44 protein-coding genes and 1 pseudogene (1 of these 45 running past the window's edge) are annotated in these 57,671 nt (G+C 72.8%); 18 read left to right on the forward strand and 27 right to left on the reverse strand.

Annotation, left to right across the window (positions count from 1 at the left end; translation table 11 throughout):
• From D1825_RS17205 to D1825_RS17215, 3 genes and pseudogenes are all read right to left on the reverse strand, one after another.
• Positions 1-2,854 (reverse strand): annotated as a pseudogene (locus D1825_RS17205) (hypothetical protein); the annotation flags it as partial.
• Positions 2,855-2,879: 25 nt separating this feature from the next.
• Positions 2,880-3,623 (reverse strand): glycosyltransferase family 2 protein, encoded by a 744-nt coding sequence (locus D1825_RS17210; RefSeq protein ID WP_118768773.1) that lies wholly within the window; start codon positions 3,621-3,623, stop codon positions 2,880-2,882.
• A 157-nt stretch (positions 3,624-3,780) separates the two neighbouring features.
• Positions 3,781-4,605, reverse strand: a complete 825-nt coding sequence (locus D1825_RS17215) for a DUF5926 family protein (protein ID WP_118768648.1) — start codon at positions 4,603-4,605, stop codon at positions 3,781-3,783.
• 62 nt (positions 4,606-4,667) lie between these two features.
• Between D1825_RS17215 and pgm the strand changes: the two genes are divergently transcribed.
• Complete coding sequence (gene pgm / locus D1825_RS17220) at positions 4,668-6,350, forward strand: phosphoglucomutase (alpha-D-glucose-1,6-bisphosphate-dependent) (RefSeq protein ID WP_118768649.1); 1,683 nt, start codon at positions 4,668-4,670, stop codon at positions 6,348-6,350.
• A 126-nt stretch (positions 6,351-6,476) separates the two neighbouring features.
• On the opposite strand, the gene D1825_RS17225 is transcribed toward pgm, so the two are convergent.
• From D1825_RS17225 to D1825_RS17240, 4 genes are all read right to left on the reverse strand, one after another.
• A complete protein-coding gene (locus D1825_RS17225; RefSeq protein ID WP_118768650.1) occupies positions 6,477-7,493 on the reverse strand; it encodes a LacI family DNA-binding transcriptional regulator in 1,017 nt (338 codons plus the stop codon).
• Positions 7,494-7,515: 22 nt separating this feature from the next.
• On the reverse strand, positions 7,516-8,415 hold the full coding sequence (locus D1825_RS17230; RefSeq protein ID WP_118768651.1) for a carbohydrate ABC transporter permease: 900 nt from the start codon (positions 8,413-8,415) through the stop codon (positions 7,516-7,518).
• Position 8,416: 1 nt separating this feature from the next.
• Positions 8,417-9,352 (reverse strand): carbohydrate ABC transporter permease, encoded by a 936-nt coding sequence (locus D1825_RS17235; protein WP_118768652.1) that lies wholly within the window; start codon positions 9,350-9,352, stop codon positions 8,417-8,419.
• A 72-nt stretch (positions 9,353-9,424) separates the two neighbouring features.
• Entirely contained in the window at positions 9,425-10,759 is a 1,335-nt protein-coding gene (locus tag D1825_RS17240) for an ABC transporter substrate-binding protein (RefSeq protein WP_118768653.1), read from the reverse strand.
• Positions 10,760-10,965: 206 nt separating this feature from the next.
• On the opposite strand from D1825_RS17240, the gene D1825_RS17245 reads away from it, so the two are divergent.
• Positions 10,966-12,987 carry a beta-galactosidase gene (locus tag D1825_RS17245; RefSeq protein WP_118768654.1) on the forward strand — a complete coding sequence of 674 codons (2,022 nt, stop codon included), beginning with the start codon at positions 10,966-10,968 and terminating at the stop codon, positions 12,985-12,987.
• A 95-nt stretch (positions 12,988-13,082) separates the two neighbouring features.
• On the opposite strand, the gene D1825_RS17250 is transcribed toward D1825_RS17245, so the two are convergent.
• A complete protein-coding gene (locus D1825_RS17250) occupies positions 13,083-13,373 on the reverse strand; it encodes a GNAT family N-acetyltransferase (protein ID WP_118768655.1) in 291 nt (96 codons plus the stop codon).
• Between the two features lie 54 nt (positions 13,374-13,427).
• On the opposite strand from D1825_RS17250, the gene D1825_RS17255 reads away from it, so the two are divergent.
• From D1825_RS17255 to D1825_RS17270, 4 genes are all read left to right on the forward strand, one after another.
• Entirely contained in the window at positions 13,428-14,753 is a 1,326-nt protein-coding gene (locus D1825_RS17255; RefSeq protein ID WP_118768656.1) for an MFS transporter, read from the forward strand.
• Positions 14,750-15,709, forward strand: a complete 960-nt coding sequence (locus D1825_RS17260) for a phosphotransferase family protein (protein ID WP_233549963.1) — start codon at positions 14,750-14,752, stop codon at positions 15,707-15,709. Before D1825_RS17255 ends, D1825_RS17260 begins: the two co-directional genes overlap by 4 nt.
• A 36-nt stretch (positions 15,710-15,745) precedes the next feature.
• Positions 15,746-17,554 carry a pyruvate dehydrogenase gene (locus D1825_RS17265; protein ID WP_118768657.1) on the forward strand — a complete coding sequence of 603 codons (1,809 nt, stop codon included), beginning with the start codon at positions 15,746-15,748 and terminating at the stop codon, positions 17,552-17,554.
• Between the two features lie 307 nt (positions 17,555-17,861).
• Positions 17,862-19,301 (forward strand): endo-1,4-beta-xylanase, encoded by a 1,440-nt coding sequence (locus D1825_RS17270; protein ID WP_118768658.1) that lies wholly within the window; start codon positions 17,862-17,864, stop codon positions 19,299-19,301.
• 40 nt (positions 19,302-19,341) lie between these two features.
• On the opposite strand, the gene D1825_RS17275 is transcribed toward D1825_RS17270, so the two are convergent.
• Complete coding sequence (locus D1825_RS17275; RefSeq protein ID WP_158580769.1) at positions 19,342-19,890, reverse strand: D-alanyl-D-alanine carboxypeptidase family protein; 549 nt, start codon at positions 19,888-19,890, stop codon at positions 19,342-19,344.
• A 76-nt stretch (positions 19,891-19,966) separates the two neighbouring features.
• Positions 19,967-21,250 (reverse strand): MFS transporter, encoded by a 1,284-nt coding sequence (locus tag D1825_RS17280; protein WP_118768660.1) that lies wholly within the window; start codon positions 21,248-21,250, stop codon positions 19,967-19,969.
• A 93-nt stretch (positions 21,251-21,343) separates the two neighbouring features.
• On the opposite strand from D1825_RS17280, the gene D1825_RS17285 reads away from it, so the two are divergent.
• Together D1825_RS17285 and D1825_RS17290 are read left to right on the forward strand one after the other, a co-directional pair.
• A complete protein-coding gene (locus D1825_RS17285; RefSeq protein WP_118768775.1) occupies positions 21,344-21,832 on the forward strand; it encodes a gluconokinase in 489 nt (162 codons plus the stop codon).
• A gap of 28 nt (positions 21,833-21,860) precedes the next feature.
• The gene (locus D1825_RS17290; protein WP_118768661.1) at positions 21,861-23,231 is read left to right on the forward strand and encodes an APC family permease; all 1,371 of its coding nucleotides are present in this window, start codon (positions 21,861-21,863) and stop codon (positions 23,229-23,231) included.
• A gap of 19 nt (positions 23,232-23,250) precedes the next feature.
• Here D1825_RS17290 and D1825_RS17295 read toward each other — a convergent pair whose 3' ends face one another.
• From D1825_RS17295 to D1825_RS17305, 3 genes are all read right to left on the reverse strand, one after another.
• Entirely contained in the window at positions 23,251-23,559 is a 309-nt protein-coding gene (locus D1825_RS17295; protein WP_118768662.1) for a YtxH domain-containing protein, read from the reverse strand.
• Between the two features lie 52 nt (positions 23,560-23,611).
• A complete protein-coding gene (locus tag D1825_RS17300) occupies positions 23,612-25,087 on the reverse strand; it encodes an NAD-dependent succinate-semialdehyde dehydrogenase (RefSeq protein ID WP_118768663.1) in 1,476 nt (491 codons plus the stop codon).
• Between the two features lie 102 nt (positions 25,088-25,189).
• Positions 25,190-27,037, reverse strand: a complete 1,848-nt coding sequence (locus D1825_RS17305) for a phosphoenolpyruvate carboxykinase (GTP) (RefSeq protein ID WP_118768664.1) — start codon at positions 27,035-27,037, stop codon at positions 25,190-25,192.
• 124 nt (positions 27,038-27,161) lie between these two features.
• Between D1825_RS17305 and D1825_RS17310 the strand changes: the two genes are divergently transcribed.
• A complete protein-coding gene (locus D1825_RS17310) occupies positions 27,162-28,616 on the forward strand; it encodes a helix-turn-helix domain-containing protein (RefSeq protein ID WP_118768665.1) in 1,455 nt (484 codons plus the stop codon).
• A gap of 1 nt (position 28,617) precedes the next feature.
• On the opposite strand, the gene D1825_RS17315 is transcribed toward D1825_RS17310, so the two are convergent.
• Complete coding sequence (locus D1825_RS17315) at positions 28,618-29,940, reverse strand: APC family permease (protein ID WP_118768666.1); 1,323 nt, start codon at positions 29,938-29,940, stop codon at positions 28,618-28,620.
• Positions 29,941-30,030: 90 nt separating this feature from the next.
• On the opposite strand from D1825_RS17315, the gene D1825_RS17320 reads away from it, so the two are divergent.
• Positions 30,031-30,468 carry a DoxX family protein gene (locus D1825_RS17320; protein ID WP_118768667.1) on the forward strand — a complete coding sequence of 146 codons (438 nt, stop codon included), beginning with the start codon at positions 30,031-30,033 and terminating at the stop codon, positions 30,466-30,468.
• On the opposite strand, the gene D1825_RS17325 is transcribed toward D1825_RS17320, so the two are convergent.
• Complete coding sequence (locus D1825_RS17325; RefSeq protein WP_118768668.1) at positions 30,465-30,779, reverse strand: SHOCT domain-containing protein; 315 nt, start codon at positions 30,777-30,779, stop codon at positions 30,465-30,467. The genes D1825_RS17320 and D1825_RS17325 overlap by 4 nt on opposite strands.
• 70 nt (positions 30,780-30,849) lie before the next feature.
• Between D1825_RS17325 and D1825_RS17330 the strand changes: the two genes are divergently transcribed.
• A complete protein-coding gene (locus D1825_RS17330) occupies positions 30,850-31,422 on the forward strand; it encodes a class I SAM-dependent methyltransferase (RefSeq protein WP_118768669.1) in 573 nt (190 codons plus the stop codon).
• A gap of 4 nt (positions 31,423-31,426) precedes the next feature.
• Here the strand turns inward: D1825_RS17330 and D1825_RS17335 are convergent, their stop codons facing one another.
• From D1825_RS17335 to D1825_RS17350, 4 genes are read right to left on the reverse strand one after another with little or no spacing between them, the layout of a single operon-like run.
• Positions 31,427-33,466, reverse strand: a complete 2,040-nt coding sequence (locus tag D1825_RS17335; RefSeq protein ID WP_233549964.1) for a glycoside hydrolase family 2 protein — start codon at positions 33,464-33,466, stop codon at positions 31,427-31,429.
• Between the two features lie 24 nt (positions 33,467-33,490).
• On the reverse strand, positions 33,491-34,360 hold the full coding sequence (locus tag D1825_RS17340) for a carbohydrate ABC transporter permease (RefSeq protein ID WP_118768671.1): 870 nt from the start codon (positions 34,358-34,360) through the stop codon (positions 33,491-33,493).
• A 1-nt stretch (position 34,361) separates the two neighbouring features.
• A complete protein-coding gene (locus tag D1825_RS17345) occupies positions 34,362-35,291 on the reverse strand; it encodes a carbohydrate ABC transporter permease (protein WP_118768672.1) in 930 nt (309 codons plus the stop codon).
• Between the two features lie 34 nt (positions 35,292-35,325).
• Positions 35,326-36,741: an ABC transporter substrate-binding protein gene (locus D1825_RS17350; RefSeq protein ID WP_118768673.1), complete on the reverse strand. Its 1,416-nt coding sequence runs from the start codon at positions 36,739-36,741 to the stop codon at positions 35,326-35,328.
• A gap of 158 nt (positions 36,742-36,899) precedes the next feature.
• Between D1825_RS17350 and D1825_RS17355 the strand changes: the two genes are divergently transcribed.
• On the forward strand, positions 36,900-37,910 hold the full coding sequence (locus D1825_RS17355) for a LacI family DNA-binding transcriptional regulator (protein WP_233549965.1): 1,011 nt from the start codon (positions 36,900-36,902) through the stop codon (positions 37,908-37,910).
• Between the two features lies 1 nt (position 37,911).
• Here the strand turns inward: D1825_RS17355 and D1825_RS17360 are convergent, their stop codons facing one another.
• Positions 37,912-38,835 carry a pseudouridine synthase gene (locus D1825_RS17360; protein WP_118768675.1) on the reverse strand — a complete coding sequence of 308 codons (924 nt, stop codon included), beginning with the start codon at positions 38,833-38,835 and terminating at the stop codon, positions 37,912-37,914.
• 609 nt (positions 38,836-39,444) lie between these two features.
• A complete protein-coding gene (locus D1825_RS17365; RefSeq protein WP_407643347.1) occupies positions 39,445-40,395 on the reverse strand; it encodes a siderophore-interacting protein in 951 nt (316 codons plus the stop codon).
• A 92-nt stretch (positions 40,396-40,487) separates the two neighbouring features.
• Here D1825_RS17365 and D1825_RS17370 point away from each other — a divergent pair, with 92 nt between their 5' ends.
• Positions 40,488-40,859, forward strand: coding sequence for a hypothetical protein (locus tag D1825_RS17370; protein WP_233549966.1), 372 nt, complete (start codon positions 40,488-40,490; stop codon positions 40,857-40,859).
• Here D1825_RS17370 and D1825_RS17375 read toward each other — a convergent pair.
• Positions 40,856-41,944 carry a VIT1/CCC1 transporter family protein gene (locus D1825_RS17375; protein ID WP_407643348.1) on the reverse strand — a complete coding sequence of 363 codons (1,089 nt, stop codon included), beginning with the start codon at positions 41,942-41,944 and terminating at the stop codon, positions 40,856-40,858. The genes D1825_RS17370 and D1825_RS17375 overlap by 4 nt on opposite strands.
• A 137-nt stretch (positions 41,945-42,081) precedes the next feature.
• On the opposite strand from D1825_RS17375, the gene D1825_RS17380 reads away from it, so the two are divergent.
• On the forward strand, positions 42,082-42,471 hold the full coding sequence (locus tag D1825_RS17380) for an ATP-binding protein (protein ID WP_233549967.1): 390 nt from the start codon (positions 42,082-42,084) through the stop codon (positions 42,469-42,471).
• On the opposite strand, the gene D1825_RS17385 is transcribed toward D1825_RS17380, so the two are convergent.
• A complete protein-coding gene (locus D1825_RS17385) occupies positions 42,468-42,833 on the reverse strand; it encodes a hypothetical protein (protein ID WP_118768679.1) in 366 nt (121 codons plus the stop codon). The genes D1825_RS17380 and D1825_RS17385 overlap by 4 nt on opposite strands.
• Positions 42,834-42,835: 2 nt before the next feature.
• The gene (locus D1825_RS17390; protein ID WP_118768680.1) at positions 42,836-43,822 is read right to left on the reverse strand and encodes an LLM class F420-dependent oxidoreductase; all 987 of its coding nucleotides are present in this window, start codon (positions 43,820-43,822) and stop codon (positions 42,836-42,838) included.
• Between the two features lie 239 nt (positions 43,823-44,061).
• Here D1825_RS17390 and D1825_RS17395 point away from each other — a divergent pair, with 239 nt between their 5' ends.
• Both D1825_RS17395 and D1825_RS17400 read left to right on the forward strand, forming a co-directional pair.
• Positions 44,062-50,796 carry a DUF6603 domain-containing protein gene (locus tag D1825_RS17395; RefSeq protein ID WP_118768681.1) on the forward strand — a complete coding sequence of 2,245 codons (6,735 nt, stop codon included), beginning with the start codon at positions 44,062-44,064 and terminating at the stop codon, positions 50,794-50,796.
• Positions 50,796-54,569 (forward strand): hypothetical protein, encoded by a 3,774-nt coding sequence (locus D1825_RS17400; RefSeq protein WP_118768682.1) that lies wholly within the window; start codon positions 50,796-50,798, stop codon positions 54,567-54,569. The genes D1825_RS17395 and D1825_RS17400 overlap by 1 nt, the downstream gene beginning before the upstream one ends.
• Here the strand turns inward: D1825_RS17400 and map are convergent.
• Positions 54,553-55,317 carry a type I methionyl aminopeptidase gene (map, locus tag D1825_RS17405; protein WP_118768683.1) on the reverse strand — a complete coding sequence of 255 codons (765 nt, stop codon included), beginning with the start codon at positions 55,315-55,317 and terminating at the stop codon, positions 54,553-54,555. The two genes, D1825_RS17400 and map, sit on opposite strands and share 17 nt — an antisense overlap.
• A 67-nt stretch (positions 55,318-55,384) precedes the next feature.
• Here map and D1825_RS17410 point away from each other — a divergent pair, with 67 nt between their 5' ends.
• Positions 55,385-55,645, forward strand: a complete 261-nt coding sequence (locus tag D1825_RS17410; protein ID WP_118768684.1) for a helix-turn-helix domain-containing protein — start codon at positions 55,385-55,387, stop codon at positions 55,643-55,645.
• Here the strand turns inward: D1825_RS17410 and D1825_RS17415 are convergent.
• Both D1825_RS17415 and D1825_RS17420 read right to left on the reverse strand, forming a co-directional pair.
• Entirely contained in the window at positions 55,642-56,262 is a 621-nt protein-coding gene (locus D1825_RS17415; RefSeq protein ID WP_118768777.1) for a YgjV family protein, read from the reverse strand. The genes D1825_RS17410 and D1825_RS17415 overlap by 4 nt on opposite strands.
• A complete protein-coding gene (locus D1825_RS17420; protein ID WP_118768685.1) occupies positions 56,262-57,332 on the reverse strand; it encodes a Gfo/Idh/MocA family protein in 1,071 nt (356 codons plus the stop codon). Before D1825_RS17420 ends, D1825_RS17415 begins: the two co-directional genes overlap by 1 nt.
• Before the next feature lie 203 nt (positions 57,333-57,535).
• Here D1825_RS17420 and D1825_RS17425 point away from each other — a divergent pair, with 203 nt between their 5' ends.
• Positions 57,536-57,671, forward strand: the 5' portion of a protein-coding gene (locus tag D1825_RS17425) for a type II toxin-antitoxin system Phd/YefM family antitoxin (protein ID WP_118768686.1). 113 nt of this gene lie beyond the right edge of the window; the window shows 136 of its 249 coding nt (coding positions 1-136); the start codon lies at positions 57,536-57,538; the stop codon falls past the right edge of the window.

The following is a 57,671-nucleotide window of genomic DNA, read 5'->3' on the forward strand; positions in this document are numbered from 1 at the left end:
GCACGGTCGGGTCGATGTCCGCCGAGTGCGGGGCCGAGCCGGCGTCGACGATGGTCAGCGGGCAGGAGAACACGTCGGCCGGGTTCGTCGTCGCGTCCTGCAGCGTGCGGTACCGGCCGACGCTCGCGTCGGTGCCGGCCAGGGCGAGCGCCGCCTCGGGGCCGACGGCCGTCGCGCACACGTCGCCCTGCGCGAGCGTGTCGCCCAGCTCACCGATCGTCGGGCGGAACTCGGAGCGGGACTGCAGGGCCGCGATCGCGTCCCAGCCCTCGACCGTCGCGCCGTCGCCGTCCGGCGTTACCGACCACGGGGCGCACTGCCACTCGTCGTCGACCCGCTCCCCGGTGACGGGCGCCCGGCCCGCGCTGAGCGAGAGCCAGCCCGCGGAGTCGCACCACGACGCGCGCCCGGTCACGCCGGGCGACACCGCGCCGGCGGCGGCACCGTCGCGCAGCAGCCCCCACAGCGTGGGCGTCGCCGAGCGGTCCACGTCGGCCCAGGTCAGGCCCGCGGTGCCGATCACGACGACCGGCTTGTCGGTGCTCACCGCGACCTGGCCGGTGCCCGACGTGACGGCCCCGGCCGCATCGGCCTGGGTCGGCACGGTGACGGTCACGAGCAGCAGCACGGCGAGCAGCGCGCCGCCGGTCGCGACGAGGACCGCGGGCATGCGGCGCAGTGGGGCGTCGGCCTCACGCGGGACGGTCGTCGCGGGCAGCCGGTCCCACGCGCTCGCGAGCGCCGAGACCACGAGGGCCACGCCCGCCAGGCCGAGCACCGCGATCGCGACGACGACGCCGCTGTCGTTGACGAGCGCGCCGAGCAGCGCCGCGACCACCACGGACAGCAGCACGCCGCGCAGCAGCGGCCAGGAGGCGTAGGCGCGGCGCAGGAACGCGGGCCGCCAGCGGTCCGGGCCCACGAGGACCGCGCACACCGTGAGGCAGGCGAGTGCGGCGAACGCGCCCGCGGGCTGGTCGATGGTCGCCCAGGCGCCCTGCGCCTTGCCCGAGACGACGCCCCACGCGTCGCCGTCGATCACGCGCTGCACGAACAGGCCGAGGTGCGAGCTGCGGCCGGGCCGCGCCCAGTCGACGACCGCGACGACGGTGACGGCCACGACCGCGCCCACGAGGATCACCAGCGCGCGCCGGACGGTCACCACGGCACCCGCCACGGCGACCACGAGCACCGCGAACGCGGGCACGAGGGCCAGCACGCCGCCGAAGTCCGCGCCGAACGTGGGCCACCCGTCCACGACGACCGACACGACCCCGACCGCCGACACCGCGACGACGGCCGCCGCACGCCGACCCGCGGCCCGCAGCCACGCGCCGATCGCGCCGGCCAGCACGAGCGCGGCGGCGGCGTACACGCCGAACGTGGTGTTGCCGAAGCCGTAGTACCGGGCGCCCGCGGTCGGCGTGACACCCAGGATCGAGCCCTGCTGGAGGACCGTGCCGGTCACGCCGTCGACCGTCAGGACCAACCAGGTCGCGCCGGCTGCCGCCGCGGCCAGGCGCCACCGGCCGCGGGGCAGGACGCGGGAGACGAGCCACGCGGCCAGCGCGACGATCGTCGTCGCGAGCACGTACCACCCGGTCGCGGCGAACAGCGGCGCGGGCGAGCCCCACCAGCGCGAGAGCGCGGCGAGGTGCGCGCCGACGGGCGTGCACACGCCGAGCAGCAGGACCGCGAGCACCGCGCGCCTCGTGGCGGGCGCGGGCGTGCGGCGCCGACGACGAGCGACCGCGACGGTCGCGAGCGCGACGAGCGCGGCCCCGGCGGCGGTGAGCAGGAGGACGGGCAGCAGCTGCGGGCTGATCGTCGTCATCTCGGTGAGGTAGCGGCGGTTCTCGACCGTGCGGTCGGTGCTCATCCGGCGCTCGGAGCTGACGACCAGCGGGGAGCCGTCGAGGTCGCTCGTGTCGGCGCCGCCCGCCTGCGCGAGGGTCGCCCCGAGGTCGGCGAGCGTCACGATGCCGGGCCGTCGCGTCGAGCCCGACGAGAGCCACCCGACCTCGCCCCCGCCGCGGCGCCACTCGACCACCACCTGCAGCCCGGTCTCGCCCGTGGGGCTGTCCGAGACGCCCGCGACGAGCACGTGCGTGCCGATCGGCACGGACCGGATGACCTGGCTCAGCCGCTGGTCGAGCAGCGTGAGCGCGTCGGCGCGCTGGGTGCGGTCCGCGGGCAGCTCGCCCGCGTCGAGGACCGTGGCGGGGCACGCGGTCAGGTCGAGCGTGGACAGCGCGCCCGGGTCCTGCGAGTACCGCGCGACGTCGCCGTCGAGGTCGGCCAGCGCGATCGCGCCGCCCGGGCCGGCGGCCGTGGTGCACGTGCCGGCGTCGTCGATCCGCTGGCCCACGGTCCCGGGGGTGCCGAACCCCTCGGTGCCCTCGTCGGACAGCGCGGCCCAGCCGGTCACCGAGTGCGGGGTCGGCTCGGCGTCGGCGCTCGTCGGGGTGACGGTGGGCAGGGGCTCGCACTCGACGGGCACGGAGTCGGAGTCGGTGTCGTCCGACGAGTCCGCGGTGCCCTCGTCGGGCGCGGGTACCGCGACGCGGCGCCCGGCGGAGATGGTGAGCCACGCGTCCACGGGGCACGTGACGGGGTTGGCCGTGTGCACCGAGATCGATCCGACGGACCCGCCCGTGATCATCCGCCACAGCGTCGGCGTCGCGCTCCGGTCGACGTCCGACCAGTGCAGCCCGCCGACGCCGACGAGCACCACGGGCTCGGCCGGCGCGGCCTGGTCGTCAGCGGACGCGGAACCGGCGCCCAGGGCCACCGCGAGGCACGCCACGAGCGCCGTGATCAGGGCGCGGGCAGGCCAGCTGGACGTCAGGGACACGGGCCCAGGGTACGGGGGCGACCCGTCAGCGGTGGGTCTGGGAGCTCGGCTTGGGTGTGACCTTGCGCTTGACGGCGCCCGCCGCGGAGCGGACCCGGCGCGCGTTCACGGCGAGCTGGACGTCGCGGTACTGCGCTGCGCGGTGCAGCTGGCCCTTGAGGTCCGAGCCCGAGGGGCGGTGCCGCAGGTCGCACGGCACCTCGACGACGCGGAAGCCGCGGCGCAGCAGGTCGATCGTCATGCCGGTCTCGACGCCCCACCCGTGCGCGAGCGGCGTCGCGGCCTCGAACGCCTCGCGCGTCAGGCAGCGCATCCCCGACAGCGGCTGCGTGGGCGTCCAGCCGGTCAGCGACTGGATGGCCCGACGAGCGGCGCCGACGACGATGCCGCGCCCACCCGCGCCCGGCTGCGGCGGGATCAGCGCGATCGCGAGGTCGGTGTGGCCCTCGACCACCGGCGGCACCAGCGGCGCGGTGTTGACCGCGGTCTCGCCGAGGTCGCCGTCGATGAACAGCAAGATCCGCGGCAGGCGGTCGGGGGCGTCGCGCATCGCGACCACGGCCGCACCCGTCTCCATGGCCGCGGCCTTGCCACGGTTGTGCGAGTGCCGCACGACGACGGCGCCGGCCTCGCGGGCCACGTGCTGCGTGTCGTCCTCGGAGCCGTCGTCGACCACGAGCACGAGGTCGACGTGCGGGATCGACTTGGCCGAGCGGACGGTCGCGGCGATGCGCCGCGACTCGTCCTTGGCGGGGATGACGACCGCCACGCGCTGGCGGACGCGCGGGGTGCGGGCCGCGGGGGTGGTCGTCGTCTGCGTCGCGCGGGACCGGCCGCGGGCGCGGGGCTTGGAGGCCCCCGCGTCGTCGTCGGGGGTCTGCGTGCCCTGGGCCGTCACGGCGTCAGCCTAGCGAGGTCGAAGGTGCTCAGCGCAGCGTGACCTGGCGCGCCACGAGGCCGGCGCGCGCGCGGCGCTCGTTCGCGTCGAGCGCCTCGGTGCTGGCCAGCGCCTCGGCGAAGACCGGCGCGAACGCGGCCACGGCACCCTCGATGTCCTCGGCCTCGGTGCCGCGCGGCAGCTCCCAGACGGGGACGACGAGGCCGCTCGAGCGGAAGTAGCCGACGAACTTGGCGCCCTCGAACCCGGACGCGCGCTTCGCGTGCAGGCGGGCGAGGCCGTCGAGGACGACCTGCTCCTCGTGCGGCTGTGCCCAGCGCAGGAACTCGCGCGCGCCCATGCGGCACCAGTACGCGGACTCGACACCGGCGAGCTTGACCGTGTCGATGATGCCGGCGTCGGCCTCCTCGATCGCGGCGGCCAGGTCGTCCGTGCGCTCGACGTCCGGCGCGAGCCAGTAGGCGAACGTGTCCTGGACCGTCACGTCGAACGGCACGGACAGGTCGAGGACGTCCTGCAGGCGGGGGCCGGCCTCGGGCAGGCCGGTCAGCTCGATCGCGGTGCCGGGCTCGGCGTCGATGGCCTCGAGGAGCGCGGCAGCGAGGTCGCGGCTCGAGTCGCCCGAGCTGGTCGTGGTCTGCAGGGCCAGGAGGATCACGCCGTCGGCGCGGTGCAGGGCGGGCCAGGCCTGCGGCAGGACGGTGGTGACGAGCACCTCGTGGGAGCCGTGCTCCTTCGTCGTGCGCGCGGTGCCCGTGGCGGCCGGGACGACCTCCTTGAGCGCGACCCAGTCGGGCTCGCCGGGGAGGCCCTCGAAGGGGCGCAGCACGAAGTCACCTGTGTTCTTGGCCATGGGTCCAGGCTACCGGGACCGGGGCCCGTGCATTGTCGTCGTCGCTGAGGAAGGATCGAGGCATGCACCCGCGCGCCGGAACACCCGCCCTGCCCGAGGACCTCGTCGACATCGACGCCCTGCTCGCCGCGTACTACGACCTCGAGCCGGACGTGACCGACCCCGACCAGAAGGTGGTCTTCGGCACGAGCGGCCACCGCGGCGGCGCGTTCAAGCGGGCGTTCAACGAGGCGCACATCGTCGCGATCACCGCGGCGATCGTCGAGTACCGCCGCGGGGCGGGCACCGACGGGCCGCTGTTCATCGGGCGCGACACCCACGGGCTGTCCGGGCCCGCGCAGCGCACGGCGATCGAGGTGCTGGTCGCTGCCGGCGTCGAGGTGCACGTCGACGCGCGCGACTCGTTCACGCCGACGCCCGCGGTCTCGCTCGCGATCCTGCGGCACAACGGCGCCGGGACCTCGGAGGGCGTGCGCACGCAGGGGCCCGGTCTGGCCGACGGCATCGTCGTGACCCCGTCGCACAACCCGCCGACCGACGGCGGCTTCAAGTACAACCCGCCGCACGGCGGCCCCGCGGGCTCCGACTCGACCGGCTGGATCGCCGACCGGGCCAACCAGATCCTCGCGTCGGGCTGGCGCTCGGTGCCGCGCATCCCGTACGAGCGCGCGATCACCTCCGAGCTGATCCGCAAGCACGACTACCTCTCGTCGTACGTCGACGACCTGGCCAACATGATCGACTTCGACGCGATCCGGTCCGCGGGCGTGCGCATCGGCGCGGACCCGCTGGGCGGCGCGGTCGTCGACTACTGGGGCGCGATCGGCGAGCGCTACGGCCTGGACCTCACCGTGGTAAACCCCGAGGCGGACCCGCGCTGGCCGTTCATGACCTTGGACTGGGACGGCAAGATCCGGATGGACTGCTCGTCGCCGTACGCGATGGCCTCGCTGGTCAACCGGATGACGGCGGGCGGCGGGCCGGCGCCGTACGACATCGCGACGGGCAACGACGCGGACTCCGACCGGCACGGCATCGTCACGCCCGACGGCGGGCTGATGAACCCGAACCACTACCTCGCCGTGATGATCGACTACCTGTACTCGGGCGCGCGCCCGCAGTGGCCGTCCGACGCGGGGATCGGCAAGACCCTCGTCTCGTCCGACCTGATCAGCCGCGTGGGCGCCCGCCTCGGCCGGCCCGTGATCGAGGTGCCGGTCGGGTTCAAGTGGTTCGTGCCCGGGCTGATCGACTCCTCGATCGGGTTCGGCGGCGAGGAGTCCGCGGGCGCCTCGTTCCTGCGCAAGGACGGCACGGTGTGGACCACGGACAAGGACGGCCCCATCGCGGCTCTGCTGGCCTCCGAGATCCTCGCGACGACCGGCAAGTCCCCCTCGCAGCGGCACCGCGAGCTCGTCGAGGAGTTCGGCGAGTCCTGGTACGCGCGGATCGACGCCGAGGCCACCCGCGAGCAGAAGGCCACCCTCGCGGCCCTCTCCCCCGAGCAGGTCTCCGCGACGACGCTCGCGGGCGACCCGATCGTGTCCCGCCTGACCCGCGCACCGGGCAACGACGAGGCGATCGGCGGCCTCAAGGTCACGACCGCCAACGCGTGGTTCGCCGCGCGCCCGTCGGGCACGGAGGACGTCTACAAGATCTACGCCGAGTCGTTCGTCTCGGCCGACCACCTCGCGCAGGTCCAGTCGGAGGCCAAGGACGTCGTCTCGGCCGCCCTGGCTGGCTGACCCAGCTCCGACCGACCACCTCGCCGGCTTCGAACCCGGCGAGCAGGTGGTTGCGCACGCCAATCGGACGTCAAACGTGCGCAACCGCCTGGTCGACCGGCTGGTGCACCGACGGGCGGGCCGGGGTCAGGCGGAGTCGCGGACGACCAGGGAGGTCGGGAGGGTGATGGTGGCCGGGTCGGCGCCGTCGACGACGTCCAGGAGGAGGCGGACCATCTCCGCGCTGATCCGCTCGAACGGCTGGCGCATGGTCGTCAGGGCCGGGTCGAGGGTCGCGGCGAGGCCGGAGTCGTCGAAGCCGCCGACCGCGACGTCCTCCGGCACGCGCCGACCGGACTCGCGCAGCACCTGCATCGCGCCCGTGGCCATGAGGTCCGAGGCGACGAACACCGCGTCGAGGTCGGGCCGCCGCTCGAGCAGCTCGCGCATCGCCGCGGTCCCGCCCTGGCGCGTGTAGTCGCCGTGCGCGACGAGGGTCTCGTCGTACGCGTCGCCCAGCTCGGTGCGGTAGCCCTCGAGCCGCAGCCGGCCGCCGGGGGTGTCGAGCGGGCCCGTGATGGTGGCGACGCGGGTGCGGCCCGTGTCGAGCAGGTGGCGCGTCATGCGGCGGCCGCCACCCAGGTCGTCGGCCGCGACGTGACCCACGGTCGACTCGAAGCCGAGCGGGATGCCGCACGCGATCGTCGGGATCTCCTGGCGCACGAGCGACCGCAGCACCGGGCTGCCCGCGTGCGAGGAGATGAGCAGCACGCCGTCCACGTGACCGGCGCCGACGTAGTCGAGCACCTGCTTCTGCTCGTCGGGCGTCCCCGCGACCATGAGCAGCAGCGGCATGCCGCGCGCGGCCAGCGCCTGCGCTGCGCCCCGCAGCAGGATCGAGAAGTTGGGGTCCTCGAACAGCAGGTGCTGCGCCTCGGTGAGCAGGAACGCGACCGAGTTGGACCGGCCGGTCGCCAGGCTGCGGGCGTGCTGGTTCATCGAGTAGCCGGTGGTCTTGATGGCCTCCTCGACGGCCGCGAGCGCGCCGGGAGAGACCCAGTGGCCGCCGTTGATGACACGGGAGACCGTGCCTCGCGAGACGCCGGCGGCGGCCGCCACGTCGCGGATCGTCGGGCGCTTGCGCGCCTGTCCTTGGGGTTCCATCACAGCGAACTCTAGGGGGCGCTCAGGCCTTGACCGCGCCGGCGGCGAGGTCGACCTGCCAGTACCGCTGCAGGAGCAGGAACAGGGCGATCAGCGGGATGATCGACAGCAGGGCGCCGGTGATCACCGCGGTGTACATCGCGGGCTGCGAGGCGCCCTGGTTGAGCAGTCCGGACAGGCCCACCGTGATGGGGAAGAGGCGGTCGTTGCCGAGCATGATGTACGGCAGCATGTAGTTGTTCCAGATGGCGACGAACTGGAACAGGAACACCGTGACCAGGCCCGGGACCATCATCGGGACCGCGATGCGCGCGAAGATCCGCGCCTCGCCCGCGCCGTCCGTGCGGGCCGCCTCGAGGACGTCGTCGGGCACCGAGGCCGCCGCGTAGATGCGCGCGAGGTAGATGCCGTACGGGCTGATGATGCTGGGCAGCAGCACCGACCAGTAGGTGTTGGTCAGGCCGACCTGGGCGAGCAGCAGGTACTGCGGGATCGCGAGCACGACGCCGGGCACGAGGACCCCGGCGAGGATGACGTTGAAGATGGCCTTCTTGCCCGCGAAGCTGAACTTGGCCAGCCCGAAGCCGGCCATCGCGGAGACGATCACCGAGAGCAGCGCGCCGACGCCCGCGTACAGCGCGGTGTTGGCCATCCAGCGCCAGAACAGGCCGCCGCGGTAGGCGGACAGGTCCTGGACGTTGTCCCACAGGTGGGTCGACGGCGTGAACGTGAAGGTCGTGAACAGCTCGCCGGCGCTCTTGGTCGAGGCGACGAGCACCCACGCGACGGGCAGCAGGCAGTAGGCGGCGCCGACGAGCAGCACCACGGTGGACAGCGTGCTGCGCTTGTTCGACGGACCCGTGGCGCCCGTGGTCGTGCGGACCACGGTCGGCGGCTTGGTCGGAGCGAGTGTGGCAGTCATGTCAGCTGTTCTCCTGGCTGAAGGCACGGCGCTGCACCAGGCGCAGGAAGCCGAACGAGAGCGCGAACGTGGCGAGCGCGATGATCACGGAGGTCGCGGCGGCCGAGTAGATGTCGTCGCGCGTGAAGGCGTCGCGGTAGACCTTCATGAGCGGGCTCCAGGTCGACGAGATCGTGTTGGTCAGGGGCCGGAGCGTCATCGGCTCGGCGAACACCTGCAGCGTCGCGATCATCGAGAACAGGAACGTGAGGATGAGCGAGGGCGTCACCACGGGGATCTTGATCCGCCAGGCGATCTGCACCTCGGTCGCGCCGTCGAGCCGCGCGGCCTCGTAGAGCTCGGACGGGATCGCCTTGAGCGCGGTGTAGATGACGATCATGTTGAAGCCGACGCCGCCCCACAGGCCGATGTTGGCGATCGCGAACAGCACCCACTGCGAGGACAGGATGTCCGGGGCGTCCCAGCCGATCTTGTCGAACACGTAGTAGAACGGGCTGACCCGCGGCAGGTAGAGGAAGCCCCACAGCAGCGACGCGATCACCGCGGGCACCGCGTACGGCAGGAAGATCGAGACCCGCGAGAAGCCGCGGCCGCGGGTGCGCTTCGAGTCGAGCAGCAGCGCGAACAGCAGCGCGAGGCCGAGCATCACCGGCACGAGCACCAGCCCGTACAGGGCGACCCGGATCACCGAGTCGATGAAGTCGGGGTCGGTCAGCGACCGGGCGTAGTTGTCGAAGCCCGCCCACACCTCGGTGCGGGCGCCCTTGCCGAGCCCGAGCCCGCTGACCTTGACGGTGCGGAAGCTCAGGTACAGCGCGTAGCCGATGGGCAGCGCGAGGAACAGCGCGAAGAGGGTCATCGCCGGGGCGAGGTAGACGTACGGCGCGAACCGGCCGCTGCGGCGGCGACGGGCGCGGGGAGGCGTCTGGACGGTCATCGTCCGGTCTCCTGTCGGGGTGGTGGGTTGGGCGGCCACCCGCGAGGGGGTGCGGGTGGCCGCCCGAGGGCCTTACTCGTCGACCGTGAAGCCGGAGTTCAACAGGTCGTCGACGGTGGCCTTCTGCATGGCCGTGAGCGCGGTGAGGAAGGCGGAGGCCTTCTTCGACTCGGCGGCCTTGCCGAACTGGTCGTTGTAGGCGGAGAAGGCGACGTTCACGTTGGGACCGTACGTGAACGGCTGGACCGACTTCGCGATGTCCGTGGCCGTCGTGTAGAAGTCCGGCTGGTTCGGGAAGAAGGCCGGCGGGGCGGACAGCGCCTCGGCCTGGCCCGGGAGGTCGGCCGGGTAGAGCCCGCCCTTGGCGACCAGGATGTTGACGGCGTCCTGGCTCGTGTTCATCCAGGTGGCGAACTTCGTCGCCGCCTCGACGTTCTTCGACTGCGACGTCACCGAGGTGGCCGAGCCGCCCCAGTTGCCCGTCGCGTTGTCGCCCGCGTTCCACTGCGGCATCGGCGCCATCTTCCACTTGCCCTGCGTGTCGGCGGCGTTGCCCGCGAGCACGCCGGGAGCCCAGATCGCGGAGACCCAGCCGGCCTGCGTGCCGTCGTTCAGCGCGGCGTTCCACTCCGGGGTGTACATCGGCTTGTTGTCGATGACGCCCTTCTCCACGAGGTCGCCCCAGTACGACGCGACCTTCTGGGACGCGGCGGAGTCGATGTCGACCGACCACGCGTCGCCGTTGATGCCCCACCACGAGGCGCCAGCCTGCTGCGTGAGGCCGGTGAACCAGCCCGCGTCGGTGGCCGAGAAGGTGCCGAGGTAGGCCTTGGGGTCGGCCTCGTGCAGCTTGGTGGCGACGTCGGCGTACTCGGCCCACGTCGTCGGGACGTCGAGCTTGTACTTCGTGAAGATGTCCTCGCGGTAGTAGAACTCCATGGGGCCCGAGTCCTGCGGGATGCCGTAGACCGCGTCGCCGCCCAGCGTCACGGACTGCCAGGTGCCGTCCGCGAAGTGCCCCGCGATGCTCGAGTCGACCGCGCCGGAGATGTCGGCCAGGGCGTCCGCCGCGACGAGCGTGGGGATCTTCTGGTACTCGGTCTGCATGAGGTCCGGGGCGCCCGAGCCCGCCTTGATCGCGGTGAGGAGCTTGGTGACCGCCGGGTCGCCGCCGTCCTGCTTGTTGACGGTGACCTGGATGTCGGGGTTCGCGTCGTTCCACGCCTTGACCACGTCGTCCATGCCCGGAGCCCACGTCCAGAACGTGAGGTCGACCTTCTCGGCCTTCTCCGTGCTGCCGCCCGTCGGCGAGCTGGACGTGGTGTCGTCGCCGGACGTGCAGCCGGCGGCGAGAAGCGTGGTTGCAGCGATGATCGCTGCGGCTCTGATGCCTGTGTGCAGGCGCATCTGACCTCCTCGTCGAGATCCGTCGCAGCTCTGCGACGAACGGTGGCGTCCCAGCGACGCCTGCCTGTGCCCGGTCACAGTAACTGCACGGGCCGGGGACTTGTCAACCACCGCGTCCACAGTGTTATCTGGTCGTTGTGCGCGGTCACAGTGACTGTGAGCGTGCACAGCATTCGCACACACTGTCACTGACTCGATGGAGCGTCATGTTCGCCGATCCCGGTCCCACCTCGCCGTCCTGGCCGCTCGGCCTCGACGCCATCGCCTACGGCGGGGACTACAACCCCGAGCAGTGGCCGCGCGAGGTCTGGGACGAGGACATCGCCCTCATGCACGAGGCCGGCGTCAACCTGGTGAGCATCGGCATCTTCTCCTGGGCGCTGCTCGAGCCGCGTGAGGGCGAGTTCGACTTCGGCTGGCTCGACGAGCTCATCGAGCTGCTGCACGCCGCGGGGATCCGGGTGGACCTGGGCACGCCGACCGCGTCGCCGCCCGCCTGGTTCTTCGCGACCTACCCCTCGGCGCGGGTCGTCACGCGCGAGGGCACCGTGCTCGGCTTCGGCTCGCGCGGCATGGCCGGCCCCAGCTCGCCCGAGTACCGCGCGGCGTCCGTCCGGATCGCCACCGAGCTCGCCCGGCGCTACGGCTCGCACCCCGCGATCGCGCTGTGGCACGTGCACAACGAGTACGGCGCCCCGGTCTCGGAGGACTACTCCCCCTCGTCGGCCGCGGCCTTCAGCACCTGGCTGCAGGACCGCTACGGCACGCTCGACGCGCTCAACAACGCGTGGGGCACGGCGTTCTGGGGCCAGCGGTACGGCTCGTGGTCGCACGTGGACGTGCCAGCGGTCGCCGCGAGCGTGGTCAACCCCGCCCAGCGGCTCGACTTCGCGCGGTTCACGGACCACGCGCTGCGCGAGTGCTTCATCGCCGAGCGCGACGCGATCCGCGCGCACTCGTCGGTGCCGATCACCACGAACTTCATGGCCGGCTCGTGCCCGTCGACCGACCTGTGGGCCTGGGGCCGCGAGGTCGACGTCGTCTCGAACGACCACTACCTGACCGCGGCCGACGAGCACCCCGAGGTCGGCCTCGCGCTCGCCGCGGACCTGACCCGCTCCGTGGCCGGCGGGCGCCCATGGATGCTCATGGAGCACTCCACGTCGGCCGTGAACTGGCAGCCGCGCAACGTGGCCAAGCGAGCCGGCGAGATGCACCGCAACTCGCTCTCGCACCTGGCCCGCGGCGCCGACGCGATCCTGTTCTTCCAGTGGAGGGCCTCCCGCTCGGGCGCGGAGAAGTTCCACTCCGCGATGCTGCCCCACACGGGGACCTCGTCGCGCGTGTGGCGCGAGGTCGTCTCGCTCGGGGCCGACCTCGGCCGCCTGGCCGAGCTGCGCGGCTCCCGGACCGTCGCCGACGCCGCGATCCTGTGGGACTGGGAGTCCTTCTGGGCCCAGGACCTGGAGTGGCGGCCGTCCGACGACCTCGACCACCGCGAGCGCCTCGCGGCCTTCCACGAGCGGCTGTGGCGCGACGGGCTCACCGTCGACATGGCCCACCCCGAGTCCGACCTCTCGGCGTACCCGCTCGTCGTCGCTCCCGCGTCGTACCTGCTCACCGAGGCCGGCGCGGCCAACCTCACGCGCTACGTCGCGGGCGGCGGGACCCTGCTGGTCTCGTACTTCTCGGCCGTGGTCGACGAGTGCGACGCGGTGCACGTGGGCGGCTACGGCGCTCCGCTGCGCGAGGCGCTCGGCATGAGCGTCGAGGAGTTCCTGCCGCTGCGCGCGGGCCAGTCCGTGCGCGTCGACCTGTCCGGGACCTCGGTGTCCGGGGACGTGTGGTCCGACGACATCGTGCTCGCGGGCGCGTCCGTGGTCGGCACGTACGAGGACGGTCCGGCCGCCGGGCGGCCCGCGATCACGCGGCACTCGCTGGGTTCCGGGCACGGCTGGTACGTGTCGACCCGCCTCGACGTCGAGGGTCTCGCGCCGCTCCTGCAGCTGGCCTACGCCGACGCCGGGATCACGTCGCCCGACCTGCCGGAGGGGGTCGAGGTCGTCCGCCGGGCCAGCTCCGAGGCGACCTACACCGTGGCGATCAACCACCTCGACGAGCCGGTCGCCGTGCCCGCCGACGGCACGGAGCTGCTCACGGGCGACCGCGTGGCGGGCACGCTGAAGCTCGGCGCAGGCGAGGTCCGCGTCGTCCGCACCCCCCGCTGACCCGCCCGACGGCCCGACCCGCCCGACCGGTGGCCGAGCAGGTGGTTGTGCACGCTTGCGGGCCGCGAAGCGTGCGCAACCACCTGGTCGCGGGGTCAGGACGCGGCGAGGAGGTCCTGGTAGTCAGGGTGGCGGGCGATCCAGGCCTTCACGTACGGGCACAGCGCCGCCACGCGGCGGTTGCCCTGCGCGCGGACGGCGTCCAGCGCGGAGCGGGTCAGGGCTCCCGCGATGCCCTGGCCCTCGAAGCGCTCGTCGACCTCGGTGTGCGTGAACGCGACCGTGGTCCCGATCACGTCGTAGTAGGAGACACCCATCAGCTCGCCCGACTCGTCGCGCGCCTCGAAGCGCTGCTCGTCGGGCACATCCGTCACGTGAACCGTCATGCGCTGATCATGCCCCCGGACCGCCGGCCGCGTACGGGGTGACAGGATGGGGGCGTGCTGGGGCCCTACGCAGATGTGCTGAAGCGGCCCGGCGCGCTCGCGTTCTCCGCGTCCGGGGCGCTCGCGCGGCTGCCGATGTCGATGGTGGGCATCGGGATCGTGCTGATGGTCTCCGCGATCTACGACTCCTACGGCCTGGCCGGCCGCGTCTCGGCCGTGTACGTCATCGCGCAGGCCGTGTGCTCGCCGCAGCTGTCGCGGCTCGTGGACCGGCACGGGCAGGCGCGGATCATGCGGCCCGCCGTGGCCGTGTCCGCCGCAGGGCTCGTCGGGCTGATCGTGGCCGCGATCGCCGAGGCACCCGAGGCCGTCCTCTACGTGACCGCGGCCGTGACGGGCGCGGCGATCGGCTCGTTCGGGTCGCTCGTGCGCGCGCGCTGGTCGAGCGAGCTGAGCGACCCGCGCCAGCTGCACACCGCCTACGCGCTCGAGTCCGCGGTCGACGAGCTCGTGTTCGTCGTCGGCCCCGTCGCCGCGACCCTGCTGGCCACGGGCGTGGAGCCGACCGCCGGGCTGATCGTCCCGCTCGTCGCGATGATCGTCGGCGGCTACTGGTTCTGCGCGCTGCGGGCCACCGAGCCCGCCGTCGCGCCCAAGGACCAGCCCCGCCCGACCGGCTCGGTGCTCCGCACGCCCGCGATGCTCGTGCTGGTCCTCGTGTTCGTCGCGATGGGCTCGATCTTCGGCGCGAACGACGTCTCGACCGTCGCGTTCGCCGACGAGGCCGGCCAGAAGAACCTCGCCGGCCCCGTGCTCGCGGTCTTCGCTGCGGGCTCGCTCGTGTCCGGCCTGCTGTACGGCACCCGGCACTGGAAGCGCCCCCTGCACCAGCGGTTCGCGAATGGGATGATCGCGCTGGCGGTCGGCGTCTCGCTGTTCTTCCTCGTCGACTCGCTGTGGATGCTCGCCGCGGTCATGTTCGTCACCGGCTTCGCGATCGCGCCGACGCTGATCAACGGCAACGCGCTCGTGCAGCAGCTGGTCCCGCCCGAGCGGCTCACCGAGGGTCTGACCTGGGTCGGCACCGCGCTCGGCGTGGGCGTCTCGGTGGGTTCGTCGATCGCCGGCGCGCAGATCGACGCGGACGGGTCGCACGCCGGGTTCCGGGTGGTCGTCGTCTCGGCGATCGTCGCCGTGGTCGCCGTGCTGCTGTCCTACCGGACCCTGCGCGGCAAGCACACGGGCCACGTCCACGACAAGCTCGAGGACCAGTCGGTCTCGGCCTCGGCGGGTGCGTCCGTGTCCGCCGCCGAGCTCGCCGAGTGCGTCGAGTCAAATCGTTTCGATGACGACGGCCGGAGCGCTACCGTAGAGCGGTGACCAGCACCGATGCCCTGTCGCAGATCGTCGCGCCCCTGGGGACGCTGGCGTCCGCGGAGCGGCTCACGGGCGGCATGTTCGCCACCACGCACCGCGTCACCCTGGAGGACGGCCGCCGGGTCGTCGTCAAGGCCGCGCCCGACGAGACCGATCGCCTGCTCAGCTACGAGCACGACGTGCTGCGCACCGAGGCGCTCGTCTACGGCCTGGCCGACGGCCGCCCCGAGCTGCTCATGCCGACCCTCCTGCTGGCCGACTTCAGCCGCACCGTCCTGCCCGGCGACGCCGTCGTCGTCAGCCACCTCGACGGCGTCCCGCTGAACGAGGCCGGCTTCGAGGCGGGCGACCCGCGCTTGATGCGCGTCGAGACCGAGCTCGGCGCCCACCTCGCCCGGCAGGGATCCGTCACCGGTCCGCTGTTCGGCTACCCGAGCAACCCCGGGCTGCAGGCGGGCACCTGGCCGGAGGCGTTCGGGCGGATCATCGAGGCGCTGCTGGCGGACGGTCGGCGGTGGGGCACCGCGTTGCCCGACGACGAGATCCGCGCGGCCGTGGCCCGCCACGCCGGTGCGCTCGCCGAGGTCACCACCCCGCGCCTGGTCCACACCGACCTCTGGCCCGGCAACCTGTTCGTCGACCCGTCGTCGGGCGCGCTCGTCGGGGTCATCGACCCGGAGCGGGCCATCTGGGGCGACCCGCTGTTCGACCTCGTCGGCGCCGACGCGATGTGGCACGGGACCTCGGCGCACCTGCTGGCCGGCTACGCGGCGGAGGCGGGTGCGCCGTGGGCGGTCGACGAGCCCGCCGCGGCGACCCGCCTGCTGCTCTACCGCGTGCAGCTCGCGCTCGTGATGCTCGTCGAGATCACGCCGCGCGCCTACGAGGGCGACTGGCTCGTCGAGTACGTCCACCAACTCCGCGCCATCCTCGACCGGGCGCTGGCCGGCCTGGCCTGAGGTGCGGGAGCACCGCCCCGCACACACGATGGGGAGATGGCCTCTCGCACCATTGCCGACCAGCTCGTCGCCCAGATCGTCGCCGCGGGAGCGCGGCACATCTACGGGATCGTCGGGGACAGCCTCAACCCGGTGGTCGACGCCGTGCGACGGGCGGCGGATGACGGCGTCGACATCGCCTGGGTGCACGTCCGCCACGAGGAGGCCGGCGCCTTCGCGGCGGCCGCCGAGGCGGAGCTGACCGGGCGGCTCGCGGTCTGCGCGGGCTCGTGCGGACCGGGCAACCTGCATCTCATCAACGGGCTGTACGACGCGCACCGCTCGCGCGTCCCCGTGCTGGCGATCGCGAGCCACATCCCGAGCGCGGAGATCGGCACGCAGTTCTTCCAGGAGACCCACCCGGACCGCCTGTTCCTCGAGTGCTCCGCGTACAGCGAGATGATCACGTCCGCCGCGCAGGCGCCGCGCGTCATCCGCTCGGCCATCCACCACGCGTACGGGGCGCCCGGCGTCGCGGTCCTCACGCTGCCGGGTGACGTCGCGGAGCTGGAGGCGGCCGACGACGGCATCGACGTCCTGACCCCGGCGCCGGCCCCTCGGGTGGTCCCGGCCGACGAGTCCGTCCGCGCGCTGGCCGCCGCGATCGACGCCGCCGACCGCGTGACGATCTTCGCCGGCGCGGGCGTGCGCGGATCGCGCGACGAGGTGCTCGCGCTGGCCGAGAAGCTCGCCGCTCCCGTCGGCCACTCGCTGCGCGGCAAGGAGGTCATCCAGTACGACAACCCGTTCGACGTGGGGATGACCGGGCTCCTCGGCTACGGCGCGTGCGCAGCGGCGCTCGAGGGCGCCGACCTGATCCTGCTGCTCGGCACCGACTTCCCGTACCCGGAGTTCCTCCCCGACGTGCCGACCGCGCAGGTCGACATCGAGCCCACCCGGCTCGGGCGCCGCACGCGCAACGACCTCGCGGTGCTCGGCGACGTGGGCGAGACGATCCGCGCGGTGCTACCCCTGGTGCGCGCCCGCACCAACCGGCGCTTCCTCGAGAAGATGCTCGCGCGGCAGGACAAGGCGATGTCGGGCGTCGTCGGCGCGTACACGAAGGACGCGGAGGACCTCACCCCGATCCACCCCGAGCTGGCCGCCTCGATCCTCGACGAGGAGGCGCCCGACGACGCGGTGTTCGCGGTCGACACGGGGATGGGCAACGTCTGGGCCGCTCGCTACATCACGCCCAACGGGCGGCGCCGGGTGATCGGGTCGTTCCTGCACGGATCCATGGCCAACGCGCTCCCGCACGCGATCGGGGCGGCGCTGGCGCAGCCGTCGTCGACCTCGTCGGGCGACCCCGCGGGACCGGGTGGCTCCGGTGACGAGGCCGCCCGGCCGCGGGCGGTCGTCGCGATCGCCGGGGACGGCGGGCTCTCCATGCTGCTCGGCGAGCTCATCACGCTGCGGGCGCTGGACCTGCCGGTCAAGGTGATCCTCTTCGACAACGCGTCGCTCGCGATGGTGCGCCTGGAGATGCTCGTCGCGGGCGTCCCGTCCTACGCCACCGACTCCCCGGCCATCGACTACGCGGCGATCGCGGCCGCGATCGGCATCCCGTCGGTGCGGGTCGAGGACCCGCGCGGCATCCGGGACGCGCTGCGCGAGGCGTTCTCGCACGACGGCCCGGCGCTCGTCGACCTGGTCACCGACCCGCGCGCGCTGTCCCTGCCGCCCACGATCACGCGCAAGCAGGTCTCGGGCTTCACGCGCGCGATGGCCAAGCAGGTGATCGGCGGCGGGGTGGCGGACGTGGTCGCGATGGCCCGCTCCAACATCCGCAACGTCCCGCGCTGACCGCCGGCATCCGGCCCGGCTGCCGCGACCGGCTCTGGGATGCCCGTCGCCTCGCCGGTTCCACATCAACTCGCCGGTTCAGATCGGCGAGTCCATGCCGAATCGGCGAGATGACCGGCCACCCGGGGGGCTGAGCAATCGGCGGTGCGAATCGTTTCAGGGCTTCGACATCGTTATCGCATCCCTGTCACCGTGACGGCAACGGCTTGGTCGGGGCTGAGCGCGCGCACGCGGATGTGCGCGCGCCCCCACCGCAGGGGAGCCGCCCACCCGCCAAGGACGGCGGGTACCCGAGAGAGGTGACCCGATGAGCAACACACCACGACGCGGGCGGCAGGCGCTGATCGCCACGACGCTCGCGCTCGCCACCGCCGGAACGTGTCTGGCCGTGATGGCACCTGCGCAGGCGGCGGCGAGCACGCTGGGCGCCGCGGCGGCCCAGAGCGGCCGGTACTTCGGTGCGGCGATCGCGCCGTCGAAGCTGTCCGACGCGACGTACGCGGCCATCGCCGCGCGCGAGTTCAGCTCGGTCACGCCCGAGAACGAGATGAAGATGGACGCGACCGAGCCGAACCAGGGGCAGTTCAACTACACCCAAGGCGACCGGCTCGTCGCATGGGCGGCCGCCAACGGGGGCAAGCAGGTGCGCGGCCACACCCTGGCGTGGCACCAGCAGCAGCCCGGCTGGATGCAGAACCTCTCCGGGACCGCCCTGCGGACCGCGCTGATCAACCACGTCACCCAGGTCGCGACGCACTTCAAGGGCAAGATCTACGCCTGGGACGTGGTCAACGAGGCCTTCGCCGACGACGGCCAGGGCAGCCGCCGCGACTCCAACCTGCAGCGCACCGGCAACGACTGGATCGAGGCTGCCTTCCGCGCAGCCCGGGCCGCCGACCCCGGCGCCAAGCTCTGCTACAACGACTACAACACCGACGGCATCAACGCGAAGTCGACCGGCGTCTACAACATGGTCAAGGACTTCAAGGCGCGCGGCGTCCCCATCGACTGCGTCGGCTTCCAGAGCCACCTCGGCGGCGGCGTCGCCGGCGACTACCAGGCCAACCTGCAGCGCTTCGCCGACCTCGGCGTCGACGTGCAGATCACCGAGCTCGACGTCGCGCAGGGCAGCTCGCAGGCCTCGGTGTACTCGACCGTCACGAAGGCCTGCCTCGCGGTGACCCGCTGCACGGGCATCACCGTGTGGGGCGTGCGCGACTCCGACTCGTGGCGCACGGGCGAGAACCCGCTGCTGTTCGACAACAGCGGCAACCCGAAGGCGGCGTACACCTCGACGCTGGCGGCCCTCAACGCGGTCGCGCCGACGACGCCCCCGACCACCCCGACGCCGACAGTCACCCCGACCCCGACGGTCACGCCGACACCTACCCCGACCCCCACGCCCACCGTCACCACCCCGCCCCCCGCGGGCGGCTGCACGGTCACCTACGCCGTCCCCGGTTCCTGGAACGTCGGCTTCACGGCCAACGTGACGATCAAGAACCAGGGCGCGGCGATCAACGGCTGGACGCTGACCTGGGCGTTCGCCGGCGGCCAGACCGTCCAGCAGGCCTGGAACGCGGTGGCCAGCCAGAGCGGAGCCAACGTCTCGGCCAAGGACGCCGGCTACAACGCGAGCATCCCGGCGGGCGGCAGCACGTCGTTCGGGTTCAACGGCGGGTACAGCGGCGCCAACCCGGCGCCGACGGCCTTCCGCCTCAACGGCACGCTCTGCACCACCGCGTGATCCGGCGACCGGTCCGCGGCCCCCACGGGTCGCGGACCGGTCACCAGCCCGACGAGGAGTCCGGGTGCATGGGCGCGCACGTGTCGCGGCCGTCTGGCAGCTTCTCGAAGTGCCACACCTCGTTCGCGTACGTCCGGCACAGCCCGAACTCGAGCCCGTGCTCCTCGAGCCACAGCGCGCCGGACGTCGGGCCGACGTCGAGCGCCAGTCCCTCGACGTGCGCCGACGACCGCGCGGGCAGCACCCAGCGGTGCGCCTCGGCCTTGGAGCCGTACTTCTTCTCCGCCGCGGCGACCAGCGCGCGCTGCTCCTTGGCGGTCCGCTTGCCCGACGTGAGGGTCAGGGCGATCCCGTCGTCGGCCGCCGCCGCCTGCGCTGCGGTGAACCGGCGGGCGAGCTCGTCGTCGACTCCCGCGAGGGCCGGCTCCTTGCCGAGCGAGGGCGTCGACGAGGCCGGGGCCGCGTCCGAGGAGTCCGCCAGGTGCAGGCCCGCGAGGGCTGCGACGAGCAGCACGACGACGAGCACGATCGCCGATCGGCGTCGGCGGCGGACCACCCGTTCGGGCCGGCCATGGATGTAGGTCGTCACCGCACCAGGCTCGTCGACAGAGGCGCGCGGCACATCAGCCCCCGGGATCGACCGGGTCCACCCGTGGGTGGGTCTTTCACGCGACCGGGTTGCGCCCGTCGTAGGCCCAGAACGAGCGCTGCCACCGCACGAGCAGCCACAGCAGGACCACGCACAGCGACCCGCCGATCACGACCGCCCACGCCTCGCCGACCCACTCGGACATCGACCCGATCCACAGGTCGCCCAGGCGTGGACCACCCGCGACGACGACGATGAACACGCCCTGCAGCCGCCCGCGCATGTCGTCGGGCGTGGCGGTCTGCAGGATGGTCTGGCGGAAGATCGCGCTGATCTCGTCGGCCCCGCCCGCCGCGACCAACGTGCAGCAGGCGATCGCGAGCGCGGCCCCCAGCACGTGGTCCGGCTTGTCGCGCCCGACCGCCACGAGCACCAGCCCGAACGCCATGACCGAGAGCCCCCACCCGGTGATCGCGAACGTGATGACGCGCGCCTGCCACCGCACGCGCGCGAGCCCGCCGGAGAACGTGCCGGACAGCACTGCCCCCACCGCGAGCGCGGCGGTGAGGATGCCGGTCGTCGTCGCGCCCCCGCCGAGGTACCAGATGCCGACGGCCGGGAACACGACGCGCGGCATCGCCACGATCATCGCGATGAGGTCCACGGCGAACGTCATGCGGACGTTCTTCTGGGTCCCCAGATAGCGCAGCCCGTCGACGATCGAGCCGATCCCGACGCGCGCACGGCGGGTCGACGAGGCCTCGGGCAGCACGGGAGGCAGGCGGAACACGGCCGCGAGCGCGAACGTGAAGAGCACGAAGTCGACCGTGTACGCCAGGCCGTAGTCGAACGCGGCGACCAGCGCGGCGCCGAGCAGCGGGCCGACGGTGAGCGCGGTCTGGAAGCCGATCGCCTGCAGCGCGTTGGCGGCCGGCATGAGCCGGGGCTCGAGCAGGCGCGGGATGATCGCGCTGCGCGCAGGCGCGTTCACGGCGTTGGCCCCGGACTGGAGCGCGACCAGCGCGAACAGCAGCCCGACGTGCTCGTTCTCCGCCCACCCCTGGATCGCGAGCACGAGGATGACGGCCCAGCTGACGAGCGACGCGTAGAGCGCGACCTTGCGGCGGTCGTAGTGGTCGACGATCGCACCGCCGTACAGCCCGAAGACGATGAGCGGGATCAGCGCGAACAGTCCCAGGATGCCGACGGTGAACGTCGAGCCGGTGATGCCGTAGACCTGCAAGCCCACCGCGACGACCGTGAGCTGGGTGCCGAGGTTCGAGATCGACAGGCCGAACCAGAGCCGCCGGAAGGCGGGACTGATGCGGAGCGGCGTCGTGTCGACGACGAGGGATGGCACCGCGCGAGTTTAGTTGCCCGTGCTCACGACCTCCGCCGCCGTCCACACCCGGCGGCCCCTAGGGTGGCGGGCGTGAGCGAGCACGTGGTGGTCATGGGGGTGTCCGGGACGGGCAAGACGACGGTCGGCCGGCTGGTCGCCGAGCGGCTCGGCGCGACGTTCATCGAGGGCGACGACCTGCACCCCGCCGCGAACGTCGAGTCGATGCGCGCGGGCATCCCGCTCACCGACGAGCAGCGCGCCCCGTGGCTGGCCCTGATCCGCGACGCGATGGACGCGGCCGGCGGGGACACGGTCGTGGCGTGCTCCTCGCTGCGCCGGTCCTACCGCGACGTGCTGCGCGAGGCTCACGGCCGGGTGCGGTTCGTACACCTCGTGGTCCCGCCCGACGAGCTCGCCCGCCGCCTCGAGGCACGCGCCGGGCACTTCATGCCCGCGACGCTCCTGGCCTCGCAGCTCGCGACCCTCGAGGAGCTGGGCCCCGACGAGGCCGGCGTGGACGTCCCGGTCGTCGGGACCCCCAGGGACGTGGCGGACGCAGCCCTCAGAGCGCGCGCACAGCGGAGGTCAAGGCCACACTGACGAGGATCAGCCCTTGAGGGAGGTTCGCGTGAGCACCGAGGCCGAGACCGACACCGCCAACCCCACCCTGCGTCGGGCCATCGGCCGCAAGGTGCTCCTGCTGTTCGTCGTCGGGGACATCCTCGGCGCGGGCATCTACGCGCTGACCGGCAAGGTCGCGGGCGAGGTCGGCGGGGCGATCTGGATCCCGTTCCTGTGCGCGTTCGTGCTGGCCACGCTCACCGCAGCGGCTTACGCGGAGCTCGTCGGCCGCTACCCGCAGGCCGCGGGCGCCGCGCTCTACGCGCAGCGCGCGTTCAAGCGACCGTTCGTCACGTTCCTCGTCGCGTTCGCGGTGCTGATGTCCGGCATCACCAGCGCGGGCGCGGCGGCGAGGGCGTTCGGCGGCGACTACCTCGCGGAGTTCATCAACGTCCCGACGTTGGTCGCCGCGTGGTTCTTCCTGCTGGTCATCACCGCGGTGAACGTCATCGGCATCTCGGAGTCGGTCAAGGTCAACGTGGTGCTGACCATCATCGAGGCGTCGGGCCTGATCGTGATCCTGGCGATCGGCGTCGTCGCGCTCGTCCAGGGTGACGGCGACCCGTCGCGCGCCATGGAGATCACCACCGAGGGCACACCGTGGATCGCGATCCTGGGCGCGACCGGCCTGGCGTTCTACGCGCTGCTCGGCTTCGAGGACTCGGTGAACCTCGCCGAGGAGACCCGGCACCCGCGCCGCGACTTCCCGCGCGCCCTGTTCGGCGGCCTGATCATCGCGGGCCTGATCTACCTGGGGGTGGCGTTCACGTCGACGATGCTCGTCGACACCGAGACGCTCGCAGGCTCGACCGGGCCGCTGCTCGAGGTGGTCAAGGTCGCGGGCCTGACGTTCCCGCCCAAGCTGTTCGCGCTCATCGCGCTGCTGGCCGTGACGAACACCGCGCTGATCAACATGATCATGGCGTCGCGCCTGGTCTACGGGATGGGCAACGAGGGCATCGTGCCGCGGGTCTTCTCCCGGGTGCACGCGGGCCGCCAGACGCCGTACGTCGCCATCGCGTTCACGGTCTTGATCGCCATGACCCTGGTCGCCACGGGTGACCTGGCCGGGCTCGCGGACACGACCGTGCTGCTCCTGCTGCTGGTGTTCGCGACCGTGAACGTCTCCGTCCTGGTCCTGCGTCGCACCGCGGACGCGGACGACGAGGCCGCCGAGCAGGTCGAGGGCGACGACGCCAAGCCGTTCCGCGCCCCCACGTGGGCGCCGGTCCTCGGCGCGATCGTGTCGCTCGTGCTCGCCTCGCCGCTCACCGGGCGCGAGGGGTCGGTCTACCTGCGCGCCGGGATCCTGCTGGCGATCGGCGTGGTGCTGTACCTGGTCAACCGCTGGGCGATCAGCCGGGGCGAGCGCAGCTGAGTGCCCGGTGCGACGCCCCTCAGAACCGCCGAGCGTTCGGGTCCAGCTCGTCCTCGACCACGATCTCGTCGGGGTCGGCAGGGGTCTTGGTCGTCTGCCCCATCGCCGACCATGCGGCGTCGACCGCGCGGTCCTTGAGCACCGCGCCCTGGTCGCGCGCGAACTGCCGCGCCTGCACCTCGAAGTCCTGCACGTACCCCTGGACACGCGGGTCCTTCCACATGTCCCCGGCCCACGCCTGGAGCTTGTCGAACTGCCCACGGCCGGCGCGGGTGCCCAGGAGGTACCCCAGCCCGGCTCCGGCGACGAATGCGACCTTGCCCTTCATAGTGCGCTCCTTCGGTAGTCGTCCTGCCGCGAGCCTAAGCAGGGGTCGGCGACTACGCGAACGGGTCGGGCGTGAGCGTGTACTTCGTCTCGAGGTACTCGTGGATGCCCTCGGCGCCGCCCTCGCGGCCCAGCCCGGACTGCTTCCAGCCGCCGAAGGGCGCGGACGCGTTGGACACGACGCCCACGTTGAGGCCCATCATCCCGGTCTCGAGGCGCTCGATGAGGCGCTGCCCGCGCGCCAGGTCCCGCGTGTAGACGTAGGAGACGAGGCCGTACTCGGTGTCGTTGGCGAGCCGGATCGCGTCGTCCTCGTCGTCGAACGTCGCGATCGCCAGCACGGGCCCGAAGATCTCCTCGCGCAGGATCTTGCTGCCGGGCTGCACGTCGTCGAGCACGGTGGCCTCGAAGTACGAGCCGGGCCGGTCGATCACGGCCCCGCCCGTGCGGACTGTGGCGCCGCGCTCCACCGCGTCCCGGACGAGCGAGTCGGCCTTCTCGACCGCGCGGTCGTCGATCAGCGGCCCGACGGTCACGCCGTCCTCCGTGCCGCGCCCGACGACGAACCCGGCGACCTTCTCGGTCACCCGGCGGGAGAACTCCTCGGCAACCGACCGGTGCACGATGAACCGGTTGGCCGCGGTGCAGGCCTGCCCGATGTTGCGGAACTTCGCGGCGATCGCCCCAGCGACGGCCGCGTCGAGGTCGGCGTCGTCGAACACGACGAACGGCGCGTTGCCGCCCAGCTCCATGGAGGTCCGCAGCACGCCGTCGGCGGCCTGCTTGAGCAGCTGCTGGCCGACGGGCGTGGAACCCGTGAACGAGAGCTTGCGCAGCCGTGGGTCGGAGATGATCGCCTCCGAGAGCGGCCCGGACGACGATGTGGTCACGACGTTGAGCACGCCCGCGGGCAGCCCCGCGTCCTCGAGGATCCGGGCGAAGAACAGCGTGGTCAGCGGCGTGAGCGCGGCCGGCTTGACCACCACGGTGCAGCCCGCGGCCAGCGCGGGCGCGATCTTGCGGGTCGCCATCGCGAGCGGGAAGTTCCACGGCGTGATGAGGAAGCACGGCCCCACGGGGTGCTGCGAGACGATCGTCCGCCCGCTGCCCTCGGGGTTGGTCCCGTACCGGCCCTGGATCCGCGGCGCCTCCTCGCTGAACCAGCGGAGAAACTCCCCGCCGTAGGCGACCTCGCCTCGCGACTCGGCCAGCGGCTTGCCCATCTCGATCGTCATGAGCAGCGCGACGTCGTCCTTGCGCTCCTGCAGCAGGTCGAACGCCCGACGAAGAATCTCCGCGCGCTCGCGCGGCGGCGTCGCGGCCCAGGCGGGGAACGCCTCGGACGCGGCATCGAGCGCGGCGATGCCGTCGGCCACCGTCGCCGAGGCGATCGTCTTGACGGTCTCGCCCGACGACGGGTCGGCGACCGTCAGCGTCGCGCCGTCCTCGGCCGGGCGCCAGCGGCCCCCGATGAACAGCCCGTCGGGGACGCGCGCCAGCAGGTCGGACTCGGCTTCAGAACTCGTCACCCTCCGATCGTGCCCCGAGTCGCCGCGCTCCACCCGTCGGCAGCGGCCTGTGTTCAGCGTTCCTGCCGCTATGCGTGAGGAACGCTGAACACAAGAACGGAGTCAGGCGCCCAGGGCGGCGCGCAGGTGCGCGAGGCGGGCGTGCAGCGCGGGCGGCACGCGGTCGCCGAACATCGCGAAGAACTCCTGCGTCAGGTCGGCCTCGAGCGCCCACGAGTCGGTGTCGACCTCGAACAGCGCGGCGAGCGCGTCGGCGGACAGGTCGAGGCCGTCGGTGTCGAGCACGCCGGGGGCGGGCAGCAGGCCCACCGGGCTGGGGACCGCGCCGACGTCCGTGCGGAGCCCCCGCGCACGGTCGACCTGGTCGACGACCCACGCGAGCACGCGCGAGTTCTCGCCGAACCCGGGCCAGATGAACCGGCCCGCGTCGTCCTTGCGGAACCAGTTGACGCCGAAGACGAGCGGCTTGTGCTCCAGGCTCGCGCCCACGTCGAGCCAGTGCGACCAGTGGTCGGCCATGTCGTACCCGCAGAACGGCATCATCGCGAACGGGTCCCGACGCAGCTCGCCGACCAGCCCTTCCGCCGCGGCGGTGCGCTCCGAGGAGATCGTCGCGCCCATGAACACCCCGTGCTCCCAGCTCTCGGCCTGCGCGACGAGCGGCACGTTGGTGGCCCGACGGCCGCCGAAGATGATCGCGTCGAGCGCGACGCCCTCGGGGTCGTCCCAGCCGTCGGCGATCGTCGGGCACTGCGCTGCGGCGACCGTGAACCGCGAGTTCGGGTGCGCCGCGGGGGTCGCGGACTCGGGTGTCCAGGGACGGCCGGTCCAGTCGGTCAGGTGCGCGGGCGCCTCGTCGGTCAGGCCCTCCCACCACACGTCGCCCTCGGGTGTGAGCGCGACGTTGGTGAAGATCGTGTCGTGGCCCAGCGTCTCGATGGCCGCGGGGTTGGTCGCCTCGCCCGTGCCGGGCGCGACGCCGAAGAAGCCTGCCTCGGGGTTGATGGCGCGCAGCGTGCCGTCGGGGCCGGGGCGCAGCCAGGCGATGTCGTCGCCGATGGTCTCGACCCGCCAGCCGGGCAGCGTGGGGCGCAGCATCGCGAGGTTCGTCTTGCCGCACGCCGAGGGGAACGCGGCGGCCACGTGGTAGCGACGGCCCGTCGGCGCGGTCAGGCGGATCAAGAGCATGTGCTCGGCGAGCCAGCCCTCGTCGCGCCCCATCACCGAGGCGATCCGCAGGGCGAAGCACTTCTTGCCGAGCAGCGCGTTGCCGCCGTAGCCGGAGCCGAACGACCAGATCTCCCGCGTCTCGGGGAAGTGCGCGATGTACTTGGTCGGGTTGCACGGCCATGCGACGTCGTCCTGCCCGGGCGCCAGGGGAGCACCGACCGAGTGCACCGCGGGGACGAACGGGGCGCCAGCATCCACGAGCTCGCGGACCGCGCGGCCGACGCGGGTCATCACGCTCATGCTCACGACGACGTACGGCGAGTCGGTGACCTGCACGCCGAGGTGTGACAGCGGCCCGCCGACCGGCCCCATCGAGAACGGGACGACGTACATCGTCCGCCCGCGCATGGCGCCGGCGAACACGCCGTCGAGCTCGGTGCGCATCGCGCCCGGCTCGCGCCAGTTGTTCGTCGGGCCCGCGTCGCTCTGGTCCTGCGCGCAGATGAACGTGCGCGACTCCACGCGAGCCACGTCGTCGGGGTCGGAGCGCGCCAGGTAGCTGCCGGGGCGCAGCGTCGGGTCGAGGGGGAGGAGCGTGCCGGTGCCGACCATCTGCGCGACCAGCGCGCGGCGCTCGTCGTCCGAGCCGTCGCACCAGACGACCGCGTCCGGCTGGGTGAGCTCGGCGACGGCGGCGACCCAGGCGTGGACCCCCGTGCCGGCGGCGTCGGTGACGTCGGTGACGGAGGTGCGGGCGGGTGCGTCGGCCAGCGTGGTCATGTCGGCGGTCTCCTTCCGCGGGCCTCGGCCGGCCCGTCGCTAGATCCATCGTTGCGTCAAGGTCGCGCCGATTGCCGTGCACTTTGCGTGTCAAGGATGGGCATTCTTGACGTACGGTCAGGTTGTGACGACATCGGACGACGAGGGCGACTCCCTCGTGCTCGGCCGGCGCGTGCGCCACCTGCGCACGACGCGAGGCCTGACGCTCGACGCGCTCGGGGAGAAGGTCGGCGTGACGCCGAGCCTGCTCTCGCTCGTCGAGAACGGGCACCGTGAGCCCCGGCTCGCGCTGCTGCGGAGCATCGCCGACGCGCTCGACGTCACCGTCGCCGACCTTCTCGACGCCGAGCCCCCGTCGCGGCGGGCGGCCCTCGAGATCGCGCTCGACCGTGCCCAGCGCTCCGCGGGCTTCGAGCGGCTCGCGCTGCCGACCGTCCGCCCGGGCAAGTCCCTGCCGCTGCCGGTGCTCGAGCACCTCGTCGGTCTGCACGCCGAGCTCGCACGGCGCGACGTCGAGTCGGTGGCGACCCCCGAGGAGGCCCGTCGGGCCAACACGCAGATCCGGCTCGAGCGCCAGGAGCGCGACAACTACCTGCCGGACATCGAGAAGGTCGCCGAGGCGATGGTGCGCAAGGCCGGCTACACCTCGGGCGCCCTCACGCACCGCGCGGTGTCCCGGATGGCCGAGCAGCTCGGGTTCGCGATCATCCACGTCGACGACCTGCCGAGCTCGACGCGCACGGTCACCGACCTGGCCAACGGCCGCATCTACCTCCCGCCCGCGTCCACCCCCGGCGGGCACGGACTGCGCTCGCTCGCGCTGCAGGCGATCGCGCACCGCGTGCTGGGCCACGAGCGGCCGACCTCGTACGACGACTTCCTGCGCCAGCGCATGGAGATCACCTACTTCGCCTCGTGCGCGCTCATGCCGGAGACGGCCACGGTCGCGCACCTGCAGCAGCACAAGCGCGAGAAGGACCTGGCGATCGAGGACCTGCGCGACGCGTTCGGCGTGACGCACGAGGCCGCGGCGCAGCGGTTCACGAGCCTGGCGACCCACCACCTCGGCATCCCCGTGCACTTCGTGCGGATCGGCGGCGACGGCGCGATCTACCGCGCGTACGCCAACGACGGGCTGCCCCTGCCGACCGACGTCACGGGCGCGATCGAGGGCCAGCTCGTGTGCCGCAGTTGGGGCGTGCGCCGCGCGCTGACCCGCCGCGACCGCTCGTCGGAGTCCTACCAGTACACCGACACCCCGGCCGGCACGTTCTGGTGCTCGACCCAGACCGGCTCGGGCACGACGGGCCAGATGGCGCTCGCGGTCGGCGTGCCGTTCTCGTCGGCCTCGTGGTTCCGGGGCCGGGACACGTCCGTGCGCCACACCTCGACCTGCCCCGACGAGGGGTGCTGCCGCCGGCCCGCCGCGGCGTCGGCAGCGCGCTGGCAGGATGCGTCGTGGCCGAGCGCCCGGATCCACCAGCAGGTGTTCACCGCACTGCCGACCGGGGCCTTCCCCGGGGTGGACGCGCGCGAGGTCTACACGTTCCTGGACCGCCACGCGCCGCGAGCGGAGTAGGTCAGCTCGCGGTCGGCTCCTTCGTCGTCGTCCTGCGCGCGACGAAGAACAGGACCAGGCCCACCGCGAGCAGGATCCCGGCGAGCAGCCAGTGCTTCGCCTCCTGCTGGGTCAGCAGGCCGAGGCACGTGAGGATCGCCAGCACGGGCAGCGGCGTCCAGGCACGGAAGTGCGCGTGGTCGACGTCGTCGCGGCGCAGGACCAGGACCGCCACGTTGGTGCTGAGGAAGACGAAGAGCAGCAGCAGGACGACGGTCGAGGCGAGGTCCTCGAGGGACCCCGTCGTCGTGAGGAGCATCGCGACGACCGTGGTGACGACGATCGCGACGATCGGCGTCTTCCTGCCCGGGAGCACCCGCCCGAACACCGCAGGCAGCAACCCCTCCTCGGCCATGCCGTACGTGAGGCGGCTCGCCATGATCATCGTCAGCAGCGCGCCGTTCGCGACAGCCACGAGCGCGACGACGGCGAACAGCTTCAGCGGCACCCCGCCGGCCGCCTTGACGACCTCGAGCAGCGGCCCGCTGGACGCCTGCAGGTCCGCCGGGGAGACCACCGCCGGGGCGACGACACCGACGAGCAGGTAGACGACGCCGGCCGTGAGCAGGGCGCCGAACAGCGCTCGCGGGTAGACGCGCTGCACGTCGCGCACCTCCTCGGCGAGGTTGGCCGAGGTCTCGAAGCCGACGAACGAGTAGAACGCGATGAGCGCGCCGCCCAGCGTCGCAGCGGCGAGGCCGGTGCCCTCCGGCAGCTCCGTCAGGCGGGACAGGTCGCCGTCGCCCCGGCCCAGCACGATCGCCCCGAGGACCACGACGAGCACGAGCCCGCTCAGCTCGATGGTGGTCATCACGACGTTGGCGCGCAGCGACTCCTTGATCCCGCGCGCGTTGAGCGCGGCGACGAGCGCCAGGAACACGAGTGCCGTCGGCACGGCGGGCAGGTCGAGGAACTCGCCCAGGTAGTCACCCGCGAACGCGAGCGACAGGCCGGCGGCGGAGGTCACGCCAGCCGCGAGCATGCTGAACCCCACCAGGAACGAGACAACGGGCCGCCCGAAGGCGCGCTGCGCGTAGACCGCCGAGCCACCCGCGCGGGGGTACTTGGTGACGAGCTCGGCGTACGAGGCGGCCGTCAGCAGAGCCATGCACAGCGCGACGAGCAGGGGGACCCAGATCATGCCGCCGGCCTCGGCCGACATCACGCCCACCAGGGCGTACACACCGGCGCCGAGCACGTCGCCGAGGATGAACAAGAACAGCAGCGGGCCGGTCACCGAGCGGGACAGGCGCGTCGGCGCCTCGGAGGTGTCGGTGGCTGTCATCGGGCGAGTATGTGCGCGGTCCTGCGGGCCCGCACGCCAGCGAGCACCCGAGATCGCGCGGTCCGCTGTCGCGTCGGCGAGGATCGGTCCATGACCACCACCCCCGCCTCCGTCGCGCGCGTCGCCGGTCAGGTCGCCCTCGGCGCAGGGCTGCTGTTCGCCGGCACGTCGCACCTGACCACCGCGCGCGAGGAGTTCCAGGCGCAGGTCCCGTCGTGGTTCCCGGCCGACCCCGACCTCGTCGTGCTGGCGTCCGGCGTCGCCGAGATCGCGCTCGGTGCCACGCTGGTTGCGACCTGGCGGCAGCCGGCCCGGGCTTGGGTGGGCGTGGCGGCGGCCGCGTTCTTCGTCGGGGTGTTCCCCGGGAACATCGCGCAGCTCGTCGAGCACAAGGACGGGTTCGGGCTCGACACGGACACCAAGCGGGCCGTGCGGCTGGTGTTCCAGCCGGTGCTGGTGGCCGGTGCACTGGTGGCGTGCGACAGCATCCGGACCCTGCGGGCTCGGCGCAAGGCTGGCGCGAGCTAGCCGCCCGCGAGGATCCGTGCGCGGGCGGCGGAGTGCTCGTCGGCGCTGATGACGCCTCGTCGGGCCAGGTCGTCGACCTCCGCGAGCCGCTGCTCGAGCGTCTGGGTCGCGGCCGCGGGAGCCAGCATCTGGCTGTTCGCCGCGCGGACCGCGAGCTCGGACTGGGTGGTCCACGGGTCCATGCCGCCCCGGCGCGCGACGCGGACGTTCTTGGTCACGGACACGATCATGAAGATCACGACCGCGACGAAGGCGATCCCGAACAGCACCAAGAATGCGACGAAGTAGCCCGGCAGCTCCGGCTCGGCCATGTCATCCCCCTGCGACGTCGACGTGGGGGGAATCTAGCGCAGCTCGTGATTCGCAGAGGAGAGAAACCCGATGACGTCGTGGGACGAGCAGGCGGACACCTTCGACGACTCTCCGGATCACGGCCTGACCGACCCGACGGTCCGCGCCGCCTGGCAGCACCTCCTGCTCCCGTTGATGCCCCGTCCGGAGTCCCGAGTCGCCGACATCGGGTGCGGGACCGGGAGCCTGGCCGTCCTGCTGGCCGGGGCCGGGCACTCGGTGAGCGGCATCGACCTCTCACCGCGGATGATCGCCCGGGCCCGCGCCAAGGCGGCCGGGCTGGCCGTCGACCTCGCGGTCGGTGACGCGTCCGCGCCGCCGTGGGACGACGGCCGGTTCGACGTGGTGCTGTCGCGTCACGTGCTGTGGGCGCTCCCCGATCCGGCGGCGGCGCTGCGTCGGTGGGTGCGGCTCCTGGCCGACGACGGGATCCTCGTGCTGGTCGAGGGCCGGTGGCGGACCGGAGCGGGGCTCCGGGCCGACGAGGCGCGCGCGCTCGTGCTCGCCGAGCGCGGCGAGGCCGCGGTCACCCGGCTCGACGACCCCGCCCTGTGGGGCGGGGCCATCGACGACGAGCGCTACCTGCTGGTCAGCCGGGCGTAGGCGCTCAGGGGCGCCGGGCGCCCCGCCGGTTCGGCTCCTCGATCGGCGCCGCGTCGACGAACGTGGACGCCTGCGTGACGTCTGCGTCATCGATGAACCACAGGTGCAGCCGTGCCGAGGACACCCCGGTTGGAGCGGGGATCCGCAGCGTCACCACCTCGGAGAGCAGGAACGGCTCGGCCTTGACGGCGTCCGACTCGGCGACGGTGGCGACGTCCGCGGCCGACGACGATCCCGGCGTCGACCACGCCGCGCGCACCCGCCCGGCCAGGGGGGACGCCCCATGGTGCGACACGTGCACGTCGAGCGTGAGCGACTCGGTCGGCAGCGGGATGTCCGCCCCGGCGTGCGCGGGCACGAGGTCCACGACCAGCGTCGTCGTCGCGTTCACGTGCGCGGGGACGAGCCCGCCACGGTCCTTGGGTCGCCGGTCGGCATCGACGACGCCGGCCATCTCGTGCTCGACGTCCGCGAGCTCGGTGTACACGTACCCCGCGAACCGGTCGTGACGGCGCAGCTCCTGGGTCTGCCAGCGCATGCTCCACGCGCGCTCCAGGCTCGTGAAGCCCGCGCCGTACTCGCTGTTGAGGATCGGGACGCCGGTCCGGGGGTGGTCCGCGGAGCCGTACAGCGACTTGTCGACGACGAAGTCCGGGCCGAGCCGAACCTCGAAGTGCTCGAGCGTGCCCGCGGCCATCGCGGCCAGGTTGTCCGCCCAGCGCTGCGGGTCGTCGTCGTAGTAGTGCCAGTCCACGAGGTCGGTCCGCACGTGCGCCCAGCCGGAGTTCTCGACGATCGGTCGAGAGTCGTCGAGCGCGTGGAGCACGTCGTAGGCGTGCGCCGCGGCGGCGGCCCGCTCGGGGCTGCCGGGGATGTCCCAGTCGAGGCCCCACTCCTCGTTCCACAGTCCCCAGACGACGATCGACGCGTGGTTGCCGTCGCGCTCGACCATCGGAGCGAGCTGCGCCCCGAACGCGTCGGCCGCCGCCGGCGTGAACCGGCTCGGTGCGGGCGGCTCGGCCCAGACGAGCATGCCCGCGCGGTCGGCGTGGTGCAGCCAGCGCGGCTCCTCGAGCTTGATGTGCTTCCGGACGAGGTTGTAGCCGAGCTCCGCGGCCAGCTCGAGGTCGCGGAGCAGGTCCGCCTCGGTAGGCGCGGTCAGGCCGGTGGCCGGCCAGTAGCCCTGGTCCAGCACGCCGCGGATGTAGAGGCGCTCGCCGTTGAGGAACAGCTGCTCGCCCCGCGTCTCGATCCGGCGCAGTCCTGCGGTCACCACCACGCGATCGTCGGGCTCGCCCGCGGTCTCCAGCTCGATCTCGTACAGGAACGGGTCGGCGGGGGACCACAGCCGGGGCTCGGGCACCGGGAGGTGGCCGGTCACGCCGCCGTCGTCGGCGCGCTCGAGCTCGACGGACGTCGCGCCCAGCCGTGCGAGCACCCGCGCAGACGAAGGAGCGTCGCCGACCAGGCGACCCGACACCACGAACCCCGTGAGCGAGTCGCCCCGGACGGCCACCTCGGCCAGGTACGTCCGCCCCCGGGCCTCGAGCCACACGCTCTGCCAGATGCCCGACGTCGGCGTGAACGAGACGCCGTCGTAGTCGTCGCGCGGGATCGAGCGCTGCTTGCCGTGCGGGATCTCCCGCTTGTCGGCGGGAGCGTCGACCTCGACCACCAGCTCGAAGCCCTGACCTGGGCGGACGCGGTCCGAGACGTCGATCTCGAACGAGTCGTAGCCGCCGACGTGCGTGCCGGCCTCGTGCCCGTCCACCAGGACGCGCGCGCTGTGGTGGACCGCGCCGAAGCACAGCACGACTCGGGCCTCGCCCCAGGTGGCGGGCACCGCGACGGTCCGGCGGTACACGCCGCGCTCCATCCAGGTCCGGGCCACGCCCGAGGCCGCTGTCTCCCACGCGAACGGGACGACGATCGTCGTCGGGCCGGCCTCGGACTCGAAGTCCCACTCGCCGTTCAAGGACAGCCACGAGGCCGATCGGTCGCGGTCCGGGCGCGGGTACTCGGCGCGCGGAAGGGCTGAGGTCATGGTGGTGCCTTTCATGTGCGGGCTTCAGCCCTTGACGCTGCCGGCGAGGATGCCGTTGATGAAGTGCTTCTGGAGCACGATGAAGATGAGGAGCAGGGGCACGAGCGCGATCGACGCCGCCGCCAGGAGCTCGCCCGTGACCGTCGCGTAGTCCGCGCCGATCCGGTTGCCCGTGATGTTCTGCGCGAGCGACGAGAGCACCACCTGCAGGGTCGCCATCCGGTCGGAGCTCGCGATCACCACCGGCCAGACGAAGTCGTTGTAGATGTTCATCACCGTGAGCACGGCGAGGCCCGCGAGCGCCGGCCGGATGACCGGCAGGACGATCCGCCAGAAGATGCCGAACTCGGTGCAGCCGTCGACCCGCGCCGCGTCGAGCAGCTCGTTCGGGACGGCCGCGATCACCTGCCGCATCCAGAAGATGGCGAAGGCGTCCACCGCTCCGGGGAGCACCAGGGCCTGGTACGTGTTGACCCAGCCGAGCTCCTTCATCTCCAGCAGCAGCGGGATGATCAGCACGATCGTCGGGAGCATGAGGGTGATGAGGACTGTGCCGAACAGCAGGCCCTTGAAGCGGAAGTCGTACTTGGCGAACCCGTAGGCGGCGAGCGGCGCGAAGAAGAGCGTGAGGCTCCCCTTGAGCGCCAGGACGATCGCGGTGTTCACGAAGCCGCGCACGATCGGCACGTCGGCGAACATCCGCGTGAAGTTGTCGAGGGTCGCGCTCGACGGGTCGAACCCGAGCGGGTCGTTGATGATCTGCGCCGCAGGCTTGAACGCCGAGATCACGGCCCACGCGACGGGCGCCAGGAACGCGAGCGCCAGGACGACGAGGAAGACCTGGGTGACGACGCTCGGCAGGCGACGGCGGATGGTGACGGATGGAGAGGTCATGTCAGTCCTCCGACCGGAGCAGGCGCACGAACCCGAGCGAGAGCACCATGACGACGATCACGAGCAGGAACGAGTTGGCCGCACCCGTACCCAGGTCGGCCCGGGTGATGTGGTCGTACAGGTAGAGGCCCGCGGTGGTCGTCGACCCGTAGGGACCGCCGTCCGTGACGACGTACGGCTCGGCGAACATCTGGAAGATGGCCAACGTCTGGAGCACCACGGCGAACATCAGGGTCCGACGGACGAGCGGGAGCGTCATGCTCCGCAGCTGCCGGAACCGCGACGCGCCGTCGATCGACGACGCCTCGTAGACCGTGGGATCGATGGACTGCAGCCCCGAGAGCAGGATGATCACGATGAAGCCCGTCGTCTTCCACAGGAACAGCAGCGCGAGCGTGGGCTTCGCCCACATGCTCGTCGTGAGCCACCCGACGTCGGGCAGGCCGAGCGCGTTGAGGACCGAGTTCACGGCCCCGTACTGCTGGTCGAACACGACCACCCAGATCTGCGCCACCGCGACGAGTGGCGTCACGAACGGCACGAGGAACGCGACGCGGTAGAAGCCACGCATGCGCGTCTTCGCGTTGTCCAGGAGCACCGCGACGAGCAGGGCGACGACGATCTGCACGGGCACGATGAGCAGCCACATGACCGCGGAGTTGCCGAGCGACGACCAGAACGCCGGGTTCGTCAGGAGGTAGGTGTAGTTCCCCCACCCGACCCACTGCGCCGATCCGGAGCCGCGCCAGTCGGTGAAGCTGAGCTGGAGCGTGAACAGCATCGGGTAGACGCCGAACGCCAGGAACAGGGCGATGAACGGGAAGACGAAGACGTAGGGCGCCAGCTTCCGCCGCGACGGAGACCGGTGCGGTCTCCGTCGCGACGTGGCTGACGGCGCCTGCGCCCGCTGGGCGGCTGGTGCGAGTGTCAACGGATTGTCCTCAGGTGCGCAGAGTGCAGGACGGCTACTGACGGTCCACGAGGTTCTTCTGGATGTCCTTCGTGGACTGCTCGATGACCTGGTCGGGCGTCATCTTCCCGTCGAGCATCAGCTGGATGTTGTTGCCCAGGTAGTCGACGGCGCCGGCCCACCAGGCGGGGATGGGCGCTCCGCCGGGGATCTGCGAGCCTGCGTCGACCGCGGTGGCCCACAGGTCCTGGCCGCCGAGCGCCTCGACGGGGCCGAACAGGGGCTTGGCCGGGTCAGCGGCCGGCTCGTAGCTCGGGATCGAGGTGTTGAGGCCGTCGGGGTAGACCTCGTTCGGTCCCCACACGGCCTGGTAGCCCAACGGGTCGAACATGAGGAACTGGTAGAACAGCCACGCGAGCTGCGAGTTCTTCCCGTCCTTCGGCAGCGCGAACGACGAGCCGCCCATCGCGCCGCTGCGGGCCCCACCCGGGGTCCACGCCGGCAGGGGCATCGCCCGCCAGTCGCCCTTGGTCTTCGGCAGCAGCTGCTGGGGCGCGAAGTCGAACCAGATGGCCCACGGGTAGAAGACCTCCTTGGCCGAGTCGAGCGGCTTGATGTCGCTCGGGCTCAGGTACTCCGCACGCGTGCCGAGCTTCTCCTTCTGCACGGTGTCCAGCCAGGTCAGGATCCGCTTGTACTCCGGGGAGTCCAGGCGCAGCTGGCCCTTCTCGTCGGCGATGCTCGTGCCGAGCTGGCTCGCGTACATCTCGAGCTGCAGCTGGCCGAGGAACGCGCTCTGCTCGAGGTGGATCGGGGCCGAGTCCGGCACCTTCGCCTTGTACTGCTTGGCCGCCTCGATCAGGTCGTCGTACGTCCCGATCTTGGTCGCGTCCACGCCCGCCTTCTCCAGCGCGGTCGCGTTGTAGTAGAGCAGGCCGGGGTCGAGGTCGAACGGCACGCCGTAGATCCCGCCGTCGAGCGAGTTCACGTCGAGCTTCTGCTGCGCGATGTCGGCGGTGTAGGGCTTGAGCACGTCGTTGAGGTTCCACAGGTACTGCGAGAAGCCGGCCACCTTGGCGTCGTCGAGGAAGACGCCGTCGGGCACGTCCGTCCCGGTGATCAGGGTGTTCTGCAGCTTGGCGTCGATGTCGACGGCCTCGTGGTTGACCTTGATGTCCGGGTACTTGGCGTTGAAGTCCTTGATCACGGCGTCGAAGACCTTGAACAGGTCACCCGAGCGATCCCAGATGGTGATCTCGCCGCTGGGCGAGGCCTCGGTGGGGGCCTGGAGCGTGTTCGGGTCGGGCGCCGCGGTGGTGTCGCCGGGCGTCGCGGCACCGCTGGGCGTCGGGTCGCCGGACGTGATCGACGGGCCGCACGCGGCGAGGGCGGACGTGGCAAGAAGCGCGCCGACGAGCGCGGCGGTGGACCGGCGGAAACTCTGGCGGGGGCCAGTTCGTAGCTGGTGCATGGAGCACTCCCTTGTGCACTCGGGTGGCCAGGCGCGGCTTCTCCGCAACGCTTTGCCAACGTGTGCAAACGTAGCCCTGGTTTGCACACGTTGCAAGCCCTATGATCAGGGGAATCGTGAAGCCGGGAGGGTGAAACGTGGCGGCAACGCTCCGAGACGTGGCACTGCGCGCGAAGGTGTCCGTGCGCACGGTCTCCAACGTCGTCAGCGGGTACGAGCACGTGAGCGCGCAGATGCGCGCACGCGTCGAGCGCGCGATCGAGGAGCTCGACTACCGCCCCAACCCGGTGGCACGCACCCTGCGGACGGGCCGGACCGGCGTCCTCGCACTCGTCGTCCCCGAGATCGACGTCCCCTACTTCGCCGAGCTCGCGCGCGAGGTCATCACGGCGGCGGCGGACGTGGGCTACCGCGTGATGATCGACCAGACCGGCCACGACCACGACCGTGAGCGCGAGCTCCTGACCGGCGGCGACCGCGGCATGCTCTTCGACGGCGTGCTGTTCAGCCCGCTGGTCACCCGCGCCGAGCTGCTCGCGATGCAGGAGAGCCGCTCGATGCCCCTGGTCCTGCTGGGGGAGCACGAGTTCGACGGCCGCTACGACCACGTCGCGATCGACAACGTCCAGGCCGCGCATGACGCCACCGCGCACCTGCTCGCGATAGGGCGCACGCGGATCGCCGCGATCGGCGCGCAGCCGCAGGAGGACTACGCGACCCCGCAGCAGCGCACGGCCGGCTACGAGCGGGCACTGCGCGCCGCGGGGATGACCCCGGCGGAGGACTACCTGCGCCCGGCCGTGCACTACAGCCGCGCGGACGGCTACCAGGCGACCCGTGAGCTGCTCGAGCGCGCCGAGCGCCCGGACGCGATCGTCTGCTACTCCGACCTGCTCGCCATGGGCGCGCTGCGAGCGATCTACGACGCGGGGCTGCGCGCGCCGGAGGACGTCGCGGTCATCGGCGTCGACGACATCGAGGAGGGGCGGTACTCGCGCCCCTCGCTCAGCACCGTCTCGCTGGACACGCCGTTCATCGCCCGGGAGGCCATCGCGCGCATCACCGCGCGGATCGCCGACCCGGAGACGCCCGCCGTCCAGGTCACCGCGCCGCACACGCTCGTCGTCCGCGAGAGCACCGAGGGTCGCTCGCCGGACCTCGGTCGCTGAATCAGCCCGAGCCGGCGAGGGGCAGCCGCCGCACGCTGCGGAACACCCGCGCGCTGTCGTCGACCGGGTCCGTGAACGCGACCTCGCCCGCGAGCAGCTGCAGCGGGTGGCGGAAGTCGTCGACCTCGACGGCGCGCACCACGGGGTAGAGCGGGTCGTCGACGATCGGGATGCCGAGGCCCCACAGGTGCAGGCGCAACTGGTGCGTGCGGCCGGTCCGCGGCGTCAGGCGGTAGATCCTCCGCCCGTCGACCTCCGACTCGAGCTCGACCAGCGTCTCCGCGTTGACCGGCGCCCCGGGCACGACCCCGGCCTGCCAGGAGCCGCGCTCCTTGTGGATGTGGTTGCGCACGACGACCGGGAGCTCCAGGTCCTCGCGCAGCGGCGCCAGTGCCCAGTACGTCTTGCTCACCGCGCGCCGCTCGAACAGCGTCTGGTACGGCCCGCGCCACCGCTGCTCGGTCGCCAGCATCAGCAGCCCGGACGTCACGCGGTCCAGCCGGTGCAGCGGCGACAGCTCCGGCAGGCCGAGCTCCGCGCGCAGCCGGACGACGACGCTCTGCATCACGTGCCGGCCGCGCGGGATCGACGACAGGAACGCGGGCTTGTCGACCACCACGAGGCGCTCGTCGCGGTGCACCACGTGGATCGGCGCGGTGACCTCGGGCTCGTCGCGCAGGTCGCGGTGGAACCATACGTACCGGTGCGGGGCGTACGGGTCGTCCTCGCGGACCGCGCGGCCGTCCTCGTCGACGAACCGCCCGTCGGCCAGCATCGCGGCCACGTCGACGTGCTCGGGGAGCCGGTCACGGAGCCACGCCCCCATCGTCGGCCACTCGTCGGCGCGGGACCGGTCGCGGTCCGGGGTCCGCAGCCGCGCGGCGCTCAGGCCGTGCCGGGCCGGCAGCGGCGATTCGGGGGGCACCTGCGCGATGCTACGTGGGCACAGACCGGATCCCGGGTCCAGCGCTCACACACGGAATCTCGCGTCGTCCGCGAGTCCGCCGTCCCTCGTCGGGTAGGTACCTACGCTGTTCGCCATGCGAAAGGGTGTCCTCATGGCAGCGCTGGCCGCGGCCGTGCTCACGCTGTCCGCCTGCACGGTCGAGCCCGGCGCGGTCGCGGGCATCGGCGTCGACTCGTGGGGCGGACTCGTCGGATACCTGCAGGTCTGCGAGGGCCACATCGACGGAGCCACCGCTTATCGGACGAAGGACGAGCACGAGGTGGGGACGTGGAACGCGCCCGCCGGGGTGACCGACTTTGCGACCTGGTCCATGACCGAACCGACTGACGGCTGGACCGCAGAGACGCCGCTCGGGACGTTCGCGCAGGAAGGGCTATGCCCTCTACGGCTGGACGAACGACAACTCGTGGTCGGCCACCGCGGTCGACTTCACGGCCGCGGAGCTGGGCCGGCTCGAGCCTGGCGAGGTGCTCTACTGGGCGGGAGATCCCGACGGGAAGAACGTCATGACGTCAGTCGACGTGTTCCGTGCGGACGTTTGCAACCAGGTGGGGTAGCAGTCGGAGATCAGTTGATCTCCGACTTCCCCTGCCGCCAGTACCCCATGAACGCCACAGCCTTGCGGTCCACGCCGCACTCGGTCACCAGGTGCCGGCGCAGGGTCTTGATGACCCCCGACTCCCCGGCCAGCCACGCGTACATCGCGGCCATCTCCCGCAGCGGGTGGCCGTTCTCGTCGACCGGCACCTCCCACAGCATGTCCTCGTCGACGTCCTCGAGCTCGATGTCGGCGGCGGGCGCCTGGCCGGGCAGCATGCGGGCGGCGGCGGCGCGGACCGCGGGGATCAGCAGGGTGCCGTGTGTGACGCCGTCGCGGCCGAGCCAGCGGACGGTGACGCCGGCGGGGGCGAGCAGGTCGAGGCGGTCGTCGGTCGAGGGCATCTCGATGAGAACCTCGCCGCGCGAGTCGGCGGGCAGGCGCTCGAGGATGCCGGCGATGGCGGGCAGCGCGGTCTCGTCGCCCGCGATGAGCAGGCGGTCGGTGACGGCGGGAGGCACGAAGTCGACGCCGCCGTGCGGGCCGACGGCCGCGCCGTTCGGGCCGCAGATGACGAGCTCGTCGCCGGGGGCGGCGGTGGTCGCCCAGCGCGATGCCGGGCCGAGGTCACCGTGCAGGACGACGTCGACGTCGACCTCGCGGCGGTCGGAGCGGACGGCGCGGGCGGTGTACGTCCGCATCGGGTGGCGGCGCTCGTCGGGCAGCGCGCGCCAGTGGCCGTACCAGTCGGCGGACGTGCCCAGCTCGAGCAGCTCGTCGTACGGGGCGTCGGCCAGCGGCAGGAAGAACTTGATGCGCTGGTCGAACCCGTTGTCGGCGAACCGGTCGAGGTCGTCGCCCGTGAACGTCAGGCGCAGCACGCTGGGGCACAGGCGCTGCACGGCGGCGACCTGCACCGCGAACATGCGGAAGGTCGGCTCGGTGTCAGTCACCGTGGCGGTGGCGGTTGTCGTCGTCACGCAGCTAGGATAAGCACAAGGTGAGCCTTACCTAAACCCCCCATCCACGTGAGACGCGGCACGATGGCGGGATGGGCGCGCAGCGTAGCACCGTGGGGAGCAGCTCCTTCTGGGACGTCGCGAAGGGGTGGGCGGGCTTCGGCCGCACGCCGGCTGACGACCTCGCCGACCTGGCCCGTGGCGTCGCGTTGTCGATGGTCGCGTTCGCGTACGGACCCGGCCCGCGACGCGTCACGGTGTCGCTCGCGGCCCCGCGCGAGGTGGAGGCGCTCATCGGACCCGGCCCGCACCGCGTTTACCGGTCCGACCGGCCCGCGACGACGGGCGGCGACTTCGTCCTGGTCCAGGGCACGGACGCGACCGGGGCGGACTGGCAGCTCGGCGTGCCGCGCGTGGACGTGCCGGTCTTCAGGCAGGCGCTCGCGACGATGTGGCCGCGCCCCGAGCGTCGTCGGCCGAGCTAGGCGCCGAACGCGAGACCCAGCAGGTAGGTCGCCGCGGCGGCGCCGAACCCGATCGCGAGCTGGCGCAGCGCGCGCTTGCCCGGGGAGGCACCGGACAGCAGGCCGACGGTCGCACCCGTGCCGAGCAGGGCGAGGCCGACGAGCCCCGACGCCCAGGCCACCGCGACGAGACCCTCGGCCCCGAACAGGTAGGGCAGGACCGGGATGAGCGCGCCCGAGGCGAAGAAGCAGAAGCTCGCGCCCGCGGCGCCCATCGCGCTGCCGACCGTCTCGTGCTCGTCGACGTCCGGCGCGGCCTCGTCGCTCCCCGGCACCCCGAAGGCCGATGAGGTGGAGTCGGCCAGCGAGGCCAGGACGAGGTCGGCGCGGGACTGCGCCTCGTCGGGCGCCATGCCGCGCGCGCGGTAGACGAGTGCGAGCTCGTTCGCGTCCACGTCGAGGTGCGGCAGGGCCGCGCGCGCCGCCGGGCCGGGGCGGGACGCCTCGAGCAGCTCGCGCTGGGAGCGCACCGAGACGTACTCGCCGGCACCCATGGACAGCGCTCCGGCCAGGAGCCCAGCAAGGCCCGTGAGCAGGACCGTCTGCCGCGACGCCCCGCTCGCCCCGATGCCCAACACGAGCGCGAGGTTGGACACCAGGCCGTCGTTGGCCCCGAACACCGCGGCGCGGAACGTGCCCGACATGCGGTTGCGGCCGCGCGCGGCCAGGCCGCGGACGACCTCCTCGTGGATACGCTCGTCGGCCGCCATCTGCGCGGTCGCGTCCTCGTCGTCGTCGTACTCCGAGCGCGCCTCCGCACGCTGCGCGAGGGCGAGGACGAACACGGACCCGAACCGGCGCGCAAGCCAGCCGAGCGTGCGCGTGCGGACATCGCCGCGCACGGGACGTCCGACATCGGGACCGAGCAGGTCGAGCCAGTGCTGCTCGTGACGCTTCTCGGCGTCCGCGAGCGCGAGCAGGATCTCGCGCTCCTCGCCCGTGCGACGGGCGGCGAGATCGCGGTAGACGGCGGCCTCGGCGCGCTCGTCGGCCAGGTACTGCCGCCACCGTCGGACCTGGGCGCGGGAGGGCGGCGAGGAGGTCATGGCACCCATGGTGGCAGGCACTATCCGGACATCTTGGACATCGCGGCGAGTTCGAGTTGCCGAATCGACGGGTCCGTTGGACCGTCGCATGTCGACGAAATCAGGACTGGGGGCTGGCGATGCGCGCCGAACGGACGGTGGATCCGCACTACCGGGCTGTCGCCCCCGCGCGCCACTGGGCCGCCGACCGGCTCGCCGAGGCGGGCATCCCGCCCGAGCGGCGCGACCTCCTGGTCCTGCTCGTCAGCGAGCTCGTGACCAATGCCGTCGAGCACGCGTGGCCGCCCGTGATCCTGCGGGTCGACGTGGACGACGAGCGCATCCGGGTCGAGGCGACCGACAGCCACCGCGACGAGCCCGTGCTGCGCGACGCCCCGCCCACCGACGGCGGGGGCCGCGGGGTATGGCTCATCGACCGGCTCGCGAGCGACTGGGGCTCGCAGGTGGACGAGTCGGGCGAGTGCAAGACGGTGTGGTTCGAGCTGCGCAGCGACGACCACGCGGGCGTCACGCAGTTCACCGCCTAGCTCTCCCAGGGCGGCGTCTCGTCGAGCTTCGCGTAGTACTTGGCCAAGTGGCTCTTGACCCGGTCCCGGTCCTTGTCCGGCAGGTCGACACCGCCGCGTGAGCCCTGCATCACGGCGGCAGCCGCGAACACCGCGTGCGGGACGGCCTTCAGCCGGCCGTCGATCACGTCGGCGATCAGAAGCTTGTACCCGGTGAAGTTCTCCTTCGCATCGGCGTCGTACCAGACGTGCGCGTCGCGGTACCGGGCGTTGGGCTCGTACTGGGCGTGAGCCCACTCACGGACCCGCTTCTCCGCGGCGGCGCTGTCCCACGCGCGATCGCGGTCCGCCAGGGGCAGGTCGCCGAAGCTGGTCACGGCCATGGTCAGTCCTCCGTCTTCGTGGCTGCAGCCCTCAGGGCCTCGAGCAGGGGAGCGGCGGCCTCGTCGAGGAACCGCTGCTGTCCGTCATCACCGATCTGGACGATGGCGACGTCCGTGAAGCCGGCCTCCCAGTAGGCCGCGACGGCTTCGACGTGCGCGTCGAGGTCCGGCCCGCACGAGATCGACTCGGCGACGTCCTCGGGCCTCACGAACTGGCTGGCAGCCTCGAACCCGGCCGGCATGGGCAGGTCCGCGTTGACCTTCCACCCGCCGCTGAACCAGCGGAACTGGTCGTGCGCGCGCTCGATCGCCCGCTCGCGCGACGGGTCCCAGCAGATCGGCACCTGGCCGATCTTGCGGGAGGCCTCCCCGCCGCGAGCCTTGTCCCAGCTCGTGACGAGGTCGGCGTCCGGCTCGACGGCCACGAGGTGGTCGACGAGGGGTGCGAACCGCTCGATCGAATGGTCCCCGCTGACCGCGACACCGAGCTCGACCGGGCTCTCCGGCAGGTCCCACAGCTTCGCCTGGTCCACCCGGAAGTGGTTGCCCTCCCAGGTCACGAGCTCGCCGTCGAGCAGCGAGCGGATGATCGAGATCGCTTCTTCGAGCATGTCCTGCCGCTCGCCGACAGCGGGCCAGCCCTGGCCCACCACGTGCTCGTTGAGGTTCTCGCCGGAGCCGAGGTTGAGCTGGAACCGGCCCTCGGACAGCACCGCGAGCGTCGCGGCCTGCTGCGCGACGACCGTCGGGTGGTAGCGCATGGTCGGGCAGGTCACGTAGGTCATGAGCTCGACGCGGCTGGTCGCCTGCGCGACCGCGCCGAGCAGTGTCCAGGCGTTCGGCGCGTGCCCCTGGCCGTCCAGCCACGGGAAGTAGTGGTCGGAGGAGACCAGGAGGTCGAAGCCGGCGCGCTCCGCGTCGGCCGCATAGCCGACCAGCTCGCGGGGGCCGGACTGCTCGGTCATGAGGGTGTACCCGAATCGCGTCATCCCCTGACGGTCACACCGGGCGGCTCGGCGCGCACGTCGGCGACGCAGATAGCCGCACTTGTGACGCACGTGCACTCCTGAGCCTGCGATTCGCCCCACCAGACAACTTTCGTCACAAGTGCGGCTGTCTCGGGCCGGTGGGCACGGCGGTGGACCCCTTGACGCGGACGGGCATGTATCTCTATGCCTGGTTTGTCCCCCTTTTGGGTGACATGGACTCCCGCGCGGAAGGCCAGGCGATGACGCTCTGGGACGACCTGCCCGGCTCGACCACCTCCGGTGGAGCGCTCGACCAGCTGCGCCCGCTGCTCGACTCGGTCGACACCCCGACCTCGACCGAGCGCCCCGAGGACGACGGCACGTGGAAGATCTGGTCGACGACGATCGGCGGCGACCGATCGCTCGAGATGGACCTGGGCAGCGGCGCGATCAGCCACGGCGGGTCCACGGGCGACGGGGGAGCGATCGAGCTCTCGTCCGGCTTCGGGGTCGAGCTCGGCCTGCGGCTGACCGGGCCGGGCGGCGATCCCGACGGCACGGTGCGCGTCACCCTGACGGTGCCGAGCTCGTCGATCCGGATGCCCTACCTGCGCGGCGCGATGCTCGACGCCCAGGGACAGCTGCGCGCCGATCCGTCCCATCCCCTGGTGCGGTTCAAGCTCCCGAGCGTCAAGGTGCGCGTGCTGCGCCCCGCGGGCGGGTCGGTCGGCGTGGACCTCATCCCGGCGCCGAGCGCCGGGACGCCCGACGACCCCGTGGTCGACCTGGTGAAGATGGAGCCGCCGTACGCGCTGATCGGGCCGGGCGACGTGGTCGGCTTCGCGTTCCGGGCCGCGGTGCTGGACCTGTCCGGGACCGCCGGGCCGGGCGGGGTGCCGGCGGGTGCGCGGACGATGCCCGACGAGTGGCAGGGGCTGTACCTGCCCGAGGTGCGGCTGTTCGTCGCGCCGAACGGGCTCGAGGGCCTCGCGGTGAGCGCGGGCGTGCGGAACCTGTGGATCGGGTTCGGGGCGCACGCGGGCGTGACGGGCGAGTTCAACGCCGAGGTGGTCAACCGCGGCTCCGCGCCGACGGTCCGCATCCGGTTCCAGACGCCTGCGGGCGAGTGGGTCGGCGTCCCGGACACCGACCCGATCTCCCCGGTCGAGCTGCCCGAGAACGTGACGATGTTCGTCGACGGCGGCGGGGGCATCGCGCCGCTGCGCATCCGGCTGCTCGTCGACGGCACCGAGACGATCTCCGACCGCGTCGCCCTGACCGTCCCCGACACGGGTGACATCCACGTCGAGGTGACCGTCACCGACGCGGGCTCGCACGCGACGACGAGGACGTTCGACGCGCACCGCCGCACCGGCGCGGGTCACGGCTCCTCCACCGCTCGCGACGTCGTACCGACCACCACCTCGAACGTCGGCTTCCGCGTGCTGACCCAGCCCGCGACCGGCAACGCGGTGACCGTCTCGCTCAACGAGGACCCGCACGGCACGGTCACCTGGACCTGGGCCGGGCACGCGCCCGTCACCGGCCCGACCGCGCAGATCGAGGTCACCACCGGCACGCCCGTCGACGTCCAGGCCCGGATCACACGGACGGGAGGCGGGGCGACGACGACGATCGACGCCTACTACTCGTTCGACCACCCCACGCCCGACGAGATGCGCAGCGGCCCCTCGACGCCCTGGTGGATGGCGCCCGGCAACATCCGCTCGCAGCACTTCCGCACCCGCACCGACCCCGGCACCGCCCCGAACCTGCTGAGCCCCGACGGCCTGGCCCGCCTGGGCGCGCTGCCCAAGAGCGTGCGCTGGACCGTCGAGGGGTGGGCCTCCTACGAGGGGCAATCCGGCACCGCGACCTACAACCGGGAGCTGTCCGAGCGGCGCCGCGACGCCCTGATCGCGCTGCTCGAGGACGCCTCCCGCTCCGAGCTGCACTTCACGAACGTGACCCCGGTCGATCCGGGGCACGGCGAGACCGACGCGCAGGCGTCCGGCCCGACCGGAACGCCGGCCCAGGACGCGCCCGACTGGTGGCACGCCCGGGCCCGCGCGGCCGTGGACCAGACGATCGACGTCACCGCGCACCTGGAGCGCCCCGCGGCCGACCCGCCGCCGCAGAACACCGACCCCGCGCCCACGCGCACCCCGGTCCCGGCCTGCTTCCGCAAGCTCGGCGTCACGGTCGAGCTCGTCCGCTCGACGTTCGTGCGCGCCGAGATCTACGGCGAGATCGACATCCAGACCGCGGCCGAGAACCGGATCGGGTCCGTCAAGCCCGGCGCGACCATCCCGCCGCGAGACAACCCGAACGACGGGATCAGCCAGTTCCTGCTGCGGCTGCGCATCGCCGAGGACCGCTCGAGCTGGGACGTCACCGCGCAGTTCAAGGCGATCGACGCGGACAAGGACGGCCTGTGGCAGCAGGTCCGCGGCTCGGGCGACCAGACCGGCCTCGACATCCTCGGGGCGGTCGCGGTGCTGTCCCCGCTGCTGGCTGCCGTGACGCCGCCGTCGCCCACCGCGGGCGAGCTCGTGCCCATGGTCATCGCGGGCGGGCTCGCGGTCGGCGTGGGCGCCGCCGGGGTCATCAAGACGCAGAAGATCACCCTGCACGGCGGGCAGCTCGTCGTCACGAGCGGGCTCGTCGACCCCGCGACCGGCGACGGCCCACGCAGCACGAGCATCAGCGTGCTGCTCGACGTCGAGACCGCGTTCACGTTCGACATCGGCATCCTCAAGGTCGAGCCGACCAAGCCGCTGACCGCCCGGTACAAGGCCGTCGGCCTGCGCTCGCAGTGGCGCTCCGACCCCCAGCCCGACGGGTCCGTGCAGTACGTGCCGCTGCCGGTGTTCGACCCGTCGGCCGGCTACTCGCTCGACATCCCGATGGGTTCGCTCATCGGCCCCGACGCGCTCAAGGACATCCTGCGGGTGGTCGGCGGCAGGATCAGTCGCGACAACCCGCTCTACCTCGAGGTCGAGGTGGGCCTGGGCATCGACCTCGGCATCGTGACGGTCGACTCGGCGCGCGTGCGGATCCGGCTCGACCAGGCCGAGTTCCCGCAGCTGACCGCGCTGGGCGCGAGCATCGACGTGCCCAACGTGATCCACGGGTCCGGCTACGTGAAGATCGACGACTCGGGCTTCGAGGGCGCGTTCGACGCGACTCTGACGCCTGTGAAGCTGCGCATCGCCGCGCAGATCGCCGTCAAGCAGAAGGACGGTGTGACCGGCGTGCTCATCGGCGCCGAGGTCGAGTTCCCCGTGCCGATCCCGCTGGCCAGCTCGGGCCTGGCGATCTACGGCTTCCTCGGCGGCATCGCGGTCAACTTCGCGCGCGACGAGCCCACCGGGGTCCAGGTCCCGGCCCTCGCGTGGCTGCAGTCGCAGCTCGCCGACCCCAACGGCTCGGTCATGAAGCCGTCCGGCTGGAAGGTCCAGCCCGGTGCGTTCGCCGTGGCCGGCGGCATCCTGCTCGGCACCTCCGAGGGCGGCTACATCGTCCACCTCAAGGGCCTCGTGCTCGTCGAGGTCCCCGGCCCGCGCCTGCTGTTCGCCATGAAGGCCGACGTCATCAAGGCGCCCCCGGCCCTGAAGAACCCGAGCGAGCAGGCCACGTTCCTCGCGGTGCTCGACCTCGACTTCGGCCGGGGCACGATCACCATCGGGCTCGTCGCGTCCTACGAGGTGCCCAGCCTGCTGACCATCCGCGTGCCGGTGACCGCGTTCTTCGACGTGAACCACCTCGACCAGTGGTTCGTCGACCTGGGCACTAACACCAACCCGGTGACCGTCAACGTGCTCGACGTGTTCGAGGGCACCGGCTACCTCATGGTGCACGGCGACGGCACGACGATCCACATCGAGGGCCTCCCGCTCGTCACCACGGGGATCACCGTGGCGGTCGGCTTCCACATCAGCGTCGTGCTCATGGGCTCCAAGGCCGTGGGCCTCTACCTCGAGGTCGCGGCCGGCTTCGACGCGATCGTCTCGTTCTCGCCGTTCGCGATCGGCGGGCGCATCTACGTCTCGGGCGAGCTGCGCCTGTGGATCATCGGCATCTCCGCGAGCGCCGAGCTCACGGTGCTCGTCGGGCGCCAGGTCGTCGACCAGGGGCTGCCCACCGAGCACGTCATCGACCGGACGTACGTGCACGGCAAGGTGTGCGGCGAGGTCGACTTCTTCTTCTTCAGCGTCAAGGGCTGCGTCGAGCTGACCATCGGCGACTCCACGCCGCTGCCGCTCGTGCCGCCGCCGCTCGTCTCGGGCGTCAGCCTGGTCTCGCGGTCGCCCGCGCTGGTCGACGGTTCCGCGGTGGACCGGGCGGTCGACGGGGTCATCGGGCGGGCGGTCGCGGCGGGGTCGGCCGACGAGCTGCCGAGCGTGCCGCTCGACGCGATCCCGGTCGTGCTGTTCGAGACGGCGCCCGGGGTCAAGGCGGGCAACATCGTGCTCGGTGGCGTCGCGCGCGGAGCCAACGGCCTGCCCGCCAACCCGTGGATCCAGCGCGGCGAGGCCTGGTACCGCTACCGGATCACGTCCGTCGAGCTCGTCGGGGACCTCACGCCGGGCACGACCCCGGCGACCTGGTGGGCACGCGCGCTCGTCGGCGACCCGCTGGTCGGGCCCGCGCTCGCGCTGCTGTCCTGGCTGCCGACCGCGACCCCGCGGGCCGTGGCCCTCGGGCGCGAGCTCACGACGACCGTCGAGGAGCGCTGGGGCACGATCTGCACCCCCGTCGCCAAGGCGGTCCCGGTGCTGTGGACGTTCGACGAGCAGGCCACCGGCCCGTCCGCGACGGGCTGGATGCTGACCGGGGTGGCCTGGCCCGACGAGCCCGGCACGTGGCGCTCGGCCCCGCCCGACTCGCAGGCCGTGGTGCGCGAGCCGTGGCGCACCGGGGACGCGTTCGTCGACCTGCTGCAGGGCACCGACCCGGCCGTCGTCGTCGGCGACCGGGTGACGTGCCCGCGCAAGGGCGGCGTCCTGGGGACCCGCCGCGAAGCGCTCGCCGCGACGAACGGCTCGGCCGCGACCTTCGGGCCGGGCGCGCTGCCGGCCGCGGGTGCCGGGACCGCAGACGTGCTGACCCTGCTCGCGGGCGGCGTCTCGCTGCAGGACGCGCAGGCGGCATGGGGGCGGATCGCGACCGGCGACGGCCAGAGCCAGTGCGAGGGGCGCATCCTGCGCTCGCCCACGGGCGACGAACCCGAGCCGGCCCCGGGCGCCGACGACCTCGAGGTCGAGCAGGTCAAGCAGGCGTGGGACGCGCGCAGGTTCTCCCCCAGCGAGCTCGCCGACAGCGTCACGCTGCGCGTCGAGGCGGGTCTCGCGTCGTTCGACGCGCTGCTGCTCGTGCCCCGGCGCGGCATCGAGAGGGGCCTCGTGCTGCGCGCGCGCGACGCCGACGGGAATCTCATCGACGAGTACCGCGCGAGCGGCGCGGACATGATCACCTCGAGCCACCCGATCCCGTCGCAGTGGCTGGCCGATCCGTGGTCCGACCCCGTGCAGCGCGCGGCCCAGATCGCGGCGCGCGTCATGGCCGCGGGCGGCGGCTTGCTGCCCGTGCTCCTCTCGCCGAAGGTGCCCGACGGCACGGTCGAGATCGAGATCGGCTGGGACCGGGACGCGAAGGACCTCCTCGGGCTCGCGTTCTGGGTGGTCGCCGCGGCCGGGACCACGGCCGCCGAGCTGCACCGCGAGGACTGGGACACCACGACGATCACGACCGACAAGGGCGCGGTCGTCACCGCCGTGACCGACGACCCCGACGACCACGCGCTGCTGCTCCCGGGCCGGGAGTACACGGTCCGCGTCGGCTGGGAGGCGCAGTCGATCAAGCAGGAGGCCAAGCCGCCGGCCAACGCCCCCGAGTCCTACACCGCGGGCACCCCGCAGGAGTTCCGCTTCCGGGCCGACGGCACGGACAAGGCCCCCGAGCGGCTCGAGCCGTGGCTGCTGACCACCGCGCCGGGCGTCGGCGAGGCGGGCGTGCTGCTCGACGAGCCGCTGCGCATCGCGCTGGCCACGCAGAAGGTCGGGGCGCTGTTCGACGCGTACGGCGAGGAGATCCGGATCGTCGTGCGGTCCGCGTCCGGCCGCCACCCCTCACCCCCGGGCGGCGGCGCACCCGGCGCGCCGGTGACGATCCCCGCCGAGATCGACGGCACGCTGCTCGCCGCCGTCGAGGGGGTCGCGGTGATGACCCCCTGGCAGGAAACCGTGACCGCGCTGCTCGACACCCTGCCGTGCACCCCGGACGCCGGGTCGAGGACGTACCACTCGGTCATCACGCTCGACTACCCGCTCGAGCCCCTGACCGACTACCTGCTCGACGTACTGGCCGTGACCAAGGGCGCTCCCGAGAGCGCCGAGGGCCGACGGCTCTACCGCGTGCCGTTCACCACCTCGCGGTTCCACGACGTGCCCGAGCTCGCCGGCCTGTTCGCCGCGACCCGCCCGCTGCACGCCCTGGTCCCGGTCCCCGCCGGCCTGGCGACCCTCGCGGAGCGGCCCACCGGCGGTCAGCTCGACGAGGCGTTCCAGGCCGCCGGCCTCCCCGTGCCCGAGGTGCCGCGCTACCCCGCGGTGCAGGTGCTGTGGTCGCCCGACGCGGTGCCGCAGCCCGTGGCCGTCGTCGTCGAGGGCAGCGAGTCGCTGTGGCGCTCGCGGCTCGTCGCGACCCGGGTGGAGGGACCCGCAGACGCCGACGACCCGACGCACGAGTGGTGGGCACCGAGGCCCGGCGACTGGATGACCCTGCACGTGGCGGGCGGCGGAGCCCCCGTGACGCGCGTCGTGCGCGCACCCGGCGACACCCGGGCCGTGATCCTGCTGGGTGCGGGCGCGCGCGGCACGCAGCTGACCGTGCAGCTCCAGCGGGAGGCCGACGAGCTGTCCGGCACCCCCGCTGCGCCCGTGACCGCCGTGCAGGTGCTGCTCGAGCGGGCCCCCTGGGAGGTGGAGGACTGATGGATCGCATCTCCCGTCCGTACTGGCTGCGGGCCACCGGGTCGCAGGTGCCGTGGGCGAGCGTGCTGCGCGGGCAGCTCGTCGGCGTCCCCGGCCTGAACGCGACCACGCACGTGTCCGACTCGGTCGCGCCGTGGATCCGCAACGCCGCGGCCGAGCTCAAGGAGCGGGCCGTCGACGTGCAGCTGCGCTGGCAGTGCAACCCGCTGCTGGGCGTGCCGTTCGGCCCGTTCACGGTGTGGGTCGGGCGGCCGCGGCCCAAGGTCCGCAAGGTCGACGTGCAGGTGCGCGAGCACGACGACGGGCTCACGCTGCGGCTGCCGACGATCGCCGCGATCGTCGTCGTCGACTGCCAGGTCGTCGACACGAGCCAGCCCGTCGGGATCATCGGGACCTACCGGGGCGGCGGGCTGACCGAGGCCATGGGTGCCGCGGCCGTCTCGGTGCCCGGCGGCGGGCGCGCGATCCTGCAGCTCAAGACCGCGGGGATCACCCGCGTGCTGCTCACCAACGGCACCGACCCGCAGGTGCAGATCGTGCCGCTGCAGGAGATCGTGGACGACCCGGGCTGGAAGCCGATCGAGCTCGTCGGCCTGCCCGTCGACTCGCCGTGGAGCGGCACCGACTACGACACGTCGAAGCAGGGGATCATCTCCGCGCTCACCGACCCGGTCACCGCGGCGCACCAGCGGCTCGACCGCGGCGGACCGCCGCTGGGCTGGGCGCCGGTGACCGCGACCGGCCACGCCGTCTCGCCCGCGTGGCGCGCGCCGGACCCGACCGGGCTGCTCAAGGAGATCGTCGGGGACCTGCTGCCGCGCATCGACCGGCTCTACCGGCCGGGCCGCACGCCCGCGGACCAGGCGGCCCTCGCGGACTCGCCGCCCGTGGACCCGCCCTCGTCGGGCGGTCGCACGTCCTCCCTGGCCACGACCGCGACCCTCTCGCCGCTCTCGCTCCTGACCCTGCCCGCCTCGGCGGACCCCTTCCTCGCGCTGGCCACGGGCTTCGGCACCGCGTACCCCGCCACGCAGCTGCCCCGCGGCGAGGGCCTGGAGTTCATGGTCACGGCCGACTACCCCGACACCCCCGCCCGCACCGGGCCCGTCCAGGTCGCGGCGTACATCCCGGAGCCCGAGCCGCACATCGCCACCACCACGCCGCACGCCCTGACCACCCGCCGCTCGGGCTTGCTCGCGCCCGAGGTCCGCGACGGCGCGTGGCGCGAGTCCGTGCAGGTGCAGTGGGACCGCGTGCCCGGGTCAGTCGCGATGGGCCGTCCGACGTCCGGCGTCGTCGCCCGCTACACCGGGGCCTCGGCCGCCGAGGTGCTGGTCGACGAGCGTCTCGCGGGCGACCGTCGCGCGCTCGTCCTCGTGCCCGACGGGCCGTCGCCCACGCCCGCGTTCAACCGCACGTCCATGGTCGACGCGGACGTCGAGATCCCGCTCGGTAGCGGTGGCCGGCACGTCGGCTACCCGATCGCGGTGCAGGACGTGTTCGGCGTCTGGTCGCCGTGGGCCGACGCGCCCTGGGACGGCGACGAGCCGGGCCCGCCCGGGCCGCACGTCGTCGGCGTCTCGCTGACCAGCAGCTACACCGGGTCGACGACCTGCCCGGCGACCCTGACCGTCGAGGTCTCGGTCGAGTGGGGCGACCGCACACCCTCGTCGGTCGCGCTCGCCGCCGTGCTGTTCCGCACCCCGACGGCCGCCGCGCCGCCCCCCGCGGGCGTCGACCCGGTGCTGCCCGCTCCCGCGGGGGCGTTCCGACGCGACGTCACCCTTCCCTTCGCTGGCGAGACCCTCACGGGCCCGGGCGACGTGACGATCGAGCACCTGAACGAGGCCGGCGACGCGGTCGTCGCACCCGGCTCCGCGCAGGGCGCCTCCGGCCGCCGGTACCGGGTGACCATCCCGGTGCCGACGCTCGACTTCTCCACCACGCCGCGCTGGGGGGTCCAGGTCTGGGCGCGCGTGCCGCTGGTGGTCGTCGGCGACGCCGGCTGGCTCCCCGACCCGGCGCACCCCGCGATCGCGGGCGTGGCCAGCCCCGTGCCGGTCCCGCCGATCCTGCCGCCCGCCCCGCCCGGCGTGCCGATCGGCTCGACACCCGACGCCCAGGGGCGCAGCCACGTGCGCGTGCACTGGTCGGTGGCGTCGGGCGCCGCGCTCGACGGCCGCAAGGGCATCGCGGTGTGGGAGGCCGCGGAGACCTCGCTGCGGCAGGCGGCCGGACTCGCGCAGAAGGCGCCCGACGGGACCCTGCCGGGTGTCCGCCTCGCGCAGCTGTGGGCCGCGTACGACGCGATGACGCCGACGGCCCGGCGCGCGGCCTTCCGCCGGCTGCTCGAGCTGCCGGGCACCGCGCGCGAGACCGACGTCGCGCTGCCCGCGGGCTCGACCGACATCCACCTGTTCACCGTCACGACGCTGTCCCCGACCGGGGTGGCCTCCGACTGGCCGACCGGCTCGCCCGCGCACACGGTTCTGCAGTCCGTCGCCGCGCCGCGCCTGCGCCGCCCGGGCCCGCCGCGCGTCCGGACCGTGCTCGGCGCCGCCGGGACGGTCTCGGTGTCGCTGTCCGCCGACTCCGACGTGCCGGTCGCCTCGTTCCTGCTCTACCGGACCCGGTCGGCCGAGGCCGCGCTGCGCCCCGAGACGATGGGGCCTGCGTTCGCGACCGTCCCGGCCGTCGCGCCGGCGCCCGGCGCCCCGGTCGACCCCGCGTCGGGGCTCGCCTTGTACTCGGGCTCGTGGTCGGGCGCGTTCGATGCGTCATGGGACGACTGGCACGTGCGCGCGGTCGCCGTGCCCGTCGACACCGTGCCGGTCGAGGCGGTCCGCGGGCTGCCCTCGCCGGCCAGCGACGACGTCGTCGTGCGCGTCCGGCCGTCCGGCCCGCCCGACCTGGCACCGCTCGTGGCAACCGTGTTCGGCGGTGGCCACGACGGGGTGCTTGTGACGACCTCGACCTCGTCGACCTCCCGGACGCTGGCCGACGGCGCCTTCCGGGTCTCGGCTGTCGCGGACGGGATCGGGAGCGTCGACCCGCTCGCGCTCGGCCTGGTGCCGGCCGGTCCGGTGACCGGGACGGCGCCGCCCGCACCATTCGCGCTCGTCGCCGGCGCGCGAGCTGCGGGCCGCACGCCGCTGGCCCTGTGGTTCACGCGGCCCGTGGCCACGTCACCGGTCGCGGTCTCCGTGACGCTCGTCGACCCGGCCGGACGCTCGTCGGTCCAGTCCGTGACCGTGCCCGCGTGGGTGCCCGACCCGCCGTCGCTCGAGCTCGTCTCCGTGCAGCTGCTCGCGGGCTACGTGCTCGCCCGCGTGCGGTCGGACGCGCCGCTCGAGGACCTGCCGCCGACGGTGCTCACCGTGCTGGTCTCCGCCTCGCGTCGCACGTTCCCGCCGATCCGCCTCCCGCTGCGGGTCCCGGCCGCGGACCCGACCGCCGCGCAGGCGGTGCGCGAGGCGCTCCACCGTCTCGACCTACCCGACGCGCTGAGCTCCGACGTGCTCAAGGACGTGCGGCTGCCGGGACTGCCGGGGCCGGTCACGCTGCCGGTCTCCCTCTCGGTCGCGCTGCCGGACATCCCGCGCCGGGCCCGGATCAGCACGGCGCCGATCGTCGTGACCCGGGCGACGCTCGAGCAGCCGCACGAGTACGACGTGGTCATCCGCGTCGCGCCGCCGTTCACGCTGCGGGTCTCGCTGCTGACCGGCGACGGCCGGGCGACGCAGGTCTCGCGGGCCGTCAGGGCAGGGTCATGATCTCCGCGCCGTCCTCGGTGATCGCGATCGTGTGCTCGCTGTGCGCGGTCCGGGCGCCCGTGGCGCTGCGCAGCGTCCAGCCGTCGGCATCGGTCACGAGCTCGTCGGTGTCGGCCATGACCCACGGCTCCAGCGCCAGGAGCAGGCCGGGACGCAGCGTGTAGCCGCGGCCCGCCCGGCCGTCGTTGGCGATGTGCGGGTCCTGGTGCATCGTCGAGCCGACGCCGTGCCCGCCGAAGTCGCCGTTGATCGGGTAGCCGGCCGCGGTGAGGACCTCGCCGATCGCGTGCGAGAGGTCGCCGATCCGCGCGCCCGGACGCGCGACGGCGATCCCCGCCGCCAGGGCCCGCTGCGTCGCGTCGATCATCGCCTCGTCCTGCGGGCTCGCGGTGCCGACGACGAAGCTGATCGCCGAGTCGGCGACGATGCCCTGCAGCGAGACGGCCAGGTCGAGCGAGAGCAGGTCGCCGTCGGCGAGGGTGTAGTCGTGCGGCAGGCCGTGCAGCACCGCGTCGTTGACCGACGTGCAGATGTAGTGCCCGAACGGGCCCCGGCCGAAGGACGGCGCGTAGTCGACGTAGCAGGACAGGGCGCCCGCGTCGACGATCATCTGCTGGGCCCAGCGGTCGATGTCCAGGAGGTTCGTGCCGACCGTGCTGCGGCTCTTGAGGGCCTGCAGGATCCGGGCGACGAGCGCGCCGGTGTCCTTGGCTCGGAGCAGCTCGGCCGGGGTGAGGATCTCGATCATGGCGCCTTCTTCGTCGTGCATCCAATAACTATCCCGGCCATACTATCCCGGTATTACTATCGGCTCCATGGTTCGACTCCCGCTCACCCCCGCCGAGCTCGAGCGCGGCCAGCGCCTGGGCGCCCTGCTGCGCCAGGCCCGCGGGGACCGTTCGATCCTCGACACCGCGCTCGACGCCGGGATCTCGCCGGAGACGCTGCGCAAGATCGAGTCCGGCCGCGTGGCGACTCCCGCGTTCCCGACGATCGCGGCGATCGCGGCCGTCCTGGGCCTCTCGCTCGACGCGGTCTGGGCGGATATCAGCGCACCGGCGAGGCTCGCCTCCTAGGCGGCGACCGGACGGGTCCAGACCTCGCCCTCGCGGTGAAAGCCGACCTTCGTGAGGTACGTCCGCGCCTTGGCGTTGTCGCCGTGCTCCAGGGTCGCGAAGCCCTTCGCGGCGAACACCCCGCTGCGCTGGTAGACGTACTGCCCGGGCGTGAAGTCGCGGAAGCGCGGCGTCACGTAGTCGATCTCGACACGGCCCACGCCGTTGCCGGCGTCTCGCACGACGACCATCCCGACGGCCTCGTCCTGGCGCGCGACCACCCACACCGAGCGGTCGTCGCCCACCGGGTCGAGGGTGTCCGGCTGGAACGTGGCGATGTCGTCGCGGTGCACGGCGAGGATGTGCCGCCACAGGGCGTCGTCGGTCCCGACCTCGATGACCTCGTAGGTGACGTCGTCGTTGCGCTCGCGCTGCAGGCGGATCACCCAGTAGATGTCGATGATCGTGATGACGCCGTTCATCACCGCGAACGGCCACACGCCGATCGCCGCGTTGTAGCCCGTGGCGAGGGCCGCGCCGACGAGGTTCATCCAGCGGAACCGCAGCACGCGCGCCTGCATGAGGCTCAGGATCACCAGGATCGAGCCGACCCAGCCGAGCAGGTCGAACCAGGACATCAGTCGGCCCATGCCTCTCGTGCGGTGATGACCGGCGCGCCGGTGCGGCCGGCCTCCTCGATCGCGAGGCCCAGCAGGTGGTCCTGGCAGCCGTCCGCGAGCGGGTAGGGCTGGTCGGCCTCGCCGCGCACCCACGCGCCGGTCGCCTGGAGCAGTCCGGCCACGGCGAGGTCGTCGTCCGCGAGCCGGGCGCCGTGGAACTCGTTGCGGTACAGGACGCGGCCGTCGAGGCTGAGGTGCTCGAGGTCGAATCCGTCGAGGTTCTGCTCGAGGCCGGAGACACGGCGGTTGATCGTCGATGTGAGGATCGTCCGTTCGTCGACCCAGCGGGTGACCGCGTCGTCGACGATCTCGCCGTGCGAGCCGCGGACCACGATGCGGTTGGTGCGCAGCGGGTTGTGCCACTGGTTGTCGGTGAAGTCGTACAGCGCGCGGCGGCCGTGGCCGAAGTCCAGCGTCGCGAGGATGTTCCACGCGTTGCGCGCCTCCCTGGCCCCCGTGAAGCCGTCTCGCCCGACCGGGTCGACGAGCCGCTCGGTGGTCGTCGTCGCGCGCACCGTGACCCCGTCGAAGCCCACGCTGAGGATCCGGCGGATGAGCCCGACCGCGTGGTACAGATGCGTCGACGAGATCTGTACGCTGCTCGCCTCGCCGATGATCCCGCCGTGGACGGCCGCGATCCGCGCGGCGTGCGCAGGCATGAACGGGCTGTGCTCGGCGACCTGCACGAGCCCCGACGTGCCCACGTCTCCCCACAGCGCGCGCAGGCCGTCGGCGTCCGGGGCGGGCGGCGTCTCGGCCAGGACCGGCACGCCGCGCGCGACCAGCTCGCGAACAGCCTCGGGCGTGACCGGCCACGGCGTCGCGACGACGACGAGCTCGGGCGCCGCCAGCTCCGCCGCGGTGCGCACGGTCGGCACCCCCCACGCGCGCTCCACCTCCGCGCCGCGCTCGGCGGTGCGCGTGACCACGCCGACGCACGCGAACTGCTCGGGCAGCAGCCGCGCCATCCGCACGAAGAACTCTGCGCGCCAGCCGCTGCCGACCACGCCGAACCTGATGGGAGCCATGAACCGTCCTCGTCGTCGGTCGTACCTGTCCCGCGAGGCTATCCGCCGGCCGCCGTCGAACCGACCACAGCCCCCGGTCCGAGCCCCGTCGTCCACAGACTCGTCCACCCCCCGCCTGCGAGGACCGACCTTCAAGGCAGGCTCGGGTGATGAGAACTCGAGCGCGAGACCCGGATGTAGCACAAGTGCTACCGTCGTTCTCCATGGACGTCGTGGGGGTGCGGGAGCTGCGGCAGAACGCGAGTGCGGTGCTTCGTCGCGTCGAGGCCGGTGAGCGCCTGCGCGTCTCGGTCAACGGGCGCGAGGTCGCTGAGCTGTCCCCGCTGGGCCGTCGGACCT

Origin of the sequence: Cellulomonas rhizosphaerae (genome assembly GCF_003470205.1) — a bacterium.
Taxonomy (GTDB): Bacteria; Actinomycetota; Actinomycetes; order Actinomycetales; family Cellulomonadaceae; genus Cellulomonas; species Cellulomonas rhizosphaerae.

Bases quoted from the DNA above. Each gene is read 5' to 3' on its own strand.
- D1825_RS17215 (WP_118768648.1), bottom strand. From the start codon at position 4,605: ATGGCCAAGAACACAGGTGACTTCGTGCTGCGCCCCTTCGAGGGCCTC.
- pgm (WP_118768649.1), top strand. From the start codon at position 4,668: ATGCACCCGCGCGCCGGAACACCCGCCCTGCCCGAGGACCTCGTCGAC.
- D1825_RS17225 (WP_118768650.1), bottom strand. From the start codon at position 7,493: ATGGAACCCCAAGGACAGGCGCGCAAGCGCCCGACGATCCGCGACGTG.
- D1825_RS17230 (WP_118768651.1), bottom strand. From the start codon at position 8,415: ATGACTGCCACACTCGCTCCGACCAAGCCGCCGACCGTGGTCCGCACG.
- D1825_RS17235 (WP_118768652.1), bottom strand. From the start codon at position 9,352: ATGACCGTCCAGACGCCTCCCCGCGCCCGTCGCCGCCGCAGCGGCCGG.
- D1825_RS17240 (WP_118768653.1), bottom strand. From the start codon at position 10,759: ATGCGCCTGCACACAGGCATCAGAGCCGCAGCGATCATCGCTGCAACC.
- D1825_RS17245 (WP_118768654.1), top strand. From the start codon at position 10,966: ATGTTCGCCGATCCCGGTCCCACCTCGCCGTCCTGGCCGCTCGGCCTC.
- D1825_RS17250 (WP_118768655.1), bottom strand. From the start codon at position 13,373: ATGACGGTTCACGTGACGGATGTGCCCGACGAGCAGCGCTTCGAGGCG.
- D1825_RS17265 (WP_118768657.1), top strand. From the start codon at position 15,746: ATGGCCTCTCGCACCATTGCCGACCAGCTCGTCGCCCAGATCGTCGCC.
- D1825_RS17270 (WP_118768658.1), top strand. From the start codon at position 17,862: ATGAGCAACACACCACGACGCGGGCGGCAGGCGCTGATCGCCACGACG.
- D1825_RS17285 (WP_118768775.1), top strand. From the start codon at position 21,344: ATGGGGGTGTCCGGGACGGGCAAGACGACGGTCGGCCGGCTGGTCGCC.
- D1825_RS17295 (WP_118768662.1), bottom strand. From the start codon at position 23,559: ATGAAGGGCAAGGTCGCATTCGTCGCCGGAGCCGGGCTGGGGTACCTC.
- D1825_RS17305 (WP_118768664.1), bottom strand. From the start codon at position 27,037: ATGACCACGCTGGCCGACGCACCCGCCCGCACCTCCGTCACCGACGTC.
- D1825_RS17315 (WP_118768666.1), bottom strand. From the start codon at position 29,940: ATGACAGCCACCGACACCTCCGAGGCGCCGACGCGCCTGTCCCGCTCG.
- D1825_RS17320 (WP_118768667.1), top strand. From the start codon at position 30,031: ATGACCACCACCCCCGCCTCCGTCGCGCGCGTCGCCGGTCAGGTCGCC.
- D1825_RS17325 (WP_118768668.1), bottom strand. From the start codon at position 30,779: ATGGCCGAGCCGGAGCTGCCGGGCTACTTCGTCGCATTCTTGGTGCTG.
- D1825_RS17330 (WP_118768669.1), top strand. From the start codon at position 30,850: ATGACGTCGTGGGACGAGCAGGCGGACACCTTCGACGACTCTCCGGAT.
- D1825_RS17335 (WP_233549964.1), bottom strand. From the start codon at position 33,466: ATGACCTCAGCCCTTCCGCGCGCCGAGTACCCGCGCCCGGACCGCGAC.
- D1825_RS17340 (WP_118768671.1), bottom strand. From the start codon at position 34,360: ATGACCTCTCCATCCGTCACCATCCGCCGTCGCCTGCCGAGCGTCGTC.
- D1825_RS17350 (WP_118768673.1), bottom strand. From the start codon at position 36,741: ATGCACCAGCTACGAACTGGCCCCCGCCAGAGTTTCCGCCGGTCCACC.
- D1825_RS17375 (WP_407643348.1), bottom strand. From the start codon at position 41,944: ATGACCTCCTCGCCGCCCTCCCGCGCCCAGGTCCGACGGTGGCGGCAG.
- D1825_RS17385 (WP_118768679.1), bottom strand. From the start codon at position 42,833: ATGGCCGTGACCAGCTTCGGCGACCTGCCCCTGGCGGACCGCGATCGC.
- D1825_RS17390 (WP_118768680.1), bottom strand. From the start codon at position 43,822: ATGACGCGATTCGGGTACACCCTCATGACCGAGCAGTCCGGCCCCCGC.
- D1825_RS17395 (WP_118768681.1), top strand. From the start codon at position 44,062: ATGACGCTCTGGGACGACCTGCCCGGCTCGACCACCTCCGGTGGAGCG.
- D1825_RS17400 (WP_118768682.1), top strand. From the start codon at position 50,796: ATGGATCGCATCTCCCGTCCGTACTGGCTGCGGGCCACCGGGTCGCAG.
- map (WP_118768683.1), bottom strand. From the start codon at position 55,317: ATGATCGAGATCCTCACCCCGGCCGAGCTGCTCCGAGCCAAGGACACC.
- D1825_RS17410 (WP_118768684.1), top strand. From the start codon at position 55,385: ATGGTTCGACTCCCGCTCACCCCCGCCGAGCTCGAGCGCGGCCAGCGC.
- D1825_RS17415 (WP_118768777.1), bottom strand. From the start codon at position 56,262: ATGTCCTGGTTCGACCTGCTCGGCTGGGTCGGCTCGATCCTGGTGATC.
- D1825_RS17420 (WP_118768685.1), bottom strand. From the start codon at position 57,332: ATGGCTCCCATCAGGTTCGGCGTGGTCGGCAGCGGCTGGCGCGCAGAG.